This is a genomic window from Mycobacterium xenopi, from assembly GCF_009936235.1.
Taxonomy (GTDB): Bacteria; Actinomycetota; Actinomycetes; order Mycobacteriales; family Mycobacteriaceae; genus Mycobacterium; species Mycobacterium xenopi.
On sequence record NZ_AP022314.1, the window covers coordinates 403275 to 460452 of the forward strand.

The 57178-nt window shown below is 67.3% G+C and carries 46 protein-coding genes, 1 tRNA gene and 10 pseudogenes (1 of these 57 running past the window's edge); 32 read left to right on the plus strand and 25 right to left on the minus strand.

All coding sequences use genetic code 11. From position 1 onward, the window contains the following. On the plus strand, window positions 1-822 hold the 3' portion of the coding sequence (locus tag MYXE_RS01580) for an aminotransferase class I/II-fold pyridoxal phosphate-dependent enzyme (RefSeq protein WP_085196046.1). Its footprint begins 477 nt before the window's first position; the window shows 822 of its 1299 coding nt (coding positions 478-1299); its start codon lies beyond the left edge, outside the window; the stop codon is at window positions 820-822. A gap of 10 nt (window positions 823-832) precedes the next feature. Beyond that, on the plus strand, window positions 833-2524 hold the full coding sequence (locus MYXE_RS01585; RefSeq protein ID WP_085196060.1) for a DNA polymerase III subunits gamma/tau: 1692 nt from the start codon (window positions 833-835) through the stop codon (window positions 2522-2524). A gap of 4 nt (window positions 2525-2528) precedes the next feature. Here MYXE_RS01585 and MYXE_RS01590 read toward each other — a convergent pair whose 3' ends face one another. Then, window positions 2529-3839, minus strand: coding sequence for a class I SAM-dependent methyltransferase (locus MYXE_RS01590; RefSeq protein ID WP_085196044.1), 1311 nt, complete (start codon window positions 3837-3839; stop codon window positions 2529-2531). Beyond that, entirely contained in the window at window positions 3836-5215 is a 1380-nt protein-coding gene (locus tag MYXE_RS01595) for an FAD-binding oxidoreductase (protein ID WP_178031417.1), read from the minus strand. Before MYXE_RS01595 ends, MYXE_RS01590 begins: the two co-directional genes overlap by 4 nt. 80 nt (window positions 5216-5295) lie before the next feature. Between MYXE_RS01595 and MYXE_RS01600 the strand changes: the two genes are divergently transcribed. Continuing rightward, window positions 5296-5733, plus strand: a complete 438-nt coding sequence (locus MYXE_RS01600; protein WP_003921560.1) for an SRPBCC family protein — start codon at window positions 5296-5298, stop codon at window positions 5731-5733. Between the two features lie 22 nt (window positions 5734-5755). On the opposite strand, the gene MYXE_RS01605 is transcribed toward MYXE_RS01600, so the two are convergent. Continuing rightward, window positions 5756-5986 carry an MbtH family protein gene (locus MYXE_RS01605; protein WP_003921561.1) on the minus strand — a complete coding sequence of 77 codons (231 nt, stop codon included), beginning with the start codon at window positions 5984-5986 and terminating at the stop codon, window positions 5756-5758. 154 nt (window positions 5987-6140) lie between these two features. Then, window positions 6141-6902, minus strand: a complete 762-nt coding sequence (locus MYXE_RS01610) for an Rv3717 family N-acetylmuramoyl-L-alanine amidase (protein WP_085196040.1) — start codon at window positions 6900-6902, stop codon at window positions 6141-6143. A 98-nt stretch (window positions 6903-7000) separates the two neighbouring features. On the opposite strand from MYXE_RS01610, the gene MYXE_RS01615 reads away from it, so the two are divergent. The 3 genes and pseudogenes from MYXE_RS01615 to MYXE_RS01625 all read left to right on the plus strand — a co-directional run bounded on the left by MYXE_RS01615 (window position 7001) and on the right by MYXE_RS01625 (window position 8900). Beyond that, window positions 7001-7336: a YbaB/EbfC family nucleoid-associated protein gene (locus tag MYXE_RS01615; protein WP_085196038.1), complete on the plus strand. Its 336-nt coding sequence runs from the start codon at window positions 7001-7003 to the stop codon at window positions 7334-7336. A gap of 1 nt (window position 7337) precedes the next feature. After that, on the plus strand, window positions 7338-7949 hold the full coding sequence (gene recR / locus MYXE_RS01620) for a recombination mediator RecR (protein ID WP_085196036.1): 612 nt from the start codon (window positions 7338-7340) through the stop codon (window positions 7947-7949). A gap of 106 nt (window positions 7950-8055) precedes the next feature. Beyond that, window positions 8056-8900, plus strand: a pseudogene (locus tag MYXE_RS01625) (endonuclease domain-containing protein). Here MYXE_RS01625 and MYXE_RS01630 read toward each other — a convergent pair. Both MYXE_RS01630 and MYXE_RS01635 read right to left on the minus strand, forming a co-directional pair. After that, window positions 8897-9610: a type 1 glutamine amidotransferase gene (locus tag MYXE_RS01630; protein WP_003921566.1), complete on the minus strand. Its 714-nt coding sequence runs from the start codon at window positions 9608-9610 to the stop codon at window positions 8897-8899. The pseudogene MYXE_RS01625 and the gene MYXE_RS01630 sit on opposite strands and share 4 nt — an antisense overlap. Then, window positions 9603-10831 (minus strand): annotated as a pseudogene (locus tag MYXE_RS01635) (MurT ligase domain-containing protein). Before MYXE_RS01635 ends, MYXE_RS01630 begins: the two are co-directional and overlap by 8 nt. A 102-nt stretch (window positions 10832-10933) precedes the next feature. Between MYXE_RS01635 and MYXE_RS01640 the strand changes: the two are divergent. Then, the gene (locus MYXE_RS01640; RefSeq protein ID WP_085196030.1) at window positions 10934-11923 is read left to right on the plus strand and encodes a DEDDh family exonuclease; all 990 of its coding nucleotides are present in this window, start codon (window positions 10934-10936) and stop codon (window positions 11921-11923) included. Between the two features lie 6 nt (window positions 11924-11929). On the opposite strand, the gene leuA is transcribed toward MYXE_RS01640, so the two are convergent. Next, window positions 11930-13750 (minus strand): 2-isopropylmalate synthase, encoded by a 1821-nt coding sequence (gene leuA, locus MYXE_RS01645; RefSeq protein WP_003921569.1) that lies wholly within the window; start codon window positions 13748-13750, stop codon window positions 11930-11932. A 249-nt stretch (window positions 13751-13999) separates the two neighbouring features. Here leuA and MYXE_RS01650 point away from each other — a divergent pair, with 249 nt between their 5' ends. The 14 genes and pseudogenes from MYXE_RS01650 to MYXE_RS23740 all read left to right on the plus strand — a co-directional run. Beyond that, window positions 14000-15265, plus strand: coding sequence for an aspartate kinase (locus MYXE_RS01650; RefSeq protein ID WP_085196028.1), 1266 nt, complete (start codon window positions 14000-14002; stop codon window positions 15263-15265). Further along, window positions 15265-16308 carry an aspartate-semialdehyde dehydrogenase gene (locus MYXE_RS01655; RefSeq protein ID WP_085196026.1) on the plus strand — a complete coding sequence of 348 codons (1044 nt, stop codon included), beginning with the start codon at window positions 15265-15267 and terminating at the stop codon, window positions 16306-16308. The genes MYXE_RS01650 and MYXE_RS01655 overlap by 1 nt, the downstream gene beginning before the upstream one ends. A gap of 7 nt (window positions 16309-16315) precedes the next feature. Further along, window positions 16316-17476, plus strand: a complete 1161-nt coding sequence (locus tag MYXE_RS01660) for a DUF4185 domain-containing protein (protein WP_085196024.1) — start codon at window positions 16316-16318, stop codon at window positions 17474-17476. 73 nt (window positions 17477-17549) lie between these two features. Then, window positions 17550-17918 carry a hypothetical protein gene (locus MYXE_RS01665; protein ID WP_161552026.1) on the plus strand — a complete coding sequence of 123 codons (369 nt, stop codon included), beginning with the start codon at window positions 17550-17552 and terminating at the stop codon, window positions 17916-17918. Window positions 17919-18094: 176 nt separating this feature from the next. Then, window positions 18095-18229, plus strand: a pseudogene (locus MYXE_RS01670) (hypothetical protein); the annotation flags it as partial. A gap of 128 nt (window positions 18230-18357) precedes the next feature. Continuing rightward, window positions 18358-18807 carry a hypothetical protein gene (locus MYXE_RS01675; protein ID WP_003921574.1) on the plus strand — a complete coding sequence of 150 codons (450 nt, stop codon included), beginning with the start codon at window positions 18358-18360 and terminating at the stop codon, window positions 18805-18807. 182 nt (window positions 18808-18989) lie between these two features. Beyond that, a complete protein-coding gene (locus MYXE_RS01680) occupies window positions 18990-19418 on the plus strand; it encodes an organic hydroperoxide resistance protein (protein ID WP_003921575.1) in 429 nt (142 codons plus the stop codon). A gap of 4 nt (window positions 19419-19422) precedes the next feature. Next, complete coding sequence (locus tag MYXE_RS01685; protein WP_085196020.1) at window positions 19423-20079, plus strand: sensor domain-containing protein; 657 nt, start codon at window positions 19423-19425, stop codon at window positions 20077-20079. A gap of 146 nt (window positions 20080-20225) precedes the next feature. Next, window positions 20226-21496 (plus strand): annotated as a pseudogene (gene egtA, locus MYXE_RS01690) (ergothioneine biosynthesis glutamate--cysteine ligase EgtA). After that, window positions 21493-22776 (plus strand): ergothioneine biosynthesis protein EgtB, encoded by a 1284-nt coding sequence (egtB, locus tag MYXE_RS01695; protein ID WP_085196016.1) that lies wholly within the window; start codon window positions 21493-21495, stop codon window positions 22774-22776. Before egtA ends, egtB begins: the two are co-directional and overlap by 4 nt. Further along, complete coding sequence (gene egtC / locus MYXE_RS01700) at window positions 22776-23474, plus strand: ergothioneine biosynthesis protein EgtC (RefSeq protein ID WP_085196058.1); 699 nt, start codon at window positions 22776-22778, stop codon at window positions 23472-23474. Before egtB ends, egtC begins: the two co-directional genes overlap by 1 nt. Beyond that, on the plus strand, window positions 23474-24439 hold the full coding sequence (gene egtD / locus MYXE_RS01705) for an L-histidine N(alpha)-methyltransferase (RefSeq protein ID WP_003921580.1): 966 nt from the start codon (window positions 23474-23476) through the stop codon (window positions 24437-24439). Before egtC ends, egtD begins: the two co-directional genes overlap by 1 nt. Window positions 24440-24689: 250 nt before the next feature. Next, complete coding sequence (locus MYXE_RS01710) at window positions 24690-26093, plus strand: cytochrome P450 (protein WP_085196014.1); 1404 nt, start codon at window positions 24690-24692, stop codon at window positions 26091-26093. Window positions 26094-26168: 75 nt separating this feature from the next. Further along, window positions 26169-26678: pseudogene (locus MYXE_RS23740) on the plus strand (DMT family transporter); the annotation flags it as partial. A gap of 20 nt (window positions 26679-26698) precedes the next feature. On the opposite strand, the gene MYXE_RS01715 reads toward MYXE_RS23740, so the two are convergent. Beyond that, complete coding sequence (locus MYXE_RS01715) at window positions 26699-28198, minus strand: hypothetical protein (RefSeq protein WP_003921583.1); 1500 nt, start codon at window positions 28196-28198, stop codon at window positions 26699-26701. 193 nt (window positions 28199-28391) lie between these two features. Between MYXE_RS01715 and glpK the strand changes: the two genes are divergently transcribed. Continuing rightward, window positions 28392-29858: a glycerol kinase GlpK gene (gene glpK / locus MYXE_RS01720; RefSeq protein ID WP_232061797.1), complete on the plus strand. Its 1467-nt coding sequence runs from the start codon at window positions 28392-28394 to the stop codon at window positions 29856-29858. A gap of 26 nt (window positions 29859-29884) precedes the next feature. Here the strand turns inward: glpK and MYXE_RS01725 are convergent, their stop codons facing one another. Then, on the minus strand, window positions 29885-30532 hold the full coding sequence (locus MYXE_RS01725; protein ID WP_085196009.1) for a PadR family transcriptional regulator: 648 nt from the start codon (window positions 30530-30532) through the stop codon (window positions 29885-29887). A 131-nt stretch (window positions 30533-30663) separates the two neighbouring features. On the opposite strand from MYXE_RS01725, the gene MYXE_RS01730 reads away from it, so the two are divergent. Continuing rightward, window positions 30664-31056 (plus strand): hypothetical protein, encoded by a 393-nt coding sequence (locus MYXE_RS01730; protein ID WP_085196007.1) that lies wholly within the window; start codon window positions 30664-30666, stop codon window positions 31054-31056. Window positions 31057-31101: 45 nt separating this feature from the next. Here MYXE_RS01730 and MYXE_RS01735 read toward each other — a convergent pair. Beyond that, a pseudogene (locus MYXE_RS01735) lies at window positions 31102-31890 on the minus strand (RDD family protein); the annotation flags it as partial. Window positions 31891-31925: 35 nt separating this feature from the next. Here MYXE_RS01735 and MYXE_RS01740 point away from each other — a divergent pair. Then, entirely contained in the window at window positions 31926-32918 is a 993-nt protein-coding gene (locus MYXE_RS01740) for a stage II sporulation protein M (RefSeq protein WP_085196003.1), read from the plus strand. Between the two features lie 26 nt (window positions 32919-32944). On the opposite strand, the pseudogene MYXE_RS01745 reads toward MYXE_RS01740, so the two are convergent. From MYXE_RS01745 to MYXE_RS01765, 5 genes and pseudogenes are all read right to left on the minus strand, one after another. After that, a pseudogene (locus MYXE_RS01745) lies at window positions 32945-34266 on the minus strand (DUF58 domain-containing protein). Continuing rightward, the gene (locus MYXE_RS01750; RefSeq protein ID WP_003921590.1) at window positions 34266-35249 is read right to left on the minus strand and encodes an AAA family ATPase; all 984 of its coding nucleotides are present in this window, start codon (window positions 35247-35249) and stop codon (window positions 34266-34268) included. Before MYXE_RS01750 ends, MYXE_RS01745 begins: the two are co-directional and overlap by 1 nt. Then, window positions 35246-36382, minus strand: coding sequence for a DUF4350 domain-containing protein (locus tag MYXE_RS01755; RefSeq protein ID WP_085195999.1), 1137 nt, complete (start codon window positions 36380-36382; stop codon window positions 35246-35248). Before MYXE_RS01755 ends, MYXE_RS01750 begins: the two co-directional genes overlap by 4 nt. Continuing rightward, window positions 36382-36987, minus strand: a complete 606-nt coding sequence (locus MYXE_RS01760) for a DUF4129 domain-containing protein (protein ID WP_003921592.1) — start codon at window positions 36985-36987, stop codon at window positions 36382-36384. The genes MYXE_RS01755 and MYXE_RS01760 overlap by 1 nt, the downstream gene beginning before the upstream one ends. Window positions 36988-37000: 13 nt before the next feature. Next, a complete protein-coding gene (locus tag MYXE_RS01765) occupies window positions 37001-38362 on the minus strand; it encodes a hypothetical protein (RefSeq protein ID WP_415624454.1) in 1362 nt (453 codons plus the stop codon). Between MYXE_RS01765 and MYXE_RS01770 the strand changes: the two genes are divergently transcribed. The 5 genes from MYXE_RS01770 to MYXE_RS01790 all read left to right on the plus strand — a co-directional run bounded on the left by MYXE_RS01770 (window position 38361) and on the right by MYXE_RS01790 (window position 41460). Continuing rightward, window positions 38361-38825 carry a GatB/YqeY domain-containing protein gene (locus MYXE_RS01770; RefSeq protein WP_085196056.1) on the plus strand — a complete coding sequence of 155 codons (465 nt, stop codon included), beginning with the start codon at window positions 38361-38363 and terminating at the stop codon, window positions 38823-38825. The genes MYXE_RS01765 and MYXE_RS01770 overlap by 2 nt on opposite strands. A gap of 48 nt (window positions 38826-38873) precedes the next feature. Then, window positions 38874-39887 carry an LLM class F420-dependent oxidoreductase gene (locus tag MYXE_RS01775; RefSeq protein WP_085195997.1) on the plus strand — a complete coding sequence of 338 codons (1014 nt, stop codon included), beginning with the start codon at window positions 38874-38876 and terminating at the stop codon, window positions 39885-39887. A gap of 19 nt (window positions 39888-39906) precedes the next feature. Continuing rightward, on the plus strand, window positions 39907-40467 hold the full coding sequence (locus MYXE_RS01780; protein ID WP_085195995.1) for a type 1 glutamine amidotransferase domain-containing protein: 561 nt from the start codon (window positions 39907-39909) through the stop codon (window positions 40465-40467). Between the two features lie 88 nt (window positions 40468-40555). Next, window positions 40556-41248, plus strand: a complete 693-nt coding sequence (locus MYXE_RS01785) for a HemK2/MTQ2 family protein methyltransferase (RefSeq protein WP_085195993.1) — start codon at window positions 40556-40558, stop codon at window positions 41246-41248. Then, window positions 41245-41460, plus strand: a complete 216-nt coding sequence (locus MYXE_RS01790; protein WP_085195991.1) for a CDGSH iron-sulfur domain-containing protein — start codon at window positions 41245-41247, stop codon at window positions 41458-41460. The genes MYXE_RS01785 and MYXE_RS01790 overlap by 4 nt, the downstream gene beginning before the upstream one ends. Here the strand turns inward: MYXE_RS01790 and MYXE_RS01795 are convergent. Continuing rightward, window positions 41440-42399, minus strand: a complete 960-nt coding sequence (locus MYXE_RS01795) for an iron-containing redox enzyme family protein (RefSeq protein WP_112650067.1) — start codon at window positions 42397-42399, stop codon at window positions 41440-41442. The genes MYXE_RS01790 and MYXE_RS01795 overlap by 21 nt on opposite strands. A gap of 109 nt (window positions 42400-42508) precedes the next feature. Continuing rightward, window positions 42509-43953: pseudogene (locus tag MYXE_RS01800) on the minus strand (DUF4185 domain-containing protein). Window positions 43954-44210: 257 nt separating this feature from the next. Between MYXE_RS01800 and MYXE_RS01805 the strand changes: the two are divergent. Next, window positions 44211-45566 (plus strand): annotated as a pseudogene (locus MYXE_RS01805) (HNH endonuclease signature motif containing protein). A gap of 5 nt (window positions 45567-45571) precedes the next feature. On the opposite strand, the gene MYXE_RS01810 reads toward MYXE_RS01805, so the two are convergent. Continuing rightward, the gene (locus MYXE_RS01810) at window positions 45572-47374 is read right to left on the minus strand and encodes a thiamine pyrophosphate-requiring protein (RefSeq protein ID WP_085195985.1); all 1803 of its coding nucleotides are present in this window, start codon (window positions 47372-47374) and stop codon (window positions 45572-45574) included. A 239-nt stretch (window positions 47375-47613) separates the two neighbouring features. Then, window positions 47614-49017 (minus strand): IS1380 family transposase, encoded by a 1404-nt coding sequence (locus MYXE_RS01815; RefSeq protein ID WP_085193969.1) that lies wholly within the window; start codon window positions 49015-49017, stop codon window positions 47614-47616. Between the two features lie 320 nt (window positions 49018-49337). On the opposite strand from MYXE_RS01815, the gene MYXE_RS01820 reads away from it, so the two are divergent. Further along, the gene (locus MYXE_RS01820; RefSeq protein ID WP_139821147.1) at window positions 49338-49676 is read left to right on the plus strand and encodes a hypothetical protein; all 339 of its coding nucleotides are present in this window, start codon (window positions 49338-49340) and stop codon (window positions 49674-49676) included. A 71-nt stretch (window positions 49677-49747) separates the two neighbouring features. Here the strand turns inward: MYXE_RS01820 and MYXE_RS01825 are convergent. From MYXE_RS01825 to ponA2, 4 genes and pseudogenes are all read right to left on the minus strand, one after another. Beyond that, window positions 49748-49821: transfer RNA gene (locus MYXE_RS01825), tRNA-Pro, on the minus strand. A gap of 327 nt (window positions 49822-50148) precedes the next feature. Continuing rightward, a pseudogene (locus tag MYXE_RS01830) lies at window positions 50149-50905 on the minus strand (pyridoxal-phosphate dependent enzyme). After that, window positions 50902-51852, minus strand: a complete 951-nt coding sequence (locus tag MYXE_RS01835) for a metallophosphoesterase (protein WP_085194920.1) — start codon at window positions 51850-51852, stop codon at window positions 50902-50904. The pseudogene MYXE_RS01830 and the gene MYXE_RS01835 overlap by 4 nt, the downstream one beginning before the upstream one ends. Before the next feature lie 46 nt (window positions 51853-51898). After that, window positions 51899-54322, minus strand: coding sequence for a transglycosylase/D,D-transpeptidase PonA2 (ponA2, locus tag MYXE_RS01840; protein WP_085194922.1), 2424 nt, complete (start codon window positions 54320-54322; stop codon window positions 51899-51901). Window positions 54323-54641: 319 nt separating this feature from the next. Between ponA2 and MYXE_RS01845 the strand changes: the two genes are divergently transcribed. After that, window positions 54642-54995 carry a WhiB family transcriptional regulator gene (locus tag MYXE_RS01845; protein WP_003921608.1) on the plus strand — a complete coding sequence of 118 codons (354 nt, stop codon included), beginning with the start codon at window positions 54642-54644 and terminating at the stop codon, window positions 54993-54995. 7 nt (window positions 54996-55002) lie between these two features. On the opposite strand, the gene MYXE_RS01850 is transcribed toward MYXE_RS01845, so the two are convergent. Beyond that, a complete protein-coding gene (locus tag MYXE_RS01850) occupies window positions 55003-56157 on the minus strand; it encodes an ArsA family ATPase (protein ID WP_003921609.1) in 1155 nt (384 codons plus the stop codon). Beyond that, entirely contained in the window at window positions 56154-57176 is a 1023-nt protein-coding gene (locus tag MYXE_RS01855; RefSeq protein WP_112650002.1) for an ArsA-related P-loop ATPase, read from the minus strand. Before MYXE_RS01855 ends, MYXE_RS01850 begins: the two co-directional genes overlap by 4 nt. Between the last annotated feature and the right edge of the window lie 2 nt (window positions 57177-57178).

The following is a 57178-nucleotide window of genomic DNA, read 5'->3' on the forward strand; positions in this document are numbered from 1 at the left end:
GACGACGGGCCCGACGTCGACCTGATCGAGGAGCTCGTCGCCGTCGACCCCACCATCAAGGGCATGTGGGCGGTGCCGGTGTTCTCCAACCCCACCGGGGTCACCTACTCGTGGGAGACTGCACGCCGCCTAGTCCAGATGCGCACGGCGGCAAACGATTTCCGGTTGTTCTGGGATAACGCTTACGCGCTGCACACGTTGACGCTGGACTTTGTCCGACAGATCGACGTGCTGGGACTGGCCGCGACAGCCGGCAACCCCAACCGGCCCTATGTCTTCGCGTCCACTTCCAAGATCACTTTCGCCGGTGCCGGCGTCAGCTTCTTCGGCGGCTCGCTGGGCAATATCGCCTGGTATTTGCAGTATGCGGGCAAGAAGTCGATCGGCCCGGACAAGGTCAACCAGCTGCGCCATTTGCGCTTTTTCGGCGACGCCGACGGGGTGCGCCTGCAGATGCTGCGGCACCAGCAGATCCTGGCGCCGAAGTTCGCGTTGGCCCTGGAAATTCTCGACAAACGGCTGCGTGATTCCCAGATCGCGTCTTGGACCGAGCCCAAAGGCGGGTATTTCATCAGCCTCGACGTGCTCCCCGGCACGGCGCGTCGCACGGTGGCGCTGGCCAAGGACGCCGGCATCGCCGTCACCGAGGCCGGCGCGTCGTTCCCGTACCGAAAAGACCCCGACGACAAGAACATTCGGATCGCGCCGACGTTCCCGCCGATGGCAGACCTGCGCGATGCGATCGACGGGTTGGCCACGTGCGCGCTGCTGGCTGCCACCGAGTCCCTGCTGGCCCGCGCCGGCGTCGGAGCGCGTCGGTAGCCTGCTGACCGTGGCCCTCTACCGCAAGTACCGACCGGCAACGTTTGCCGAAGTGGTGGGGCAGGAGCATGTCACCGAGCCGCTGTCCGCCGCCCTTGGCGCGGGCCGGATTCACCACGCCTACCTATTCTCGGGGCCGCGCGGCTGCGGCAAGACCTCGTGTGCGCGGATCCTGGCCCGCTCGTTGAACTGCGCTCAGGGACCCACATCGAGCCCCTGCGGGGTGTGCGAGTCCTGCGTCGCGCTGGCACCCAATGGTCCGGGCAGCATCGACGTGGTCGAGCTCGACGCCGCCAGCCACGGCGGCGTCGACGACACCCGCGAGCTGCGAGACCGGGCTTTCTACGCACCGGCCCAGTCACGCTACCGCGTCTTCATCGTCGACGAAGCTCACATGGTGACCACCGCGGGGTTCAACGCGCTGCTCAAGATCGTCGAGGAGCCGCCCGAACACCTCATCTTCGTCTTCGCCACCACCGAGCCGGAAAAGGTGCTGCCGACCATCCGATCGCGTACCCATCACTATCCGTTCCGGCTGCTGCCGCCGCGCACCATGCGGGCTTTGCTCGAGCGCATCTGTCAGCAGGAGAGTGTGACGATCGACGACGCGGTCTACCCGCTGCTGATCCGGGCCGGCGGCGGTTCGCCCCGGGACACCTTGTCGGTGCTCGACCAGTTGCTGGCCGGCGCCGAGGGCGATCGGGTCACCTACCAGCGGGCGTTGGGATTGCTCGGTGCGACCGACATCGCCCTGATCGACGAGGCCGTCGATGCGCTGGCCGCCGACGACGCCGCGGCGCTGTTCGGCGCGGTCGAATCGGTGATCGACGCCGGCCACGATCCGCGCCGGTTCACCACCGACCTGTTGGAGCGGTTCCGGGATCTCATTGTGCTGCAATCGGTTCCCGATGCCGCCGCCCGCGGCGTGGTGGACGCGCCGGAAGACGTGCTGGACCGGATGCGTGATCAAGCGGCCCGGATCGGGACGGCCACACTGACCCGGTACGCCGAGGTGGTGCAGGCCGGGCTGGGGGAGATGCGCGGAGCGACGGCACCGCGGCTGCTGCTGGAAGTGATCTGTGCGCGGATGCTGTTGCCGTCAGCCAGCGATACCGAATCGGCGTTGCTGCAACGCCTCGAGCGCATCGAGAACCGGCTGAAGCTGTCGGTTCCGGCCGACGACGCGGCGAAGCGGTCTGGGCTGGCGAACAAGGCGAGCGAGCCGGCGCGCAAGCCACCAGCGCCGGTGCAGCCAACGGCACCGGCCAGCCCGAGCGAGCCCGGGGCCGCTGCGGTACGGACCATGTGGCCGACGGTGCGCGACAAGGTGCGGCAACGCAGCCGCACCACCGAGGTGATGCTGGCCGGGGCCACCGTGCGGGCGGTCGAGGGCAACACGTTGGTGTTGAGCCACGAATCGGCACCGCTGGCCAAACGACTTTGCGAGCAGCGCAACGCCGACGTCATCGCCGAGGCGCTCAAAGACGCCCTGGGCGTCGAGTGGCGGGTGCGCTGCGAGACCGGCGCGCCGGCACCGGCTGACGCGGCTGTTGCGGGGGTGGATCCGGCTCAGCGGGCCGAAGAGGACAGCATGATGGCCGAGGCCGGCCGCGAGGGTCCGTCGGAACGCCGCGATCCGGAAGAGGCCGCACTCGAACTGCTGCAGAACGAACTGGGCGCCCGGCGCATCGACAACGGGTGAAATTTTAGGGCTGCCACCAGGGCCGCAGCGGCAGGCCGCCGTCGTGGCCATGCTTGTCGGGCTTGACCGCCAGCACGTGGTGTAGCTGAATCTTGTTCTGCTCGAAGCCGACTCGTGAAGCAGCCATGTACAGGCCCCAGATCTTTGCGGTGGGCAGGCCGACTTCGGCGACCGCGTCGTCCCAGTGCTCCACGAGGTTGCGGCACCAGTCGCGCAGCGTCAGCGCGTAGTGATTGCGGAAATTCTCGTTGTGCAGCACCTCGAAGCCGACCTCTTGGATCTCGGTGATGATGCGGCCGGATCCGGTCAGTTCACCGTCGGGGAATACATAGCGGTCGGTGAACCCACCTGCTCGGAACGTGGACCGGTTGGAGGGCCGGGTGATGCAGTGGTTGAGCAGCAAGCCGCCGGTGCGCAGCTTTTGTTTGAGGAAGCGGAAATACGACGGGTAGTTCTTGACGCCGATGTGCTCGGTCAGCCCAATCGAGGAGACCGCGTCGAAGCCGATCTCGGGGACATCACGGTAGTCGGAGTGGCGCACCTCGGCCAGGTCGTCAAGGCCCTCTTCCGCGATCTTTTGCTGCGCCCACTTGGCCTGCTCGGCCGACAGCGTGGCGCCGATGGCGCGCACCCCGCGACGGGCAGCATAGCGGACCATGCCTCCCCAGCCGCAGCCGACGTCGAGCAGGCGGTCACCGGGTTGCAGGCGCAGCTTGTCGAAGATCAGCCGGTACTTGTTTTCCTGCGCTTCCTCCAGGGTCGCGTCCGGGTGCGGGTACACCGCGCAGGTGTACGTCATCGACGGCCCGAGCACCCATTCGTAGAAGGTGTTGGAGACGTCGTAGTGGTGATGGATGGCTTCGGCGTCGCGGGTTTTGCTGTGCCGCAAGCCCTCGGCGATCCGACGCCAGCGGGGCAGCGCCTCCTGGGGCGGTGGTGCGACGGGCACCAGGCGCTCGACTCCGATGGAACGCACGATGTTGGCCAGCAGCAGCGGCGAGGGCCGTTTGAAGTCGAGTCTTTCCGCCAACGCTTTGAGCAACTCGTACGGGTCACCGGGATGCACGCCACGCGGTTCCAGATCACCCGAGACGTAGGCGCGGGCCAGCCCGAGCTCGCCGGGTGCGGTGGCCAGATACGTAGTGCCCCTGGGGGTCAACAAATCCAGGCCCAGTACGGCGTCGTCGGGCCCTGCGGTGCTGCCGTCGTAGGCGCTGAACTTCAGCGGCTGCTGCCCGCCCTCGGTGAGAATCGCCAGGATCTGAGCCAGGCTCATCTTGCCGGCAGTCGGGGCATGTTCTTTGGTTGTCGTCATCGTCGCTGCACCGCCTTCGCATAGAGGTCGAGAAGACGCGAATCCGGGTCGTAGGTCTTCTTTACCGTCTTATAGGTTTCGCCGCCGTAGAGTTCGTCGAATTCCTCACGGGTGTAGTAGGAGTCGGAGTACAGCGACTTGTGTCCGTCGAGCTCGCCGACCTTGGCCTCGATCAACCGGTTCGTGGCACCCTCGGTCGCGCCCGCCGGCACCGACGACCAGAAGCCGACGTTGACATAGGTGCGGCCCGGCCGGATCGGATACAGCGGCCAGCCGTCCTGGTCGCGTAACCGCAACGGGCACAGCCAGATCGGCGTGATCGGAACGTTATCGAGGAACCACGTTAGGAACTCCTCGGTCCGCTCGATCGGGACCTCGACGTCTTGCACCACCCGTTCGCGCGGCGGACGACCCTTGCGCTTTTCCATCCGGTCGGCGATGCCGAACCGCTGGTCGAGGGACACCAGCTTCCAGTACACGCTGCTGCGCCGGTAACGCCGGGGCCAAAAACGCCTGATCCGCGGATTCTGCGCGCCGAATGACCTTGAGCACCAGAACCAATCGGTGTCCCAACGCCAGAAGTAGTCGAGGATCGTCAACCGGTCTTCCTTGATACCGGTGTCGTGCTGGATTGAGCGATAGTAGATCTGCTGTCCGGTGTAGTCGCTGACCGGGCCCGGGGTGGTGGTCCGCACGCCGACGCACAGGTAGCTCTCGTCGGCGCTGAACACCACACCGTCGAGGTAATCGACTGGGACACCGTCGAATCCGCCGGTGTCGACGATGCGGTCCATGGCCGCCACCATGTCGGCCAGCGAATGAAATCGAACGTGACGCAGTGCCACGAACGGCTTGACGGCCTCCAACTCGATGCGCAGCCTGGTCGAATAGCCAAGCGTCCCGTACGAATTGGGAAATGCTCGGTAAAGATCGGCGTGTTGGTGCGGTGACACCGTGAGCAATTCGCCGGCGCCGGTGAGGATGTCCATCTCCAGCACCGACTCGTGCGGCAGGCCGTTGCGGAACGAGGCCGACTCGATACCCAATCCGGTGACCGCCCCGCCCAGCGTGATGGTCTTCAGTTGCGGCACCACCAGCGGCGACAGGCCGTACGGCAGGGTGGCCGCCACCAGGTCTTCGTAGGTGCACATGCCGGCCACGTCGGCGGTACGGGCATCGGGATCGACCCAGATGACGTCGGTCAGCCCGGAAGTGTCGAGGCCGGGAGCGTCGCGTTTGGCACGCGCACGAAACAGATTCGAGGTGGGCTTGGCGAGCCGGACGGACGCCGTCGCGGGTATGGAGCGATAGCTCGCCAACAACCGCTCGACGCCCGCCCTGTGAGCCTCCAGTGCGGCTTCGGGAACAGGCACCACATATACCCTAGTCCCCGACAGCTGCCATCGCAGCGTAGACGCGCGATGCCAGCACATCCACAGTAGAGGAGTCTTGTCTGATGGGACAGATCAGCGCCGCCAGCACCGTTTTGATCAATGCCAAGCCGGAAGCGGTCCTCGCCGCCGTCGCCGACTACCAAAACGTCCGCCCGAAAATCCTGTCCTCGCACTACCGCGACTACCAAGTGCTGCAAGGCGGCCAAGGCCAAGGCACGGTTGCCAAGTGGAAGCTACAGGCCACCAAGTCCCGGGTGCGCGAGGTGCAAGCCAGCGTCGACGTCGCCGGTCACGCCGTTATCGAAAAAGACGCCAACTCGTCGATGGTCACCAACTGGACGGTCGCCCCGGCAGGACCCGGCTCCAGCGTCACCGTCAAGACCACCTGGACCGGGGCGGGCGGGCTCAAGGGCGTCTTCGAGAAGACGTTCGCCCCGTTGGGCCTGAAGAAGATCCAGGCCGAGGTGCTCGCCAACCTGAAGAAGGAACTGGAAAGCTAGACCCTCGGCCCACGACGTTCGTTCAGTTCTCCGAAGCCTGCTGTTGGGCCAGCCTGTCGCGCAAGCTCTTGGGCCGGATGTCGGGCCAGTTCGCTTCGATGTAGTCCAGGCACGAGGCGCGGTCGGCTTCGCCGTAAACCACCCGCCAGCCGGCCGGAACTTCGGCGAAGGTTGGCCACAGGCTGTGTTGCTCCTCGTCGTTGACTAGGACGAAGAAGCGGCCATTTTCGTCGTCGAACGGATTGATGCTCACCGGTCCTCCAGACCATCTAGTCGAGATGACTCGAACAGTCCTACCCCCGTACTGACAACCTGTACTGGAGGCCACTTAAACGCCGGGACAGAATAACCGACCCGTCGACTGGCCGCGAGCAAGATGACCGCCTTAAGTTTCGGGCCGGGGGCGTTCAGCCAGCCTGGGGCTGGCTGGCGAGGAAGCCCGCGATGCCCTTGACGACGGCGTCGGCGTATTTTTGCCTGCCCTCCGGGGATTCCATCAGCGCCGAGTCCGCCGGGTTTTTCATGTTGCCCAACTCGACGAGCACCGCCGGATACTGTGCCAGGTTCAGGCCGGCAAGGTCCGCACGGCCGTAGAGTCCGTTGTGGCCGATGTAGTTGGCCGGCGGAATGCCCGAGTTCTGCAGTTGGTCGCGCATGATCCGGGCGAACTGCACCGACGGGCCCGCCTGGACCTGGTTGAGGGGTGGCGCCGAGTAGTTGACGTGGAACCCGCGCCCGGTGGGCGGACCGCCGTCGGCGTGGATGCTGACGATGGCGTTGGGGTGCAAGGCGTTGGCCATCTCCGCGCGCTGGTCGACGCAGGGCCCCACCTCGGTGTCGTTTCCCCGTGACATCGCGGTTCGCGCCCCCAGCGCATTGAGCGCGGCGCGGATCCGCAGCGTGGTGTCCCAGGTGAACGTGTGCTCCTGGTAGCCGCTGTTGGTCGAGGTTCCGCTGGCCTGGCAATCCTTGGTGCCGCCGCGGCCGTTGGAGACCTGACGATTGATCGACGCGTCGTTGGCGCCGTTGTGGCCCGGGTCGAGGAACACGATCATGCCGGCGATGTTGGCCGGGATCGCGGGCGCGGTCGGGACCGTCGGCGTCGACACGGCGACGAGCACGCCGGCGCCGATCGCGAGCCCGACACGCAGGCAAACTCGTATGCGCACCGCGCCACGGTAGCTCGCGGCCGTCTAGGCTGAAAGTTTCGAACCGCGCGGCAGCGGCAGGCGAAACCAAGTCGAGATCAGAACGCAAGGGGACTGTCATGCAACCTGGAGGCCAGCCCGACATGTCGGCGTTGCTTGCCCAGGCGCAGCAGATGCAGCAACAGTTGATGGAAGCCCAGCAACAGCTCGCCAACTCCGAGGTGCGCGGTCAGGCCGGCGGCGGCCTGGTGCAGGTCACGGTGAAAGGCAGCGGCGAGGTGGTGGCGGTGACCATCGACCCCAAGGTCGTCGACCCCAACGACGTCGAGACCCTGCAAGACCTGATCGTCGGCGCGCTGGCCGATGCTTCCAAGCAGGTCACCACGATGGCGCAGCAAAAGCTGGGGCCGCTGGCCGGGGGCATGGGCAGCGCGCTGGGTTTACCGGAGATCTGACTTGTTCGAGGGGCCAGTCCAGGATCTGATCGACGAGCTCGGCAAGCTGCCGGGCATCGGGCCCAAAAGCGCGCAGCGCATCGCCTTTTACCTGTTGTCGGTCGAGCCGGCCGACATCGACCGGCTGACCGCGGTGCTGACCAAGGTGCGCGACGGCGTACGGTTCTGCGCGGTGTGCGGCAACGTGTCCGACGACGAGCGCTGCCGGATCTGCGCCGACCCGCGCCGCGACGCGTCTTTGGTGTGCGTTGTCGAGGAGCCGAAGGACGTCCAGGCCGTCGAGCGCACCCGCGAATTCCGCGGCCGCTACCACGTGTTGGGCGGGGCGCTCGATCCGCTGTCCGGCATCGGGCCCGAGCAGCTGCGGATCCGCGAGCTGCTGAATCGCGTCGGTGAACGCGTCGACGGCGTCGAGGTCACCGAGGTGATCATCGCCACCGACCCGAACACCGAAGGCGAGGCCACCGCCACCTACCTCATGCGGGTTCTGCGCGACATTCCCGGGCTCACCGTGACACGGATCGCCTCCGGCCTACCGATGGGCGGCGACCTGGAATTCGCCGACGAGCTGACCCTGGGCCGCGCTTTGCTCGGCCGGCGCGCCATGGCGTGATCTTCGCCGTTGCGTCGAGCCTGTAACTAGCGAGCGGTTTACTCGCACTTCTGCTCGCTAGTTACAGGCTCGGTGCGGTGTCGGTGGCCGTTGCCAGCATGTCGTCATGCGCACGGTGTTTCTGGGCAGCGAAGCCCTGGCGCAGGGCAAACTTACGGAGCACGAGCTGCGCCGATGGCACCACGCGATCTTTCGCGACGTGTACGTGCCGTCACGTCATCAGCTGACGCTTCGTGACCGGATCGAGGGCGCATGGCTGTGGTCGCGGCGCAGGGCTGTCATCGCGGGTGTCGCGGCCTCCGCGCTGCACGGCGCAAGGTGGATCGACGACGACATCCCGATCGAGGTGGTCTGGAACTGCACACGCCCGCCGGCCGGGGTGATCGCCCGCGACGAGACGCTCAGCGACGATGAGGTAGCCCGGGTTGCCGGGTTGCCCGTCACCAGCGTCGCGCGCACCGCATACGACCTGGGCCGCCATTTGCCGCGGCAGCGGGCAGTGGCTCGGCTGGACGCGCTCATGCACGCGACGCCGTTCTCGGTCGAGGACGTGCTGCTGCTGGCCACGCGCCACCGGGGGCACGGGGTTTGCGCACGTTGCGTGCGGTGCTGCCGGTTGTCGACGGCGGCGCCGAGTCGCCGAGGGAAACCTGGCTGCGGCTGCTGTTGATCGACGCCGGCTTGCCCACCCCGACCACCCAAATACCCGTGCTCGACGGCTACCGGCCGGTGGCATTCGTCGACATGGGCTGGGCCAACTACAAGGTGGCGGTCGAGTACGACGGCGACCACCATCGACATGACCGCCGCCACTACGTCAAAGACCAGCGACGCCTGCGAAAACTCGCGGCGATGGGGTGGATCGTCGTTCGGGTGATCGCCGAGGATAGCCGCGAAGACGTCATCCGGCGGGTGCGCGGCGCGCTGCTCGCCAGAGGCTGGCGGCCTTAAGCTCGGGCGGCCCGGAGGCGCTCGCGGCGCAGCAACTCCACTTCGGGCAAGTCCAGCGGCGCCAGCTCGCCGACGACCCGGCTGAGCAGCAGGTCGGCGAGCTCGGGGTTGCGGGCCAGGCACGGCCCGTGCATGTAGGTGGCGACGACGCTGCCCTGCACCGCGCCGTCGAACCCGTCGCCCGCGCGGTTGCCCGCACCCTTTTTCACCGCGCCCAGCGGCGCGGCCGCGGCCCCGAGCACTGTGCCGCCGCGGTGGTTTTCAAAGCCGGTCAACGGCGCCGTCAACCCGTCCAACAAGGGCGCGCTGACCAGTTCGCCGATGGTCCGTTTGGCCTGCGGCGAGGTGGTCACGTCGAGCAGGCCCACCCCGTCGACGCGTTCACCCGCCGACGTCTCATACCAGTGCCCGAGCACCTGGATGGCCGCGCAGATCGCCAACACCGGCGCTCCCCGGGCCGCCGCGCGCTGCAGCCCCGGATGTTTGACCAGATGGCGGGTCGCCAGCCGCTGCGCATAGTCTTCCGCCCCGCCGAGCGTGTAGATGTCCAAGCTCTCCGGCACAGCGTCGGCCAGCGTGATCTCGACGATCTCCGCGTCGATGCCGCGCATCCGCAGCCGCTGCCGCAGCACGACCGCGTTGCCGCCGTCGCCATAGGTGCCCATCACGTCGGGCAGCACCAGCCCGATCCGCACACTCGAGTCAGCCATGCCGGGCCAGCTTCCGCTGCAGTTGCAGGAATGCGGTGTAGTTGGCCAGCACCTCGACATGTCCGGGCGGGCAAGACGCGATGGCCGCGGTGGTGTCGTGGACCAGCGTGTGCTCCACCCCCGCATACCCCAGCCGTACCGCCAAGTCGGTGGCCCGCTCACCGGCTGCCACCACAGCGACGCCTTCGAGCTGCTCGAAGCGCACATCCCACAGCCAGGACAGGTCCTCGCCGTCGGGCACCTGCCCGTTGACCGCGATGACCAGGCCAGCCGTCCTATCCACCATCGACAGGGCTTCCTGCCATCCGGCCGGGTTTTTGGCCAGCAGCATCCGCACGGTGTGGTTGCCCACGCGCACGGTGCGATAGCGCCCGGCGACCTCGTCGACCCCGCACACCGCTGCCACCGCGGCCGTCGGATCGGCGCCCAACGCGACGGCGGCTGCGACGGCTTGGGCGGCGTTGCCCCGGTTCACCGCGCCGGGCAGGCTCAGCCGCATCGGTATGGCCAGCCCGTTGGGCCCATACAGGGTGTCGTCGTCGTACCACCAGTGGGGGCTGGGCCGTTTGAAGTCGGTGCCGGTGGAATACCAGTGCGCCTTGTCGCGCACGATCACCTCGCCGCTGCGCGGGCAGCTGACCGAGTCGGCGGCCCAGGCGCCGCCGGCGGCCACCCACACCACGTTGGGGTTCTCGTAGGCCGCTGAGGTCATCAGCACGTCGTCGCAGTTGGCGACCACCACCGTCTTCGGGTGGCGGGCCAAGCCGACGCGCAGCGTGCGTTCGATGACGTTGATCTCGCCGACCCGGTCCAGCTGGTCGCGGGACAGGTTGAGCAGAACGACGACCGCGGCGTCGACGGCATCCACGACGTGCGGGACGTGCATTTCGTCGACTTCCAGGGCCGCCAGCTCGGCGTCGCGGTCAGCGGCCAGCGCGGCGATCAGCCCGGCGTCCATGTTGGCGCCCTCGGTGTTGGTGGCCACCCGGCCGCCAAGCGTGCCCAACGCTGCCGCGGTCATCCGGGTGGTGGTCGACTTGCCGTTGGTGCCGGTGACGATGACCGTGCGTCGGCCCGCGCCCAGCTGGCGCAGGATCGAGCGGTCCAGGGTCATCGCGACCAGCCCGCCGATCATCGCGCCGCCCCGCGGCCGGTCGCGCGCGACGCCCAACGGGCGCCCGCGCCGACGGCGAGCGCGAGACGGCCGCGGGTGGTGATCACATTCGGGAGTCTAGGGCGCAGCGGGTCGCCGTCATCGACTCGAGACGGCGACACGACCCGCAGCGACCCGGCGATGTCGGTTCAGCGTGCCATCCTCCATTTATGGCGACAATCTGGGGCCGACCGGCCACCGAGCCCGGTGCAGGATGGGCCGTCGTCGACGTCGAAACCTCGGGTTTCAGACCCGGGCCCGCGCGGATCATCAGCCTGGCTGTGCTGGCACTCGACGCCGACGGCCGCGTGGAGCAGTCGGTGGTCAGCCTGCTCAACCCGGGAGTAGATCCCGGTCCCACCCATGTGCACGGCCTGACCGCCGCCATGCTTGAAGACCAGCCGCAGTTCGCGGACATCGTCGACGACGTGGTCAAACTGCTCGACGGCCGCACGCTGGTCGCCCACAACGTGGCGTTCGACTACGCCTTCCTTGCCGCCGAAGCCGAATTCGCCGACGCCGAGCTTCCCGTCGACACGGTCATGTGCACGGTCGAGTTGGCTCGCCGGCTCGACCTCGGGGTGGACAATCTGCGGCTGGAGACGCTTGCCGCGCACTGGGGCGTGGCACAGCAGCGGCCGCACGACGCTTTCGACGACGCGCTGGTGCTGAGCCGGGTGCTGCCCGCGGCTTTGGAGCGGGCCCGTCAACGCGATGTGTGGCTGCCCGTGCGTCCGGTCACCCGCCGCCGCTGGCCGAACGGCCGGGTCACCCACGACGAGCTGCGACCACTGAAGATGCTGGCGTCGCGGATGCCCTGCCCCTACCTCAATCCGGGGCCGTATGTTCGGGGCCGGCCGCTGGTCCAGGGCATGCGGGTGGCGTTGGCCGCCGAATGCAGTCGCACCCACGAAGAACTGGTCGAGCGGATCCTGCACGCCGGGCTGGCCTACAGCGATGCGGTGGACCGGGACACTTCGCTGGTGGTCTGCAACGATCCGCGCCCCGAACACGGCAAGGGCTACCTGGCGCGCGAACTTGGCGTGCCGGTGCTCTCCGATGCGGTGTTCCTCGACCGTGTACGCGAAGTCCTCGGCGGCACGGTCATCGAGGAATTCAGCGACCCCGCCCGGGTCGACGAGCAGTTCGTCTTGTTTTGACGGACGTCAGTTCCGCGCTGCGCGGTTCACCGCCGAGACGACCGCGCGAAGCGACGCGGTGGTGATCGACGACGCGATGCCCACGCCCCACACCGTGCGCCCATCCACCGACGCTTCGACATAGGCGGCGGCCTGGGCTTCCTCCCCGGCGGACATCGCGTGTTCGGAGTAGTCCAGCACGTGGACATAAAAGCCGATGTGGCTCAGCGCATCGACGAACGCGGCGACCGGGCCGTTGCCGGCGCCGCTGATGTGTGTTTCGACCCCGTCGACCTTGACGACGGCCTCGATGCGGTCGGTGCCGCCGTCGACTTCAGAGGCGATCACCCGCTGGCGGATCCGCTCCAGCGGGCGCACCGGGGCCAGATACTCCTCGGCGAAGGCTTCCCACATCTCTTTCGGTGAGACCTCACCCCCTTCGCCGTCGGCGATCTTCTGGATCACCTGGCTGAATTCGATTTGCAGCCGACGCGGCAGGACCAGGCCGTGGTCGGTCTTCATGATGTAGGCGACCCCGCCCTTGCCGGACTGTGAGTTGACCCGGATCACGGCCTCGTAGGTGCGGCCCACGTCGCGCGGGTCGATCGGCAAGTACGGCACCTGCCACAGCATGTCCTCGACGTCGGAGCCGGCGGCGTCGGCGTCGATCTTCATCTGATCCAGGCCCTTGTTGATCGCGTCCTGGTGGCTGCCGGAGAACGCGGTGTACACCAAATCGCCGCCGTAGGGATGCCTTTCGTGCACCGGCAGCTGGTTGCAGTACTCGACGGTGCGCCTGATCTCGTCGATGTTGGAGAAATCGATCTGCGGGTCAACGCCACGGGAAAACAGGTTCAGCCCCAGCGTCACCAGGCAGACGTTGCCGGTGCGCTCGCCGTTACCGAACAGGCAGCCCTCGATGCGGTCGGCACCCGCCTGATAGCCCAATTCGGCTGCGGCAACGGCAGTTCCGCGGTCGTTATGCGGGTGCAGGCTCAAGATGACCGAGTCCCGCCGGGCCAAATGACGGCTCATCCACTCGATCGAGTCGGCGTAGACGTTGGGCGTTGCCATTTCGACGGTGGCCGGCAAGTTGAAGATGATCGGGTTGTCCGGCGTGGGCTGGATGACGTCGCCGACGGCGTCGCACACCTGCTTGGCGTATTCCAGTTCGGTGCCGGTGTAGGACTCTGGCGAGTATTCGAATCGCCATTGCGTGCCAGGGTATTTGGCGGCCTCGTCGAGGCATTTGCGCGCGCCTTGGACCGCGATCTCCTGCACGGCGGCCCGGTCGGCTTTGAAAACCACCCGGCGCTGCAGGATTGACGTCGAGTTGTAGAAATGCACGATCGCCCGGGGCGCGCCCGCGCACGCGGTGAAGGTGCGTTCGATTAGCTCCGGGCGGCACTGGGTCAGCACCTGGATGGTGACGTCGTCAGGGATGGCGTCCTGTTCGATGATCTCGCGGATGAAGTCGAAGTCGGTCTGGCTGGCCGACGGGAACCCCACCTCGATCTCCTTGTAACCCATGCGCACCAGCAGGTCGAACATGCGCCGCTTGCGGGCCGGGCTCATGGGGTCGATCAGCGCTTGGTTGCCGTCGCGCAGGTCGACCGCACACCACATCGGCGCTTTGGTGATGACGCGGTCGGGCCAGGTGCGGTCGGGCAGGCTGATCGGCTCCACTTCCTCGGCGAACGGCCGATATCGATTGATCGGCATCGACGACCCGCGCTGGGTGTTCCAGGCGGGCTGACCGGGATTGGGTGGGCCGGCGGGTTTGGTGATGGCGCGTATTGACGAGAACGCGTCGGGTGAGGCGGCCGAGGGCCGGGAAAAGCTTGTCACGGTGGTTGCTCCGGTTTTGAAAGGGGGATCTCAGACCGGCGCATCGCAAACGCCCGCGACGGGAGGCCGGTCTAGATCAGACCCCGTCGCGGCGTCCGAGAAGGAGCACCCGCTGCACGCAATGCACTGTACTCCCGCTCTACCCGCAGGCCAAAATGCGGGCTGCGCGACCCGCATCGGCGCTGGGGCGGCCACGTATTCTGTTCTGGACTCACACCAGGCGAATCTGGCAGGACCGGAAGGGCAACAGTGGCGCTCGTCGTGCAGAAGTACGGCGGATCCTCGGTGGCTGACGCCGAGCGGATCCGCCGTGTCGCCGAGCGCATCGTCGAGACCAAAAAGCAGGGCAACGACGTCGTGGTGGTCGTTTCGGCGATGGGCGACACCACCGACGGACTGCTGGAGCTGGCGCAGCAAGTCTGCCCGGCGCCGCCGCCTCGCGAGCTGGACATGCTGCTGACCGCCGGCGAGCGGATCTCCAATGCGCTGGTGGCGATGGCCATCGAATCGCTGGGCGCGGATGCGCGCTCGTTCACCGGGTCGCAGGCCGGCGTGATCACTACCGGCACGCACGGCAACGCGAAGATCATCGACGTCACCCCGAGCCGCCTGCAGGCGGCGCTCGACGAGGGCAAGATCGTGCTGGTCGCCGGCTTCCAGGGGGTCAGCCAGGACACCAAGGACGTCACCACGCTGGGCCGCGGCGGCTCGGACACCACGGCGGTGGCATTGGCCGCGGCGCTGGGGGCCGATGTCTGCGAGATCTACACCGACGTCGACGGCATCTTCAGCGCCGACCCGCGGATTGTGCCGAACGCGCGGCGGCTCGACACGGTCACGTTCGAGGAGATGCTCGAGATGGCTGCCTGCGGCGCAAGGGTGCTGATGCTGCGCTGCGTCGAATATGCCCGCCGCTACAACATTCCCGTGCACGTCCGGTCGTCGTATTCGGACAAGCCGGGCACCGTCGTCACCGGATCAATCAAGGACAAGCCCATGGAAGACCCCATCCTGACCGGAGTCGCGCACGACCGTAGCGAGGCCAAGGTGACCGTCGTCGGCATCCCCGACATCCCTGGCTACGCGGCCAAGGTGTTCCGGGCTGTCGCCGACGCCGACGTGAACATCGACATGGTGCTGCAGAACGTCTCCAAGGTCGAAAACGGCAAGACCGACATCACGTTCACGTGCTCACGCGACAGCGGACCGACAGCGGTGGCCAAGCTGGATTCGCTCAAGGACGAGATCGGGTTTTCCCAAGTGCTCTACGACGACCACATCGGCAAGGTGTCGCTGATCGGCGCGGGCATGCGCAGCCATCCCGGGGTGACCGCCACGTTCTGCGAAGCGCTGGCCGCGGTCGGCGTCAACATCGACCTGATCTCCACCTCCGAGATCCGCATCTCGGTGCTGATCCGCGACACCGAACTGGACAAGGCCGTGCTCGCATTGCACGAAGCCTTCGGGCTCGGCGGCAGTGAACCGGCGACCGTCTACGCGGGGTCCGGTCGCTGATGGTCGCGATCGGTGTTGTCGGGGCCACCGGGCAGGTGGGCCGGGTGATGCGCACGCTGCTGGAGGAACGCAATTTCCCGGCGACGTCGGTGCGGTTCTTCGCCTCGGCTCGCTCGCAGGGCCGCAAATTGCCGTTCCGCGGCGAGGAGATCGAGGTCGAGGATGCCGAGACCGCCGACCCCGCCGGTCTGGACATCGCGCTGTTTTCCGCGGGTGCGACGATGTCGAGGGTGCACGCGCCGCGGTTCGCCGCCGCCGGGGTGACGGTGATCGACAACTCCTCGGCGTGGCGCAAGGACCCGGACGTGCCGCTGGTGGTGTCCGAAGTGAACTTCGACCGGGATGTTCGCGGCGCCGGTCGCCTGCCCAAGGGCATCATCGCCAACCCGAACTGCACCACGATGGCCGCGATGCCGGTGCTCAAGGTGCTCCACGACGAAGCGTGGCTGGTGCGCCTGGTGGCCTCGACCTACCAAGCGGTCTCCGGCAGCGGCGTCGCCGGGGTCGAGGAGCTGGCCGACCAAGCCCGCGCGGTCGTCGACGACGCGGAACAACTGGTGTACGACGGCGGCGCGGTCGAATTTCCGACGCCGAAAACGTATGTGGCCCCGATCGCGTTCAACGTGGTGCCGCTGGCCGGCGCCTTGGTCGACGACGGCTCCGGTGAAACCAACGAGGACCAGAAGTTGCGCGACGAGAGCCGCAAAATCCTTGGCATCCCAGAGCTTTCGGTCAGCGGGACGTGCGTGCGGGTCCCCGTCTTCACCGGGCATTCGCTGTCGATCAATGCCGAGTTCGCCCAACCCCTTTCGCCAGAGCGGGCTCGCGAGCTGCTCGACGGCGCGCCGGGCGTGAAGCTGGTCGATGTGCCCACCCCACTGGCCGCCGCCGGTGTCGACGAATCCCTGGTCGGCCGGATCCGGCGCGACCCCGGTGTGCCGGACGGGCGTGGCCTTGCGCTGTTCGTCTGCAGCGACAATCTGCGCAAAGGGGCTGCGCTCAACACCATCCAGATCGCCGAGCTGCTCGCCGCCGAGCTGTGATCCGCGGGTGAGCTTGGCCCACGCCCGCCGGGTCACGCGGTGTTCGTTGACGGCCGCGTCTGTGGCCTGTTTTCTTGTGCCACAAGCGTTTTGGTTGGCCAACGCCGATCCGCCCGCGCCGATGCCGGAGCCGGTGCTACAGCCGCTGGCGCCGGGCGAGGTGATACGGCTCGGCCCCACCGCCGGCACCGGCACCCCCACCCGCGACTATGGCATCGGCGCCACTGACCTGTGCGCGTTCATGGAGTTTCCCAGCGGCGTGCTGCAGGTCTGCGGGGACAGCTTTCCGGGGCAGGGGGTGGGCTTCGGCCCGGGGTTCGCGCCGATCGCATTGCACGTCGACACCGCCTCGGTCGACGACCCGGCCGGCGTGCACTACTTCGGCGTGATGGGGGTGTGGGAGCCGCTGCTGGCCGATCCCACGCCGCCGGGGGCGTCGCAGCTGCCGGCCGGGGTGGTGCAGATCAACCGGCAGAACTACCTGCTGGTCACCACGGCCGTCAACCTGGTGCCGCAAACCTCCCGGCTGGTGAAAGCCGATCCGGCGCAAGGTAATTGGCCGACCGTACCGGGATCAGTGCGGGACGCGGCCTACCAGGACGGCCGGCAGTCACAGATCAGCGGCTACTACGACCCGGTGCCAACGGCCGATTCAGCGACCGGCTGGGTCTACATCGTCGCCGACAGCTTCGACCGCACCCAGCCGGTCGTGCTCTACCGTGCCACGCCGGAGACGTTCACCGACCGCTCACGCTGGCAAGGCTGGGCTGCCGGCCCCGACGGCGGCTGGAACAAGCCGCCCACCCCGTTGTGGGGCGACCAGGTGGGCGAGATGAGCTTTCGGCAGATCGACGGCAAGGCGGTGCTGTCGTATTTCAACGCCAGCACCGGCGACATGGAGGTTCGGGTGGCCAACGATCCGACGTCGCTGGGCACCGCGCCGGTGACCACGGTGGTGCGCCACGACGAGTGGCCCGAGCCCGCCGAAAGCCTGCCGCCGCCGTATGACAACAGGCTCGCCCAACCGTACGGCGGCTACATTTCGCCGGGGTCGACGCTGGACGAGCTGCGGGTGTTCGTCAGCCAGTGGAACAACGCCGATCCGCGAGCCCGCGCCCCGTACCGGGTCATCCAGTTCGCGGTCAATCCGTTCAAACCGGACGAGTAACCGCCGGTACTCATAGCTCTTTCATAGCTGGAACCTAGCCCCGGCTATTGCTTGCCCGCGCATCATTCGAGGCATGAGTGAAACACCTGAAACCCCAACCACGCCGACCACGGTTGCCGCCACGCCATCGACCGAGCCTGTTAAACCGTATTGGCTCTACCGACTGGCTGCCTGGGTGGTGATCGTGGCCGGCATCTTGTTCATCGTCACGACCATCTTCTTCGCCGGCTTCCGGATCGCCGCTCACCGCGGACATCACGGCTGCCACCATCACCGGCATCCCCACGCCGCAATGTTCCACCAGGGCGGGCCGCGTCATCAGGGTGGACCCGGGGCTGTCCTGCCGGGCAGGCCGGGCGGTGCGGGCGGCGCCGGTCCCAGTGCCGGACCTGGCCAGCCCCCGCAGTCCATCGCTCCCTCGACCGCTCCAGCGCAGCCATAGCGAGTGATTACATCGGAGCCGCTGGCGGCTCCGGAAACCCTTGTGAGCCATAGGAACTCGAGATCCTGACCAAAGCCCGGCGCCCGGTGTGGGCGCCGGGCTTCGACCACGGCTCGCAGCGATCTCATCTCCGAACGCCGCCGCGACCACCGCCGCGTTGAGGCATGATGCGATGCATGAGTGAAACACCTGGACCTTCAACCCCGCCGGTTCCCGTCGCGGCGTCACCGGCACCGCAACAACGGCCGGAACGGCTCTACCAGGTCGCGGCGTGGGTGGCGATCGTCGCGGGAATCGTGTTTGTCGTCGCGACGGCATTACTTTTCGTGTGCGCCTTTTGGTGCTGCGGGTAGGGCGTGAACCCGCCGCCGGGGCATCGGCGGGTAATTTCTTGACGAGCACGGTGCACGGGTGCTATTGGCTGGGCATGATTTAGGGCATGACCGAGACACCTGAACGACCGACCCAGCCGACGTCTGCCACCCCGCCGCCCACAGCCCCCGGGCCGCCGCGCCCCGCGGCGCAGCCTCCGTTTATGACACAGCCCAGCAGGCTTTACCAGGTCGCGGCGTGGGTCGTGATCGTCGCGGGAATTGTGTTCGTGGTGGCGGTCATCTTCTTTTCCGGTGCCGCGGTCGCGGGGCATCGTCACTACTACTATCGCCACCATCACCATGGCATGTTCGTCCCCGGTGGTCCAGGCGGGCCGCCGCCCGGACCGGGGCAGTGGTATGTCTTCCCCGGCGGCCCTGGTGGGCCGGGTTCCCCGCCCGGTGGACCGGGCATGATGCCAGGCCCGGGCATGATGCCAGGTCCCGGGATGATGCCCGGCATGCGCCCGGGCGCTCCCACGCAGCCGTCGCCGACGACTCCACCACCCCGCCCGTAGCTGACCGAAAATGTTTGTTGCGCATACATTTTCGGCGTCGGCCGATTCAGCCTGCGTATTGACGTCCAGATCACCAGGGCTGCAACGTGATTCGACGCGTTGCGAGGACGTAAAGAATCCAGGCGAAGCTATTAGCGGCCCAGCCTTCTGTTTGGGATCTGTAGTTGGCATGATCGAGCCCTATGAGCATCGAAGCCATCTATACCGCAGAGTCCACCGCCACCGGAGGAGGCCGCGACGGGCACGTGAAATCGTCGGACGGTCGCATCGACCTCGAGACCCGTCCGCCGAAGCCGATGGGCGGCAGCGGCGAAGGCACGAACCCGGAGCAACTATTCTCCGCCGGCTATGCCGCCTGCTTCCTGGGCGCGCTGCGTCTGGTGGCCGGCCGAAGCAATGTCAAACTTCCCGACAACACCGACGTCACCGTCAAGATCGGCATCGGCCGCACACCCGAAGGCGGGTTCGGGTTGAGCGGCAACATCGTCGGCAATTTGCCCGGGCTCGACCAGAAGGCCGCCGATGATCTGATGCAGCAGGCCCACCAGGTTTGCCCGTACTCCAACGCCACCCGTGGCAACGTCGACGTCGACGTCTCGGCCAGGGTGTAGCCGCGTGCGGGTCACCGCCGCGGCGCTAAGCACCGGGCTGGTGGTCGGCGGCCTCGGCGCACCCTTGGGCACCTCGCCCGCCGCGGCCCGCCCGTCGGATCCCGGTGTGGTCAACTACGCGGTGCTGGGCAAGGGCTCGGTGGGCAACATCGTCGGCGGCCCGATGCGCTGGGAATCGGTGTCCACCGAGCCGTACCAGGCCTATTGGGTCGACGAGCCGGTGTGCAACAACTGGGCGGACATCGGCTTGCCGGAGGTGTACAACGACCCGGACCTGGCGTCGTTCAACAGCGCTGTCACCCAGACGACAGCCACCGACCAGACCCACTTCGTCAAGCAGGCGGTGGGCGTGTTCGCCACCGGCGACGCCGCGGACCGGGCGTTTCACCGTGTCGTGGACCGCACCGTCGGCTGCTCGGGGCTGACCACCGCGATGCACCTGGACAACGGCGCCACCCAGGTGTGGTCGTTCGACGGGGGGCCGCCGACCTCCACCGACGCGGCCTGGACCAAACAGGAAGCCGGCACCGATCGGCGCTGCTTCACCCAGACCCGGCTGCGCGAAAACGTGTTGCTGCAGGCCAAGGTGTGCCAGTCCGGCAACGGCGGTCCGGCGGTGAATGCGCTGGCCGGGGCCATGCAGAACACGCTCGGCCAGTAGGTGGCGTGCCCGGCACGCGGACCCAACCCGCGGGAAATATGTCGGTGCCGTCTGCAAGATTGACGATGGATGGCTATCGTGCCCGATAACCGCGCGCTACCACGGTCCGTTGACGCACCGCGTTGGGGCCGGGAGGGATCGATAATATGGCGGTCGCGTCGCAGCTGGCTGGTATCCGCTCGGGAGAGGCCGAACTGGCCGGTTCATCGGCGGCCGCGCAGTATCTCGCCGACACGTGCCTGACCGACGGGCCGCTGGGGCGGGTCGGCCTGGAAATCGAGGCGCACTGCTACGACCCGGCCGCTCCGTACCGCCGGCCGAGCTGGGACGAAATCACCGACGTCGTCGCGGCGCTTCCCACACTGCCCGGCGGCAGTACAGTCAGCGTCGAACCCGGCGGTGCCGTCGAACTTTCCAGCCCGCCGGTGGCCGGGGTGCTGCCGGCGATCGCGGCGATGACCAGCGATCAGCAAGTGCTGCGGTCCGCCTTCGCCGATGCCGGGCTGGGCCTGGTGGCGCTGGGCGCGGACCCGCTGCGCCCGGCCATGCGGGTCAACCCGGGGCGCGTTACCGCGCCATGGAACAATTCTTCGCCGCCAGCCACACCGGAGTTGCGGGCGCGGCCATGATGACGTCGACGGCGTCGATCCAGGTCAACGTCGATGCCGGCCCGCAAACCGGGTGGGCGGCACGGGTGCGGCTGGCGCACGCGCTCGGGCCGACGATGATCGCGATCGCCGCCAACTCCCCGCTGCTGGGCGGGAGGTTCTCCGGCTGGCTGTCGACGCGGCAGCGGGTGTGGGGTCAGCTCGACGCGGCGCGCTGCGGGCCGGTGCTGGCCGCCAGCGGTGACGATCCGGGCACCGACTGGGCGCGCTACGCGCTCAAGGCCCCGGTGATGTTGGTGCACAACCCCGACGCGGTGCCGGTGATGCACTATGTGCCGTTCGCCGAGTGGGCCGACGGCCGCACGATGCTCGGCGGTCGGCGCCCCACCGTCGCTGACCTCGACTACCACCTCACCACCCTGTTTCCCCCGGTGCGCCCCCGCGGCTGGCTGGAGATCCGCTACCTCGACAGCGTCCCGGGCGACATGTGGCCCGCCGTGGTGTTCACGCTGGTGACGCTGCTGGACGACCCGGTGGCCGCCGACGCCGCCGCCGAAGCCGTCGCACCCGTGGCCACCGCGTGGGACACCGCGGCCCGGATCGGGCTGGGCGACCGGCGGCTGTATGCGGCCGCCAACCGGTGTGTGGCCATAGCCGCCGAGCGGGCGCCGGCGCAGCTACACGAGGGAATGCGACGGCTGATCGAGGCGGTCGAGCAAGGGCGGTGTCCGGCCGACGATTTTTCCGACCGGGTGATCGGGCACGGCATCGCGCCCACCGTCGCGCGGTTGGCGCAAGGGGAGTCGTGAGGTTACAAGAAAAGCTGGCCCGCGACCTGACCCGGGCGCGGGAGCGCACGCTGCGGCTGGTCGACTTCGACGACGCCGAACTGCGCCGCCAATACCACCCGCTGATGAGTCCCCTGGTGTGGGATCTCGCGCACATCGGTCAGCAGGAAGAACTCTGGCTGCTGCGCGGCGGTGACCCTCACCGGCCGGGCATGCTGCCCGCGGACGTCGAGGTCCTCTACGACGCCTTCGTGTATTCCCGCGCCAGCCGCGCGGATCTGCCGCTGCTGTCCCCGGCCCAGGCGCGGGCGTTTTGCCGTACCGTCCGCTCGGCTGCGCTGGACGCCTTGGACGCCGCACCCGACGAGCCCGACGCGAACTTCGTCTTCGGCATGGTGGTCAGCCACGAACACCAGCACGACGAAACCATGCTGCAGGCGCTGAACCTGCGCACCGGCCCGCCTCTGCTGGCCGCCTCGGCCACGTTGCCGTCCGGTCGGCCGGGTGTGGCCGGGACGTCGGTGCTGGTGCCCGGCGGCCCGTTCGTGCTCGGTGTCGACGCCGCCGACGAACCGTTCGCGCTGGACAACGAACGCCCTGCCCACATCGTCGACGTCCCGTCGTTCCGGATCGGGCGCGTCCCGGTCACCAACGGCGAGTGGCGCCAGTTCATCGACGACGGCGGCTACCACCAGCCGCGATGGTGGTCGGCGCGCGGGTGGCAGCACCGCCAACAAGCCGGATTGACCGGCCCGCAGTTCTGGGCCGCCGACGGGCAGACCCGCACCCGGTTCGGCCACGTCGAGGCGATTCCCGACGACGAACCGGTCCAGCACGTCACGTACTTCGAGGCCGAGGCCTATGCCGCGTGGGCCGGCGCGCGGCTGCCCACCGAAATCGAATGGGAGAAGGCATGCGCATGGGACCCGGCCGTCAACGCGCGGCGCCGCTACCCGTGGGGCGCCGCGGAACCCTCCGCGGCGCACGCCAACCTCGGCGGCCGCGCGCTGCGACCGGCCCCGGTCGGCGCCTACCCGGCCGGCGCGTCGGCGTACGGGGCCGAACAGATGCTGGGCGACGTCTGGGAGTGGACCAGCTCGCCGCTGCAACCCTGGCCCGGGTTTACGCCGATGATCTATCAGCGCTATTCGCAGCCGTTCTTCGGCGGCGACTATCGAGTGCTGCGCGGCGGCTCGTGGGCAGTGGAGCCGGCGATCCTGCGGCCCAGCTTCCGCAATTGGGATCACCCGTACCGCCGGCAGATCTTCGCCGGCGTCAGGTTGGCGTGGGACGTGCCCTGATGTGCCGTCACCTCGGATGGCTGGGTCGCGCGGTCACCGTCTCCTCGCTGGTGTTGGACCCGCCACACAGCCTGCGGGTGCAGTCGTATGCGCCGCGCCGCCAAAAGCACGGCATGATGAACGCCGACGGCTGGGGCGTCGGGTTTTTCGACGGGGCCACGCCGCGACGCTGGCGCAGCACGGCGCCGCTGTGGGGTGACGTGTCGTTTCATTCCGTGGCGCCGGCGCTGCGCAGCCACTGCGTGGTGGCATCGGTGCGTTCCGCGACCGTCGGCATGCCGATCGAGGTCAGTGCGACAGCACCGTTCACCGACGGGCGGTGGCTGCTGGCGCACAACGGCGTGGTGGACCGCAAGGTGCTGCCTCCTCCAGCTTCGGCCGAACCGGTCTGCGACAGCACGATTCTCGCTGAGTTCATCTTCACGCGAGGTCTCGACGCCCTGGCTGAGGTGATCCGCCAACTCGGGGCCGGCGACCCGAATGCCCGGCTGAACATCTTGGCGGCCAACGGTTCCCGACTATTGGCCACGACCTGGGGAGACACCCTGTCGGTGCTGCGTCGGGACGACGGCGTAGTGGTGGCCAGCGAGCCGTATGACGACGACCCCAACTGGGAAGACGTTCCCGACCGCCACGTCGTCGAAGTCACCGCCGACGGCGTCACGTTGACCGCGCTGGAAGCCACGAAAGGATCTTGATGACGCTGTCACTGTCGAACCACCTGGCCGAAGACTCGGCATATCACGCCTTGCGACGCGATGTGTTCGACGGCTTGCGGCGCTCACCAAAGTCGTTGCCGCCCAAGTGGTTCTACGATTCAGTCGGCAGCGAACTGTTCGACCAGATCACTCGGCTGCCCGAGTACTACCCCACCCGGGCCGAGGCCGAGATCTTGTCTGCCCGCTCAGCGGAGATCGCGTCAGCGACCGGCGCGGACACCCTGGTCGAACTGGGCAGCGGAACATCGGCGAAGACACGCATGCTGCTCGACGCGTTGTGCGAGCAAGGTTCACTACGCAGGTTCGTGCCGTTCGACGTCGACGCCAGCATGCTGCAGTCGGCCGCCACCGCCGTGCAGGCCGAGTACCCGAACCTCGAAATCGCCGCTGTGTGCGGCGATTTCGAGGAGCACCTGGGCGAAATCCCGGGCGGCGGGCGGCGGCTGTTCGCGTTTTTGGGGTCGACGATCGGCAATCTCACGCCCGGGCCGCGCGCGCAATTCCTGGCCGCGCTGGCCGACGCGTTGCAACCCGGCGACAGCCTGCTGCTGGGCACGGACCTGGTCAAGGACACCGACCGGCTGGTCCGCGCCTACGACGACGCCGCCGGGGTGACCGCACGGTTCAACCGCAATGTGCTCGCGGTGATCAACCGTGAACTCGACGCCGATTTCGCCATCGACGCCTATGCCCACGTCGCCCGCTGGAACGCCGGGGCGGAGCGGATCGAGATGTGGTTGCGCGCCGAAACTCCGCAACGCGTGCGAATCGGTGCGTTGAATTTGACCGTCGAGTTCGCGGCCGGCGAGGAGATGCTCACCGAGGTGTCGTGCAAATTCCGCATCGAGGCGGTGGCCGCCGAATTGGCCGCGGCCGGGCTGCAACGCACCCGGTGGTGGACCGATGACTCTGGCGACTTCGCGCTGTCGCTGGCGGTGAAATGAGCGGCGCCGAGGCCGGCAGACTGCGAGCGACGTCGCGTTATGCGCTTCGCGCAAACCGCCGCCCGACGACCACGGTGTTGAATCGGCGGCGGCGGCCAGCGCCAACGACAGTTCAGCGAAGCCGCTGGCGGCGCCATAGAAGACGCGGTCGGCGGCGGTGGGCCGAATAGGGTAGTCGGATACGCTATCCGCGGTAGCGCGTCGACGGAAATATGGCTTTCCTCGACGGCGACTCGAACTCGGTGCGCTTATGGCGAAGATCCCCGCCCAACCGGGCGACCGCCGGGGCGTCGTGACATCGGCGCTGGCGGCAAACGAGCTGCTGCCCCACTTGCAGCGGGTGATGGCGACTCGCCGGTTCGACGCCGACCTCGAGCTGTTGCGCGACGTCCACGGCGTGGTGTCGCGTCGGGTTCTGGCGCCCAAGTGGCTGCGGTCGGATGTGGTGGTCGTCTCCTCGCCGCGGGGCGCCCACGACATACTCGCTCGCGACGACGAGAACGTCGAACGCGCGATGACACGGATGTCGTGGGAGCTGCGTCGGCTCATCGGCGACGGTCTGCTCGTTGTGCCGCACCGCGAATGGCGTCCGCGCCGGCGAGCGCTGCAGTCGGTCTTCGCCGAGCAGCACCTCCCCCGGTTCGCCGGCCACATGGCCGAGGCCGCGGGTCAGTTGGCTCGTCGCTGGGGCGACGGCGCCGAAGTTGACCTGGATGCCGAATGCCGCGCGCTGACCTTGCGGGCACTGTGCCGTTCGATGCTCGGCCTCGAGGATGACCAGCGAATGGTGGAGTTGGGCTCGGCTCTGCGCGCCGCGGTGACATGGGCAGCCGACCGGGCGTTGCATCCGGTCAATTCCCCGCACTGGCTCCCGACCCGTCGGCAGCGACAAGCCCGCGCCGCGAGCAGGGCCCTGCACGAGCTGGCCACCGAAATGCTGCACGCGTGCCGCTCCGACCCGGCGCGGCGGGCACCGCTGGTGCGTGCGTTGATGCAGACGGTCGACCGGCAGACCGATCAGCCCTTGACCGATCGTGCAATCTGCGACGAGCTAGTGTCGTCCATGATCGCCGGGCACCAAACCACGTCGATCGCGCTCACCTACGCTTTGTGGGCGTTGGGGCATAGCCCGGAATGTCAGGACCGTGTCGCCGCCGAGGCCGCCCACCTCGGTGACCGGCAACTCACCCATGCCGACATGCCACGCCTCGGTTACACCGTCCAGGTGCTGCGCGAGGCGCTGCGCTTGTGCCCGCCGGTACGTGCGGTGGAACGGTTTGTCACCAAAGACATCGACGTCGACGGCCACCGGGTGCAGGCCGGCACGCACGTCGTCGTCACCGTCAAAGCGATCCATCGTGACCCGGCCCTGTGGGACGACCCGCTCACATTCGATCCCGACCGGTTCAGTCCGCAACGGTCACCGGGATACGACCGCTGGCAGTACCTGCCGTTCGGGGCCGGGCCGCGGGCCTGCATCGGCGAGCACGTCGCGATGGTGGAGGCTACCCTAGCCGTGGCCGCCATCGCGCGCCAAATCGAAATCCGTTCTGTGGAAAGCTATTTCCCGGTTACTGCCGGTCTTACCGCAGTGGTAACCGCACCGATTCGGGCACGAGTTCGCCAGCGAAACCCGGGTGATCTGCGGAACTGACCGCCACATCGCGACCTGTCCCGGCGGCAGTAGAAGCGGCAGTAGACAAGGATGTTGCGGGGCGCTGCTGTTCGCCTGGTGATTTACGCGCGCCTGATCCATGACCGGGTGACCCGATGGGAGTGGGTGTAGGCAGCGGTGCTTGCGGTCGGGCTGGCGATGGTCGTCACCGTCGGCGACCCGGCCGCGGGGCACTCGCGGGGCTCACTGCAAGCGTGGACGGTGGTGGCCCTGTTGATGGTCCGCTGCTGGTGGCATGCGTCCTGGGGGCACGGATCTGGCGGGGCCGGCCACAGGCAGCGGTGCTGGCGGTGGTGGCGGGTTCGTCGCTGGCGTTGTTCGCGGTCCTGACCAAAGGCTTCGTCGTGCTGCTGGGACGTCAGGGGTTCGATGCGGTGCTGCGCGCGCCCGAGTTCTACGCCTGGACACTGGCCGCGTTGGCCGGGATGATCTTTCAACAGTCGGCGTTTCGATGCCGACGATGTACGTGGCCAAGCCGATGGTGGCGTCGGCGTAGGAATCGTCGTGCTCGGCGAAACCCTCAACGCCGACGGCGTGGAAGCGTTCGCACTGGCGGCAGCGCTCCACCAGGCCGCGGGTAGACATCACGAACCGGCCTGGTCCACCTCCCAGGTATGCACCGGCTCGTTGGCGTGCATGTGCCGGCAATAGCGGCGCAACATCTCGGCCAACGCGTCGGGCCGTGTCATCCCGCGCTGCTGCAGCGCACGCACCGTGGCCACCTGCCAGCTGGCGCCGTTGCGGCCCGTCTTGGCGCGGCCCTCGATGACACCGAGAAACCGGTCGCGGGCCTCGACGGCGACCTCCCAGCGCCGCAAGCCCTCGTCCGCCAGTGGCAGCAGGTGACGCAGCACCAAGTCACTGGGGGTGATTTGGTCCAATCCCGGCCAATACAGCCGCGCGTCCATCCCGTGGCGGGCGGCTTCGCGGAAGTTCGCGTGCGCCGCGGCGAAGCTCATCTTCGTCCAGAGCGGGCGATCTTCTTCGGACAGGGTGCGCAGCATGCCGTAGTAGAACGCCGAATTCGCCATCATGTCCACGATGGTCGGCCCGGCCGGCAGCACCCGGTTCTCCACGCGCAGATGCGGACGGCAGACACCGTCGACGTCGACGACGTCGTACACCGGCCGATTCCATCGATACACCGTGCCGTTGTGCAGACGCAGTTCCGACAGCTGCGGAGTGCGCCCGGCGGCCAGCTCGGCGACCGGGTCTTCGTCCGACACTTCGGGCAGCAACGACGGGAAGTAGCGCACGTTCTCCTCGAACAGGTCGAAGATCGACGTGATCCAGCGTTCGCCGAACCACACTCGGGGGCGCACGCCTTGGGCTTTCAGCTCGTCGGGGCGGGTATCGGTGGCTTGGGCGAACAGCTCGATGCGCGTTTCGGCCCAAAGTTGATGACCGAAGAAGTAGGGGGAGTTGGCGCCCAGCGCCAGTTGTGGTGCGGCCAGCACCTGTGCGGCGTTCCAGTTGTCGGCGAAATGTTCGGGGGACACCTGAAGGTGCAATTGCATGCTGGTGCAGGCAGATTCCGGGGCGATCGACGGGTAGTGCAGGCTCAGCGGTTCCGGGCCGCTGATATCGATCTGGAGGTCCTCGCCGCGGGCGTTGAAGATAGAGTCGTTGAGTGCCGCATACCGTGTCGAATCGCTCATCCAGTTGGCGGCCAGGTGTTCGGGCATCAGCGTCGGCAGGATGCCGACCATGACGATGTGGGCGCCGCCGGAGTTGGCCTTGGCCTCGGCGACATTCAAGCTGGCCCGGACATCGGTCTCCAAATCGAGGGGGGCCCGTCCCGTCAACGGGCGGGGCGGCACGTTGAATTCGATGTTGTAGGCGCCTAATTCGGTCTGGTAGGCGGGGTCGGCGATGGCTGCGAGCACGTCCTGATTCGACATCGCCGGCTGATAGTCGTCGTCGACGAGGTTGCATTCGATCTCGATGCCGGTAAGCGGTCGGTCGAATTCGAAGCTCGACTGCGCGAGCATGGTCTCGAAGACGTCGAGGCACAACTGCACCTTGCGCCGATACTCCTGGCGGTGCGCGCGGGTGTACGTGGTGCGCTTGACCTCTTCGCCCACACTGCTGATGCAACAGGTTTAGCGACGGATGCGCAACCTTCCGGCGCTACCCTCGGTCGGCGCGCATGCTGTCGATGTCGACGACAAGTGAGGCTGGGTATTCGATGATGGCTGGGTACGGTGAGCTTCACGGGGAGAACAGTTGGGCGAATTCATAGCCTCGATCGACCAGGGCACCACCAGCACCCGGTGCATGATCTTCGGCCACGACGGTACGGAGCTGGGCCGCCACCAGCTCGAGCATGAACAGATCCTGCCGCGCGCCGGTTGGGTCGAGCACGACCCGATCGAAATCTGGGAACGCACGTCGTCGGTGCTGATATCGGCGCTGAACAAAACCAATTTGGCACCTAAAGACATTGCAGCACTTGGTATTACGAACCAACGGGAAACCACCCTGGTGTGGGATCGCCACACCGGCCGCCCCTACTACAACGCGATCGTCTGGCAGGACACCCGCAGCGACCGCATCGCGGCGGCGCTGGAACGCGACGGCCGCGGGGAGGTGATCCGGCGCAAGGCGGGCTTGCCGCCGGCGACGTATTTTTCGGCGGGCAAACTGCAGTGGATCCTGGACAACGTCGACGGGGTGCGAGACGCAGCCGAACACGGCGACGCCATCTTCGGCACCTGCGATACGTGGGTGTTGTGGAATTTGACCGGCGGTCCGCGGGGCGGCGTGCACCTCACCGATGTCACCAATGCCAGCCGCACCATGCTGATGGACCTGCAGACACTGGACTGGGACGACGAACTGCTGTCGTTTTTCGGGATACCGCGGGCCATGCTGCCGTCGATTGCCTCCTCGGCGCCCACGCAGCCGTTCGGCGTCACGCACAGCAGCGGCCCGCTCGGCGGCGAGGTGCCGGTCACCGGCATTCTGGGCGATCAGCATGCGGCGATGGTCGGACAGGTCTGCCTGGACGCCGGCGAGGCCAAAAACACCTACGGCACCGGCAATTTCCTCTTGCTCAACACCGGCGAAAAGATCGTCCGGTCGCAGCACGGTCTGCTGACCACCGTGTGCTACCAATTCGGCAATGCCAAACCGGTTTACGCCCTTGAGGGTTCGATCGCTGTCACCGGCTCCGCGGTGCAGTGGCTGCGCGACCAGTTGGGCATCATCAGCGGTGCAGCTCAAAGCGAGACGCTGGCCCGGCAGGTCGACGACAACGGTGGCGTCTACTTCGTGCCGGCGTTTTCCGGTTTGTTCGCTCCCTACTGGCGGTCGGATGCACGCGGGGTGATCGTCGGGTTGTCGCGGTTCAACACCAACGCACACCTGGCCCGCGCAACGCTGGAGGCGATCTGCTACCAAAGCCGTGATGTGGTCGACGCGATGGCAGCCGATTCCGGTGTGCGCCTTGAGCTTTTGAAGGTCGACGGCGGTATCACCGCAAACGAGCTGTGCATGCAGATTCAGGCCGACGTGCTCGGTGTCGATGTGGTGCGCCCGGTGGTGGCCGAGACCACCGCGCTGGGTGCGGCATACGCGGCGGGCCTGGCCGTCGGCTTTTGGGCCGACCCGGACGACTTGCGGGCCAACTGGCGGGAGGACAAGCGGTGGAGCCCGGCCTGGGGCGACGCCGAGCGCGCCGCGGCGTATGCGGGCTGGCGCAAGGCGGTGCAGCGCAGTCTGAACTGGGTCGAGGTGTCGTGACCGCGTCTGCTCGCCGCCGCCGGCGCTCAGGCGTCTTCGCTGAGCACGGTGTAGATCTCCCGGCGCGCATTGTTCACGATGGCGGTGATGCGCTGCTGCTGTTCGGCGCTGGCCGTGTACACGGATTGCGCGACAGCGCCGAACAGTTGACCCAGCGCGGCCCGCAGGTCGAGGTGGCGGGGGTCGACGCCGTCAGCAATCTCCTCCCATGGCGGGGTCGCGATCTTTTCGGCGGCGGCCCTCCCGTCGTCGGTCAACTCGAAAAGCCGTTTGCTGCCTTCAGTTTCAGAGCCGACGATCAGACCTTCGTCGACCAGTAGCTGCAGGGTCGGATAAACCGACCCAGGGCTGGGCCGCCACAGGCCCCCGCTGCGTTCGGCGATTTCCTGGATCATCTCGTAGCCGTGCATCGGCCGCTCGGCTAATAGCACCAGGATCGCGGCGCGAACGTCGCCGCGGCGTCCGCGTGGGCCGGGCCCGCCCCGCCGCCCGCCGCGGGGGCCGAACCCGAATCCGAAGCCGAACCCGCCGGGACCGAAACCGCGCCCGAAGCCCGGGCCGAAAGGACCCCCATGTCCGGCCTGGTGGCCGCGGAATTCACCGCGAGCGCCGAACCGGAACCCGGCCGGCCCGCCGATGAGCGGCCCGGTGAAAGGTGGGAATGGTGTGTTCATGCTCTCTCGCTTCTGCACGGGCAGCGCCCCACGCGCCACCGTGGATTAACGATATATCGCAATCTATCGCGATGCAACGGCTCAGCGTCGGCGAGGTTTACCGGTCGCGGGCGGCCGGGTAGCACCCGTCGATGACCGACGAAAATCGCGTTCCGACGATCGCCAACGCCCCCGTGAGCGCGACCGAGTCCGCTGCCGGGAGTCAGATGCGGCCCGGGCGTGTGCGGCTGTGGGTCAACTGGGTGTTGGCGCTGTTGACCGTGCCGGCGGCCGTGGTGGTGCTGATTTTCGCGTTGGGCGCGGTGATGAGCACGGCGGCGTGTAGCGATGAGCAGTGCCCGACCTTGGGTCCGGGTGGGATCGGCTTCGGGGTGTTGTTCTACGGCGCCCCGGTCGTGGCCCTGGTGGCCATCGTCGTCTCCTTTGTCACCGCGAGGCGCCGATGGGGCATCGTTGTCCCGGTGTCTGCATTGGCCCTGCTGGCGGCCGACGTCGTCGTGCTCGCCGTCACCTTCCGCCGGTAGCCCACTACCGGGGTGGCGTCAATCCGCCGGTGCCGGGCGGCGGCGGGGGCCACCGCGACGGCCCCGGGGCCCGCTCCACTGCGGGGGTGCCGGCGCGGGGCGCAACCGGGCCAGTTCGCGGCGGTGCCGCTCGGCGAGCACCGCGGCCAGCACGAGCTGCGGCGGGGTACCCGGCGGGGGCGGCGGCGCGACGCGGGCCAGCACGTCACCGGCAATCCGGTAGGCCATCTGCTCGCGCAGTCGCGGCTCGAGTTGTGGTGCGCGCGAAAGGAATTGACGCGCAAGCTGCGCCTGGTCCGCTCCTAGCCCGGACAGCTGCAGTGTGGATGCCCACCCAGCGAGAAACGGCGGCATCGGCGGCGGCGGTAGTAGCTTCGGGCCGCGCTCGCTGACTACCACCGTGCCGGCGAAAATGTCGCCGATGCGTTTGCCTTTCGGCGACAACACGCTGCAGATGACCGCGGGGCTACCCAAGAGCATCCAGATCTCCACCACCGACGCCAGAGCCCGAAACAGCGCCTGCCGGAAGCGTTCCGGGCCGCCGTCGTCGGCCACCACCCGCAGGCCCATCACGATCTTGCCGAGCGAGCGCCCCCGGGTTGCGGTTTCGAAGACCAGCGGATAGCCGACCAGGACCAGCACGGTGAAAATGACCAGTATCGCGGCCGTTGCCGCATCGTCGAACTGGGTCAGGGTGGCCGCCCAAAGCATCAGGGCCAGCAGGTAACCGACGAAGACCACCGCGATGTCGATCAGCGCGCCGACCGCCCGCACCGGCAGCTGGGCGATCTGCACATCGAGCACCACGGCGTCGCCGGTCACCACCTCTGCCATAGTTCGAACGCTACTCGACCATTAGCCTTGGCGGGGTGGACGTCGACGCGTTCGTGCTGGCGCACCGCGCCGCCTGGGACCGGCTCGAGCAGCTGGTCAAGAACCGGCGACGGCTGACCGGGGCCGAAGTCGATGAACTTGTCGAGCTCTACCAACGCGTCTCCACCCACCTGTCGATGGTGCGCTCGGCGTCATCGGATTCCGCGCTGGTCGGCCGGCTCTCGTCACTGGTTGGACGTGCGCGATCGGCGGTCACCGGTTCGCATGCCCCGCTGGGCCGCGAATTCGCCCGGTTCTGGACGGTGTCGTTCCCGGTGGTCGCCTACCGAGCCTGGCGATGGTGGTTGGCGACCGGCGCGGCGTTCTTGGCTGTGGCGGTGATCATCGCGTTGTGGGTAGCCGGCAGTGCGGAGGTTCAGTCGACCATCGGAACGCCCAGTGAGATAGACGAATTGGTCAACCATGAGTTCGCGTCGTACTACCGCGAGCACCCGGCCGGCTCGTTTGCGCTTGAGGTGTGGGTGAACAACGCCTGGGTCGCCGCAAAGTGCGTCGCGTTCGCTGTGCTGCTGGGCGTGCCGATCCCGTTCGTGCTGTTCCAAAACGCCGCCAACCTCGGCGTGGCCGCCGGGCTGATGTTTGCCGCGGGCAAGGGTCCCATCATGCTGGGCTTGCTGCTTCCGCACGGGCTGTTGGAGTTGACGGCGGTGTTCCTCGCGGCCGCCGCGGGCCTGCGGCTGGGCTGGTCAGTGATCTCGCCCGGGCAGCGGCCGCGCGGCCAGGTACTCGCCGAACGGGGCCGCGCTGTCGTCGCGGTCGCCGTGGGGCTGGTGGCGGTGTTTTTGGTCTCCGGCCTGATCGAGGCGTTGGTCACCCCGTCGCCGCTGCCGACGGTTGTTCGTGTGGGGATCGGGATCGCCGCGGAGGCGGCGTTTTTGGCCTATGTCGTGTACTTCGGCCGCCGAGCAGCCCGCACCGGCGACACCGGTGACGTCGCCGACGCGCCCGACGTGATCCCGACCGGCTAAGCCCACGGCCATCGGATGGGCGAAAGTCACAGGCGGCCAGTGGCTTTCATCGTCAGGTAGTGGTCGGTCAGCGCGGGGGCCAGTTCTTCGGGTGAAGCGTCCACGACCTCCACACCGCGGCGACGGAGCCGCGCCGCGATCGCGTGTCGATCGTTGCGGGCCCGTTCGGCGGCGGCCGCGTCGTACACCGCTGCGGCGTCGGAGCGTCCGCTGGCCAGCTGGTCGACGCGCGGATCGGCGACCGCGGCCACGATCACTTGATGCCTGGCCGACAACTGCGGAAGGACCGGCAGCAGCCCTTCGTCGAGGGCCGCGGCGTTGAGATCGGTCAGCAGCACCACCAGCGCACGCCGTCGGGCCCGCAGAAGAATAGCGGAAACCATTGCATGCCAGTCTGATTCGAGTAGCGCTGGCTCCAGCGGGGCGACCGCGTCGACCAGCTGGGCAAGCACTTCGGTGCGTGACGCCCCGAACACCGCGGCCCTGGCCAGCCGGTCGTGGGCGAGGAAGTCGACGTGGTCGCCGGCCCGGGAGGCGAGCGCGGCCAGCAGCAGCGCGGCATCGATCGACCAGTCCAGCCGCGGCCAGCCGCTGGGGTCGCGGGCGGTCGGGTCGAACCCGACGCGGCCCGCCGCGGTGCGTCCGGTGTCGAGCACGATGACGACGCGCCGGTCGCGTTCGGGTCGCCAGGTCCGGACCACCACGTCGGCGCGGCGGGCGGTGGCTCGCCAGTCGATCGAGCGGACGTCGTCGCCGACCACGTATTCGCGCAGGGAATCGAATTCGGTGCCATGCCCGCGGGTCAAGGTCGGCAGCTGGCCTTCGATGTCGCGGAGTTTGGCCAGCCGCGACGGCAGGTGCTTGCGGGATATAAACGGCGGCAGGATCCGGATCTGCCCGGATACCGGCTGCGAACGTTGCCGTCCCGCCAGTCCCAGGGGCCCGATCGAGCGCGCGGTGACGCCAGCCGATCGCCGTGTGCCGCGGCGGACCGGTCGCAGGCGGGTGGCGATGCGTCGGGTCTGACCGGGAGCCAGCTCTACGGTGTGCACGCGCGGTTGCGCACGCGCGCTCGGCGCCCAGGCGTCCCGAACGTGTCCGCGGAAACGCCGGCGCCCGTCGTTGCGGAGCACCAGGCGGCGTCGACTGACTCGCCGAGCCGGGCCGATGCGGCCCCGAAACGGTCGAAGCGCACCGCCTTGGGGCTGGCCGCCAACCCGGCGTCGATCACCACCGCCACGGCCAGCGCCGTCAGCAGCACAGCGAAAGACGTTGCAGGCCAGGGCGATACCATGATCGCCAGCACGCCCATCAACGCCGCCAGCCCGGTGCGTCCGGTCAGGATCACTAGCGGGGCACCGGAACCGAGGCCAGGATTCCGTCGAGGACGCCGTCGGGCGTGGCGCCTTCCAACTCGGCCTCCGGGCGCAGCGACACCCGATGCCGCAGCGTCGGGCGGGCCATCGCCTTCACGTCGTCGGGGGTGACGTAGTTGCGGCCCGACAGCCATGACCACGCCCGGGCAGCGCCCAGCAGCGCGGTGGCGCCGCGAGGCGAAACACCTAGGCGCAGGGCCGGGGAGCCGCGGGTGGCCGCAACGATGTCGACGATGTAACCCAGCACCTCCTCGGCCACCAAGACGTGACGCACCGCATCGCGGCCAGCGGCCAATTGGTCCGGCCCGGCCACCGGCCTGATCGCCGACAGGTCGCGCGGGTCGAACCCATGCGCGTGCCGCCCCAGGATGGCGATCTCGGAATCACGCGGCGGGACCGGCACATTGAGCTTGAGCAGGAAGCGGTCGAGCTGGGCCTCGGGCAATTGGTAGGTGCCCTCGTACTCGATCGGGTTCTGCGTCGCGGCGACGATGAACGGGTCCGGCAGTGACTTGGGCTCGCCATCCACGCTGACTTGGCGCTCTTCCATGGCCTCCAGCAGCGCGGCTTGCGTCTTGGGCGGGGTCCGGTTGATCTCGTCGGCCAGCATCAGATTGGTGAACACCGGCCCGGCCCGAAACACGAACGCGGCGGTGCGCGCGTCGTAGATCAGCGAGCCGGTGACGTCGCCGGGCATCAGGTCTGGCGTGAACTGCACCCGCTTGAACTCCAATTGCAAGGCCGCGGCCAGAGCACGCACCAGCAGTGTCTTCGCTACGCCGGGAACACCTTCGAGCAACACGTGGCCACGGCACAGCAACGCGATGACCAGGCCGCTGACCACCGCGTCCTGCCCGACGACTGCCTTGGCGATTTCGGCGCGCAGCGCCAGCAGCGCCTGGCGCGCCGATTCGGCTGCCGGGCTCTGCGCGGAGGCGGGCGAGGGCTCAGTCATCTGTGTGCAACCTGCCTTTCAATGTCGTCGAGCGCTCGGGCGAGGTGTACCAGGTCGGTGTCGGTGGCTGGGGGCGGGCCGAAAAGTATGTGCCGCACCGATTCTGGACTCAATGGGCTGTGCTGGGCGACGGCTGTCACCACGGCGACTGCGGGCGCGTGGGCTGCGAGGCCGACGCGGGGCAGCAGCCGATGCAACGTCGCGGTGCGCAGTGCCTCGGCGGCCCGATCCCGCGCCCGTCTGGACCGGTACAGTCGGCCGCGGCCCTCGACGGTCTCGGACGCTCGCACCACGACCGGCAAGTCCTCGGCGACCAGCGGACCAAGTCGTCGGCCCTTCCACGCCGCCAGCAGTATCACCGTCACGCACAGCTGGATGACGATCCAGTCGACTTTGCTTGGGATCAAATCGAAAAGCGTTGCAGATGCCGATTTTTCACCTTCGATGTGTTGTGGTGCATACCAGATGAGCCGTGGACGGGCGCCGGCGAGGTTCATCGCCAGCGCGGCGTTGCCGGCGCGCAACAGGTTGCCGTTGGTCATGAACGTGGTGTTTCCCACGACCGTGACGGTGCGGGCGCGGTCACGGTAGCGCACCAGCACCCCGTCGTAGCAGCTGGTCAACGGCTGCTCGGCGGTGTAGGTGTTGCTCGGTCCGAACTGTACCGAACCGGCCCGATTAGCTTCCCGCATCGCGCAATTGGGCTTGTGGTCGAGCGTGCTGACTCCGCCGATGCGAAGGCCGGGAGTCAACGCGGCGCGGGCGCGCGACGTCGGCTCAACCAGGAGCAGGTCGACGGGGACGTTGGCGAGTCGGCGAAGCAGCGCGTCGTCGGCCAAATGTTGACTCTGGGCGAACAACAGCAGCGTGTCGGGCCGGGCGGCGCGTTCGACATCGGCCACGCGGCCCGCGACGACGACCTCGACGCCGTGCTCACGCAACAATGCCACCAGCGCGTGGGCGCCGTGGCGGCCGGTGGATGCGGGGTCCATCAGGCCACCGGGCCGCGGCGCGGTCAGGTATGTGCTGAGCGCGGCGACCACCACGAGGGCCGCCAGCGTCAGCGCCACCCCGCGCCACCGTCGGCGGCGCGCTTGCGCCGTGGGCGGCTGGGCCAGCGGGGCGTCGACCATCACCGCGCCTGCGCCCCGTGCGATTGCAGGTGCTCGTCGAGGTCGGCGACCAATCGGTAGGCGGCGGGTGTGCCGGGACGCTCGCCGTACGTGACATCGTTGAAAGCTGTTGCCGCCTGCGACATCTCAGAGGCCAGGTGAGGTAGGCATGCACCTGCGTCGCGGGCTAGCTCGTTCGCCGTGCGGCCCGGCACCGGCTGCAGCACGCCCGCCTCCTCTAGGCTGCGTGCTACTGCACGCAGCCGGTGCCGAATTGCCGCAGCCCAATTCCCTTGAGCGGCAAACTCTTCGGCGGTCATACGATGCTGGGCAGCGCTTTGCTGGCCCCCGTCGAATAGTAGATGATCGCCGCTACGGTTGGTGCGCATGGTGCGTCGTGCAATGCCGATGGCGATGGCCACACCGAAGGCTAACAAGATGAGCAGCACGGAAATGGTGAGCCACCCGCCCGGCAGCGATGCGCCCGCATGCACAATGCGGTACACCAGGTCCTCGACCCAATCGTTGAGTCGTTGCATCGGCGACGATTTGGGGTAGATCGGCTTGGCGAGTTCGTGGTGGGCGGCCTGATGCGCGGTGTCACGGTCGATGTCGATGGCGGGCATCCTCAGCAACCCCTCATAGCGGCCGCATCAGCCAAAGACCGTCAGTGGTTGTCGGCGCGAAAGACCCTGTGGCGGCGCCGCTTTGCAGCACCAGGTCAAACGCTTCGGCCCGCATTCGGCGGTCGGTGTACAACAGGACGACGACTCCGGCGCTAAACGGCGTGGTGATGATCTGCCCGATCGCCGAGCCGATGGTCACCAGCGTGGCACCGATCAGCGCCGGGCCGGTGGATTGCGTGGACGCCATCAGGTGTCCGGCGAAGGTGAACGGCGCGGCGACCGCGTACGCGACGGCGAACACCACGACGCCGGTCAACAGGCGGATACCGAGTACCCGCCAGAAGCTGTTGCGGACCAGTGCGAAGGACCTGCCGATCGCGCGGGTGACCGTCAGCCGCTCCAGCACGATCAGCACCGGTGCGAACGACAACACGGTATAGAGGTAGACCACCGCCGCGATCAACGCCAGCGCCAGCGGAAAGCCGAAGACGACGGCCGCGGCGGCGTTGCCCACCGCAGCGCTAGCGGCAACCACCAATGCCACCACGCCGATCAGCGCCACCACCCCGGCGGCTTCCAGCGCCGCCAGCCCGATCAATGCCAGCAGCCGCGGGCGCACCTTGTCCCATGCCTCGCCGATGGTGATCGTTGACCCGAACACTGCCCTGCCGACGATAACGGTGAGGATGCCGCTGAGCAGGATGCCGGCCAGCCAGGTGACCAGTCCGCTGACCGCGATCGACACGGTCCATGCGGCGTTATCGCCCGAGCCGGCCGTCGTGAGCGGTCCGGCCCTGACGATCAGCGCGACAAGCTGCATGATGAGCACCACCGTCGCGGTAAGTCCCAGCGTGGTTTTCGGGTTGGCCCGGATGTAGCCGACCGCGCCGTTGAAGATCTCGCTGAGGCTCAACGGCCGAAGCGGGATGATCCCGGGCCTTAGCACCGCGGGCATTCCCGGTGGCATGCCGTAGCCCGGCGGGCCAGAGCCAGGGGGTACACCGTATGCCGGGGGCGGGCCGTAGGGCGGGCCATACGGCGGGCCATACGGCGGGCCGTAGCCATACGGCGGGCCGTAGCCGGGTGGGGGGCCGTAACCCGGTGGAGGACCGTAGCCGGGTGGCGGGCCATAACCAGGCGGCGGAGGGTAACCCAACGGGGGGTAACCCGGTGCGGAATACCCAGGACCGCCGTAACCGGGTGGTGGGTAGTCGGGCGGGTAGTCCGGGTAGTCGGGCGGCGGCGTGCTCACCTGGTGGCGCCGCCGTCGTCGTCGCTCATGGCTCCCATCCTCTCGGCCTGCGGGGCAATTCTCCATCTTCTCAATCGCCGCGGCCATGCCCGAACGGACTGCGGCGCGTACCGTCTTGGCCATGCCGGAACTGAAGTCGCGATTGCGGGCGGATCTCACCGACGCGATGAAAACCCAGGACAAATTGCGCACCGCCACCCTGCGGATGCTGCTGGCAGCGATCCAGACCGAGGAGGTCTCCGGCAAACAGTCGCGGGAGCTCTCCGACGACGAGGTGATCAAGGTCCTGGCCCGGGAATCCCGCAAGCGCGGTGAAGCCGCCGAGGTCTACACCCAGAACGGCCGCGGCGAGCTCGCCGCCAACGAGCTCGCTGAGGCGCGGATCATCGACGAGTACCTCCCGACGCCGCTCACCGAGGGCGAGCTGGCCAATGTGGTCGACACCGCGATCGCCCAGGTCGCCGAGCAACTCGGCGAGCAGCCCAGCAAGAAGCAGATGGGTCTGGTGATGAAAGCGGCCACTGCGATCGCGGCGGGCAAAGCCGACGGCGCCCGGCTGGCCGCGGCAGTCAAGGACCGTCTTTAAGACGCGTACCCCCGTTTGCGCCCGTCGCGCCTGGGTACCCGTGTGCGTATGACCCGATTTGGCTATACGTTGATGACGGAGCAAAGCGGTCCCAAAGACCTTGTGCAGTACGCGATTTCAGCCGAAGAGCGAGGTTTCGACTTCGAGGTCTGCAGTGATCACTTCTCGCCGTGGCTGGCGTCGCAGGGACACGCACCCAACGCCTGGACGGTGCTGGGTGCAGTGGCACACGCCACCGAACGCGTCGAGCTCTACACCTACGTGACCTGCCCGACGATGCGTTATCACCCGGCGGTCGTCGCTCAGCAGGCGGCAACCCTGCAGATCCTCGCCGACGGCAGGTTCACCCTGGGGGTGGGCAGCGGCGAGAACCTCAACGAGCATGTCGTCGGCAAGGGCTGGCCGACGGTCGTGCGCCGCCAGGAGATGCTGCGCGAAGCCATTCAGATCATTCGCGCGTTGCTGTCCGGCGTGCTGGTCAACTGGCGCGGCGACTACTACCAGGTGGACTCGGCCCGGCTGTGGGACCTGCCTGAGGTGCCGGTCGACATCGCGGTCGCGATGGGCGGCAAGAAGGCGATCGAGAAGCTCGGCACCGATGCCGACCATCTGATCGCGGTGGAGCCCAACGGCGAACTCGTCGCCGGGTGGCATTCAACGCGGCAGGCCAGCGGCCTGGCCGGCGGTGGTCGCGTGGTCGGCCAGATACCGGTGTGCTGGGACCCGGACCGCGATGTCGCTGTGCACCGCGCCCACGACCAGTTTCGCTGGTTCGGCGGCGGATGGAGCGTCAACGCGGACCTGCCCACCACGGCCGGATTCGCCGGCGCCACGCAGTTCGTGCGCCCGGAGGACGTCGCCGACGCCATCCCGTGCGGGCCGGACCTGGACGCGATCGTCGACGCGGTGCGCCCGTACTGGGAAGCCGGTTTCACCGATGTCGCCGTCGTGCAAATCGGCGGCGAGTCTCAGGACCTCTTCCTCAAGGAGGCCGCCGAACCGCTGCTTACCGCGCTGCGCAACGCATCTGGCAACGGCAGCGCTGAGGACCAACAAGCCTGATCCAACAAAGGAGCACAGCATGTCCCATCATCAATTGCAGGGCAAGCGAATTGCGTTTCTCGCCGCCGACGGCGTGGAGAAAGTGGAGCTGGAGCAACCACGTGCGGTCCTGGAAGACGCGGGCGCGCACACCGAGTTGCTGTCGCTGAAAACCGGTGAGATTCAGGCACGCAACCATGACCTGGAGCCGGCGGGAACGGTTCGGGTCGATCGCGCGGTATCCGATGTGTCCGTTGACGAGTTCGACGCGCTGGTGCTGCCCGGCGGCACGGTGAATCCGGACAAGCTGCGGATGAACAGTTCCGCTGTTGCGTTCGTGCGCGACTTCGTCGGCTCCGGCAAGCCGGTCGCCGCGATCTGCCACGGCCCGTGGACCCTGGTGGAAGCCGGCGTGGCGGCCGGGCGCACGCTGACGTCGTATCAAAGCATCCGCACCGACCTTCGTAACGCCGGTGCCAACGTCGTCGACGAAGAGGTCGTCGTCGACGGGAATGTGATCACCAGCCGCTCACCGCGCGACCTGCCGGCGTTCTGCTCGACGATTGTCGAGAAGTTCGCGCACGCGCCCACTGGGGCGTAAATCCTGCCGGACGGTTTCAACCCCGCGGTTTACGGGCATAGTCACGGCTGAAGCCGTGACCGCCGCGGCGACGACTCGAAAGGCCCACGTGACCACCAGTTACGCCGCCCCCGGCGATTTCAGGACTGCCGACCGGGTATATCCACCGCAACATGATTCGCTTCTGCTCATCGACGCGATGGAACGCAGTGCCCTGGTGCCGGGTCGTCGCGTGCTCGACTTGTGCACCGGCAGTGGGGTGGTCGCCATCGCTGCGGCCGAACTGAATGCTGCCAGCGTCACCGCATTCGATATCTGCCCGCACGCGGTGCGGTGTTCTCGGGGCAATGCGGTGGACGCTGGGGTCGACGTCGACGTTCGCGAAGGGTCGTGGACTGGCGCGCTTGGCTGTGCGCCGTTCGACGTGATCGTGTCCAATCCGCCCTATGTGCCCACCCCGCCGGTCGACGACTCCCGCTACATCGACTCCGCCGCCGGTCCGTCGTGGGCGTGGAACGCCGGTCCCGACGGGCGACTCGTGCTCGATCCACTGTGCGCTTTGACGTCAAACCTGTTGTGCGACGGCGGTTCCATGCTGCTGGTGCAGTCGGTGATCGCCGATGCCGAACGCTCGCTGGACATTCTGCAGTCGCACGGGTTGAGCGCAGATATCGTGGCGTCGCAGTGGATTCCGTTCGGCCCGGTGCTGTCTGCGCGGGCTGGGTGGTTAGAGGACACCGGTCGGGTGCCGCGTGGGTGCCGCGAAGACGAACTGGTCGTGATCCGGGCGGACAAGCCATGACCCGCGCCAAACCGACGCTGGTGCGCATGGTTGCCAACGGCCCGCTGCTGATTTCCGGTCCCGTGCGCATCGAAACGCCGGAGGGCGCCGTCGTGGAATCCGATCGATTCATGGTGGCCGTGTGCATGTGCCGGCGCAGCAAGAACTATCCGCTGTGCGACACCAGCCACCGGCAATGCCGGCGAGCGCTGTCAGCTCAGCGGACGTCGTAGCGACGTTTGGCCGGCCTTCCACGCCGCAACCATGGTGTCGGCCAAGCGGTTTTCCACGACAGCGTGGGCGCGCATCCCGAACACCACATCACGGTCCAGGCGCGGATCTGCGGCCACCAGGTCACCGACCACGTCGAGACGCACCACCTGTTCGTGCACCGCGTCGGCCTCGACGTGCTCGCGGTAAAACGCGACGCACGCTTGCGGCGCACCCAGCCGCTGCAGGGCCTGTACCAGTCGCCGCGATCCGGGAGGTGAGGTGATCTCCGTCGCCGCGAAATGGCCGATACACGCCCCGCGCAGCCAACGGTGCAGCCCGAACATCGACATCAGGTTCACGACCGCCAGCGACTCGGCGGGAACGGTGTCGAGATAACCCAGATACGTCGAATCCAATTCGGCTGCGGCCATCAAATCCGCGAAGAGTTGCTGGTGCAGGTGTGCACCGCGGCCAGCGCCGTACTCGTCGAACTCCACCGCGACGAATGCCGCCTTGGCTTGCCCGGTCAGGCGGGGGATCGCCCACGCGTGCGGGTCCCCCTCTTTGAGGTGATACAGCGAGCGATGCACGAAGTATTCACGCATCTGCTCCCAGGTTCCGGTGTCGCGCAGATAATACGACGGACCTTCACCGACGACGGGTTCGATTGATAGAGCATCCATTTCGGCCATCGCTGTGTGGTCGGGGTCGATCGGCCCGACGTCGCGACGAATCCCGGAAAGAAAGACTCGCTCCAGTTGGGCGCGCAGGTGCAACAGCGCCGGATGCCACTCCCAAGTGGGGTCCACGCCGGCGAAGCCCCGGTAGTGCAGCTCGTAGCACATGTACAACGCCAGCTGCAGATCAAGGCTGTAAGGGTCCGAATCGCGGACCGAGGCGCCAACCCGGGTGAGCTGACCGCGGGGAGCGGGCTCGGTGAGACAGCGGCGAACCGCCATCGACAGCGGGCCGTGCGCCGCGGGAAGCGAAGGTTCGAGTTCGGTCACCGCACCAGTCACCCGGATCAGGTACCCCCATTTCGGCACCGGTCAAACGGGGTGGGGCTGCCTAGGGCAGCTCCGTGTGCATCAACATCACGTCGTATGCCGACCACAGCGACAAATTGAAGTACAGGTCTTTACCCGTCGACCAGGGATGCAGCATGGGCGCATAGATGCCGCCAGGCATCTGGAACGACGATACGAGCACTTGCTCGGGGCTCCATGGCCCTTGCGGGGCAGGCGCGGTCCTTGCCACGACGTCGTTGCTGCCTCCGTTGGTGTAGAGCACCAGGTATTGCTTGAGGTAGTCGTTGTATTGGGCCGACATTTCACCCACAGGGCCGGGGAAAACCGGCGTCGCCGCACCGGGATTGTTGGGGACCCATGCATTGTGGTCGCCGTTCCAGTACTGGTATTTGGTGACGTCCGGCACGAAGTTCGGGGGTACCCGCGCTAGAAAAGCCGGACCGCCGCGGCCGGACGGGGTTCCAAACGAGTAGATGTAGCCGTCCTTGCCGCGCATGAACGCGCCCATCTGAAAGTTCTCGTTTCCCGGAACATAGCGCGCGCCCGGCACGCTGTCCGGAGACGACGCGCGGACGGTCCCCGGATAGATCCCCCAGTTCTGGCCGTTGTCCGGCGACATCGCGATCGCTGAGTAGTTCGTCGACCATTCGCCGTCGCGGCCCCACTGCTTGATGGACATGAAGTTCATGTATTGCGTTCTGCCGATGGCGATGCCGGCGGTCGGAATCATTCCCTCCTGGGACGCCCACTTGATGCCCGGCAGCACCTGCTTGGAGAAGTTCGGTTGCTGCATGGGCGAGCCGGAGTATCTGTCGTTAGGAACGCCGGCCGGCACGGTGATTCCGTCGGACAGATTGCGGTCTTGGCTGCGGAACAGCACGTTGTAGCGCCATTGCTGGCCGCGCAGGCGGCAATAGCCGAAGGTGTCGCCGAAGGCCATGAGCACCTGACGGTTCACGGGATCGCCGTTGTCCCAAAGGATTCCGAGGTCGGTCCCGGAGATGCCGAAACGGTCGAGGGTCTTGTTTGGGCCGTTGGGTCCGGTCACCCACTCGACAAGCGATGTCGGGGCGCCCGCAATGGAGGCGGGCGGCGCGGCTTCGGGCTGGCCCGGAGCCGCGTTCGGGTTCAACTGCGCCGCATTCGGGGGTTGCTGATTACCCGCACCGGGCGGGTTGGGCCCGGGCGGGATCACCGCCGCTTGTTGACGCACCGGCGCTCTTGGGTGCAGCAGAGAAGAAATGAGCGGGCCCAACTTGGGCAGCGGTGCACGCTCGTTCGCGCCGAGGCGAGGCGCCCGGTCGGCGGGCGGACGACCGGCGCGGGCGGTGGCGCCGCTGGGGTGACGGCGGGAGGATCGACGTTGGCTTCAGGGGCGCTGCAGGGCAGTGCGGCCGCCGGCGGCGCAGGGCCGGTGGCGACGATGAGCCCGACAGCGAGCGCCGACACCGCCGATACCGACACAATTCGGGGAACCGGCGACACGTCACACCTTTCAGTGGGGGCAAAACATCCCCCATCGACGTCAGCGGGCAACTGATGTGACGATAGTGATCAAAGAGGTTTTTGTGATCAGTGGGGTGCCAACCGGTACGGATCTGTGACCGCGTCGCAACCGAGGATTTCGCCGCGCCTCAGGCACACTTCTGCGTCGATCTTTCGGCCCTCCACACTCGGGGTTTGCTCCCCAAGTTGCCTGCTCGGAGGCCGGTTCTGTCAGGCGCCGAGGCTAGTATTCGCTCATGCGTTCGAGCAGTCGTGAGGAGATCGTCGAGAAGTTCGACGCGCTGGAGGCAGCGCTGGACGCGGTGCTCGAATTGAGCTGCGATGCGTTGACCACCCCCGAGCGGTTCGCACTGGACCGCTGTGAGCGGGTGCGGTGTCGGCTGCCGGCCGTCGAGCATCCGTTGATCAACGAGATCGGCCGTCAGGCCAGCGCCGAAGAACTCGGCGGCAAGTTTCGCATGCGCTGGCCGAGTGGGTACTGGTCAGCCGAACCGAGGCCGCGCGGCGCATCCGCCAAGCCGCCGACCTGGGGCCACGCACCGCGCTGACCGGTGAACCGCTGCCGCCGCTGCTGGCCGCCACCGCTGCAGCCCAACGCGCAGGCAAGATCGGTGCCGAGCATGTGACGGTGATTCGCCGGTTTTGCCAAGCAGCTGCCCAGCTGGGTCGACCAGCCGACCCGCCAGCGCGCCGAAGCCCAATTGGCCCGCCAGGGATCCCAGTTTCGCCCGGACCAAGTGGTCAAGCTCGCCGACTGCATTAACCCCGACGGGATTTACACCGATGAGGATCGGGCCCGCCGCCGCGGGTTGACGCCGGGTAGCCAAGACGTCGACGGCATGAGCCCGATTCGGGGGTGGCTGACCCCCGAAGCCCGTGCCACCGTGGAAGCGGTGCTGGCCAAGCTCGCCGCCCCCGGCATGGCCACCCCGCCGACGAGGCGGCCTGCGTGGACGGCGCGCCCAGCCAAGCAAGCCATTGACGGCGACACCCGCTCGGGCGCGCAGCGCAACCACGATGCGCTCAACGCCGGGCTGCGGGCGCTGCTGGCCAGCGGAAAACTCGGTCAGCACAACGGGTTGCCCGCATCCATCGTCGTGACCACCACGCTCAGTGAGCTGGAGGCCGGCGCCGGCACAGCACTCACCGCCGGCGGGTCGCTGTTGCCGATGAGCGATGTGGCCCGCCTGGCTAGCCACGCCCATCACTATTTGGCGATCTTCGACAAAGGCCGCGCGCTAGCGCTATATCACACCAAGCGCCTGGCTTCGCCCGCGCAGCGAATTGTGTTGTACGCCAAGGATCGCGGTTGTTCGGCACCCGGCTGCACGGTGCCTGCCTACTTCACCGAGGTGCACCACGTCACCGGTTACGCGAGATCCAAGACCACCGACGTCGACGACTTGACCCTGGCCTGCCGCGTCCAGCACCGCATCGTCCAGCCCGGCGGCTGGCGCACCCGCAAACGCAAAGACGGTCTGACCGAATGGATTCCACCACCGCATCTGGATCGCGGTCAGCCGCGGGTCAACTTCTTCCACCACCCGGAGAAACTGCTCCGGGAGGGAGGAGACGACGAAGACCCTCCGTAGGCTCCTCAGGTGCGGCTCTTGTCGCGGTGCGGCAGAAACTCCTGTGCCTTGACCTTGATGCCCTCGCGCAGGATTCCGAACGCATCCTCGTCGCCTTTGAGCACCGACATCGCAGCGGCCTTCATCTGGTCGAAGGTGGCATGCGGCGGCACCGGCGGAATATTCGGGTCGCAATGCACGTCGAGCACCGTCGGGCGGTCAGCACCCAGTGCCTGATCCCACGCCGAGGCGATCTGACCGGGATCGGTCAACGTCGCCGAACCCAAACCCAGGCTCGCGGCGAAACCGGCATAGTCGACATTCGGAATCGTCTGCGACTCAGCGAATTTCGGTGCACCTGCCATCGCACGCATCTCCCAGGTCACCTGGTTGAGGTCGTTGTTGTGCAACACAGCGACGACCAGCCTCGGGTCGGTCCATTCCTTCCAGTAGTGCGCGATCGTGATCAGCTCGGCCATCCCGTTCATCTGCATCGCGCCGTCGCCGGCGAACACGATCACCGGGCGGTCCGGGTTGGCGAACTTGCCGCCGATGCCGTAGGGCACGCCGGGGCCCATCGTGGCGAGATTTCCCGACAGCGAGCCGCGCATGTTGCCACGGAACTTTAGCTGTCGCGCATACCAGTTGGCCGAGGACCCAGAATCAGCGGTGACGATCGCGTTGTCGGGCAGCTTCGGCGACAGCTCGGCGAACAGCTTCATCGGGTTGATCGGATCAGCGGACACGTCGGCTTCCATCGCCATGGTTTCCCACCACCGCCGCACGTTCTTTTCCACGGCTTGGCGCCAGGAACGGTCAGACTTGCGCTGTATCAACGGGATCAGCGCGCGCAGCGTCGCCGCCGCGTCACCGACGAGGTTCACCTCGTTCGGATACCGCATGCCGATCAACGCCGGGTCGATGTCGATCTGCACGCCCCGGGCCTGGCCGAACGGCGGCAGGAACTGGGTATAAGGGAAACTTGAGCCGACGGTGAGCAGCGTGTCGCAATCACGCATCAGCTCATAGCTGGGACGGGTGCCCAACAGCCCGATCGCGCCGGTTACCCATGGCAATTCATCGGAGAGCACGTCCTTGCCGAGCAGTGGCTTGGCGACGCCGGCGCCAAGGATGTCGGCGATCTCGCTCACCTCCTGGATCGCCCCGCGTGCACCGCAGCCGACGAGCATGGCGACACGTTCTCCGGCGTTGAGCACGTCGGCGGCCCGCTGCAATCCTGTCTTCGACGGCTCGACGTCGGGCCACTCGAACCCCAGACTGGACGGCACCATCTTGAACTCGTGCGTCGGTGGGGAGTACTCCAGTTCCTGGACGTCGGCGGGGATGATCACCGCCGTCGGCGCGCGTCTGGTCAGTGCGGTGCGGATAGCGCGATCCAGCACATTGGGCAGCTGCTCGGGCACCGTCACCATCTGTATGTAGTCGCTGGCCACGTCTTTGTAGAGGCTCATCAAGTCGACTTCTTGCTGATAGGAGCCGCCCATTGCGCTGCGGTTGGTCTGGCCGACGATGGCGAGCACCGGTACCCGGTCGAGCTTGGCGTCGTAAAGACCGTTGAGCAGATGGATTGCGCCGGGGCCAGACGTGGCGGCGCAGACCCCGATCCGGTCGCTGAATTTCGCATAGCCGACCGCTTCGAACGCGCACATCTCCTCGTGGCGGGCCTGCACGAATTTCGGTCGATTTTCCGCGCGGCCCCAAGCCGCCAGCAGGCCGTTGATCCCGTCACCCGCGTACGCGAAAACCTTCTCGATGCCCCAATCGCGCAGGCGTTCCAACACGAAGTCGGCAACCGTAGCGCTTGCCATCGCACACCTCTTCCCTAAGTCGCAGCCGGACGTCAAGAAGAGGTATTACCCACCGGTTGATGGTCTTAGCCTGAATCCGTGGATGGGTGATTTCGTGTTGCCGTCGACGCGGTTGTTTTGGGATGCGGCCGAGTGTGGCGCGGTGGGGCGTGGGTGATCCGCTGGCCTGTACCAGCTTTCCTTTGGGTTCCTTGGGTCGGGCCTGGGATGGCGGGGCGGACAGGGCTTGGAAGGTGGGGTCAGGCGGCGCGGGGTTGCGCGATCGGGTAACCGATGACGTTGTGCCACAGGGCCTTCCATCTGGCTCGCCAATGCCAGTGGGCGGGTAGGTGCAGCATTGGTTTGCGGGCCGGGGCGGCGAAGCGGGCCGGGATGTTGATCAGGTCGCGGCGCAGGGTAGCCCCGCGGGCCACGGCATGGTGGCCACCGGCGAGGGTGCCGACGGCGCGCAGCAGGTTATGGGCGATCACCGCGCAGGCCAGCCAGGCGCAGTTGGCCGCGAACAGCCCCGACGGGATGTGTGCCAGTGGGCCGTCGATTAAATCGGCGAAGGTGGTTTCGATGATGGCGTGGCGTCGGTGGGTGATATCGGCCTGGTCGACCGGCAGCGCGGAGTTGGTGACAAACGGGTGATAGCGCCACACCGGAAACAACGCATCCAGGTGGCGGGCGTCTTTGACCCGGCGCACTACCAGCCGCACGGTCAGTGTTCGGCCGCGGGCCAGGCGCAGGGTGTAGGGGGTTTCGGCGACCTGGGCATCGGAGATCAACGCCCCGGTGTCGGGGTCTTCGACCGCGCCCGGGTAGTGCACCGGGGTCCAGGCGGCCTCGTCGATGGCGGCGATCGCGGCGTTGATGCGCTTGTTGCGGCTGATCGACAGGGAGAATTCGGCGCCTCGCTGAATGCAGGTGGTGATCACTTTCTTGGTGCCAAACATTGAGTCGCCGCGCACCAGGATCGGCGCGTCGGGGTTGATCGCTTTCGCGGTGGTGATCGCCTGCTTGAGCTGGTATGCGGCACCGCGCCCGGAGGCGGCTTTGCCGCTCCGTAGCTGCGCCTCGGCGATCACCGGCGCGGCGGTCGCCGTGGAGATGGTGGTGATCTGTGGGGACAGGCCCAGCCGCAGCAGCGCGCGGCTGGCGATCTTGGCATGACCGAAGGAGGCGCCCTGCTTGGCGTGGCCGTAGACCGGGCGCAGCAGCGAGTCGATGTCCAAAAACATCCGCTCGTCGGCGCCAGCCAGCAGCGGGGTGCGCGCCGCCAGTGCGATCAGATGCTCGCGGGCCACTGCGGCGAGTTGTTTGGTATGCCCGAAGGTGAACTCGCGCAAAAAGATCCCCAACGTCGATGGGGCATATACCTCGTTGAACACCCGGGGTGTGCCGCCGGCGCGCAGCACATTGGCATCATCGATGCTGTCCGCGCCGCACATCATCCCGGCGACGATCGAGGTCAGCTTGCCAGCCGGGTTGACCGCGCCGGACTTCACCCGAGTCGACGGCAGATCCACGCGCTCGTTGATCAATTCCGAAAGACCGGTCTGCTCAGCCAGTTCCAGCACTGGCACCAACCCGGCCGCCGACAGCAGATTCTGCTCGTCAAACACCGCCGATCCGGTGGTGAACGTATACGATGAGTGCATCGAAAGTGCCTTCCCGGACTATGGACAAATGCGGCCTCAGCACTCGTATTGTCCCAGTTCAGAAGGCATTTTCGCTGTTCACACGCCGATCAAATCACCGGAACCATCCACGGATTTAGGCTTAGACGGCGAGTCGCCAACGATGGGGGCCAGAGAAAGAAAGATCGCGTCGCCCATTGCCGCGGCGTGCCGCGGAGTCGTAAGCCGCCCGATCCGCCTTGGAGCTGCATCGGGGAATTTCAGCTCCATCCTGGCGCCTGTCATGGGTGCGGCGGTGTTTCGAGGTGTTTGTGCAAGCACCCCGACTACACTTTGCGGACATGGGCGCGTCATGGGCGTGGCGGCACCCTACTTTCGTTGACCTCGCCCAACGCCAGGAGGCGGTTGCCGACTGGGAGGCAATGAATCGGGGCGGCCGACGGCTGGCCAGCCAGCTCAGTGCGGCGTGTTTCGGGCTGGGCGTCGTCGCCGGCATCATGGCCGCGCTGATTCCTCAGGTGACGTTTGTCGCGGCAATGGCGACCGGCGCGCTGTTGATGACCTCGGTGTTGTGTGCCCGCGTCTGGTGGGGTGACCCGCCGCTGCGCGATCCGCATCCGCAACCGCCGGCCTCGGGGACGTTTACCGCTGAGGAGAACCGCGGCCTGATGGCATCTTAAGCGCCGGAACCATTTAGGCGCCGCCGCAGCAAGCTGTCAAGCCATGTGTGTCTGTCACCAGCGATGGCGAGTCGGGGTGGCGGGATTTGAACCCACGGCCTCTTCGTCCCGAACGAAGCGCGCTACCAAGCTGCGCCACACCCCGCTTCAAGCCACGACAGCCTATCGCACCGGCCCGCGGGCTGGCCAAACCGCGCCATCGCGTCGAGCCGGTCCGAGACGCCTCGGGTACCCGATCCCCAAGCTAGGCCGTGGCGTGTGGCAGATCACAGCGGGGCCGGGGAGCGAAATACCCCACAATCCGCCCCGGAACAGCTGTTTTGTCAGTGGCGTTGAGCAGACTAACCACAGGCAAGGGAAGCGAGAATGTCATGACGGTCTTGGGCGCCGTGGTCTTTGGTGGGCTGCTTGGGCTTGCAGTGCTGTGGCTGTTGCTAACCGCACCGGAGAATGAAGTCGACAATGCCTGGGATCATTCCCAGGCACCGCAGCGTTCGCTCGGATCCAGCCCCTGCGCGGCAACCCATTCGCCGCAGAAGTAAGTGTCGGTATAGCGGGGTGCCGCAGCAATTGACGCCGCATCGGGCACCGAAACCATTCGATCAGGCAGAAACGACGGCTCAACCCGCTGCCGACCGATCCCGTCGATGCTCGACGACGCAGTGAACACACTGTCATAGCGGCACTCGGTGTAGGGGGGAGAACGCCGAATTTTCGGATCCACAGCAGATAGTCGGGTGGCGTGGCGCCGGTAGCGGATGTAGCGGCCGATCGTCGCGCTGGTCCCGCCGGTGCCGACCCCCTTTCCGGGAGGGGTGGTCTTCCTCGCGCAATCGGTGGCCCGCTCGGCGTTGGTGAGCTGATCCAGAAATTGACCGCCGGTTTTCTTGGCGACGCGTTCTGCCGCAGCGCAAATCCGGCTGGCGTGCTCGACGAAATGGCAACGGCCGCCCTGTGATTCGACCAAGGCCACCTTAGACGCGCTGGCCGACGTCGGCATCACGGCGATGAACGGCCCAACAGCGACCGCGCCAGCCGCCGTTTGTGTCCGCCGCTGATGTGCGTGGTCTCGTCTTTGAGATACAGCGCGACGTCGACGTCCCCGGCCCAGGCGAGCGCAGCAGATGGGTGTCGGCGCTGCGACGGGCGTCGGCCTCGATCAGCCGGATCGCGTTGTCGGTCCAGCCGCGTGGGCGGCTGCGAACCGCGACACGGGTCGGCGGCGTCAATGCACCGACACGGTCGGCTGCGACCGGCCACGCCTGCGGCTCGAGTCACGACCGCCGATCGGTGCCGCGATCAACGTCAACAGCGTGGCTTCTGGTCGGCAGCAGAACCGCAGCGGGGCATACGGCGAGGTCCCGATCCCGGCCGACACGTGCAGGCGCATCGTCGCACCCCAGCGCGACGGCCCCTTCACCCGGGACCGGTCCAAACCGCAGTTGGTGACCACGGCCCCGTGCAATGGCAGGCACACCTGCCCGCCGTGCGTGTGCCCGGCCAACACCAACTGGTAGCCGTCGGCGGCGAAGCGGTCCAACACTCGCGGCTCCGGCGAGTGTGTCAGCCCCAGCCGCAGGTTGGCGACCGAGCTGGCCGGGCCGGCGATCGTCTCGTAGCGGTCCCGCTGGATGTGTGGGTCGTCGACTCCTGCGGCGGCGATGTGCAGGCCGGCCACCTCGAACTCGCGACGGTTGTGGGTGAGGTCCAGCCAGCCGCGCTCGGTGAACGCTGCCCGCAAGTCCTGCCACGGCAGCGGTTGCCCATGGACGCGATGATCCGGGTTCGTCAGGTAGTTCAGCGGGTTCTTCAACCGCGGCCCGAAGTAGTCGTTGCTGCCGAAGACGAAGACCCCGGGCAGGGATAGCAGCTCGCCGAGGGTTTGCACGACCACGGGGACCGCTCTCGGGTGGGCCAGGTTGTCACCGGTGTTGACCACCAGGTCGGGCTCCCAGGCGGCCAGCTCGCGCAGGAACGCCTGCTTGCGACGCTGATTGGGCCGCATGTGGATGTCGCTGATGTGCAGTACCCGCAGCGGCGACGAGCCCGGAGTCAATACCGGCATGGTCAACTCACGCACCACGAACGCGTTGCGCTCGATGATCGACGCGTAACCGATGCCGGCGACGGCCGTGCCGAGCGCGACGGCGCCGGTAGTTTTCAGAGCGGCAGGCATGCAGGCAGCCTACTGCCGTTGGGCAGATGACAGCGCGCGGAACACCCTACGGCGGCGGCGGCTCACCGGGCGGCGGGGGGCCCAGCAGCGGGATGGTGATCGGCGGCAAACCTGGAATCTCCACGGTTGTCGATCCGATCGGCACCGGGCCGTTCTCCGGCGGAGGCGGCGCAGGCGGGATTCCGTTGCTGGTCTGGATGGTGATGACCGAGCCCGGGATGGTCTGCCCGCTCGGCGAGGTGCCGACCACCTCGCCGTACTTCGCGCTGCTGTTGACCGGCGTGGGCTGATCGGCGACCTGGAAACCGGCCTCTTTGAGACGCTGGCGAGCGGCATCCAAGTCCAGACCTACCACGCTGGGTACCCGCGAGCCGGGACCGCCCTCGACGTAGTGCGGGTCGACCGGGGGCAGTTTCACCTCGCCGAATTTGGTGGCGATGGGCTTCATCGCGGTAAACCACGTGCGGGCCGGTTCGTTGCCGCCGAAGAGATCCCCACTGCCGCAGCGCCGCAGCGGGAAGGAACACAGATCCGACGGTGAACTGGAGTCGTCGTAGATGTAGTTGGCGGCCGCGTACTGGTTGGTGAATCCGACGAAGCCCGACGACCGGTGCGCTTCGGTGGTGCCGGTCTTGCCGGACATCGGCAGGTTCCAGCCCGCCGCCGCGGCAGAACCCGCCGCCGTGCCCCCAGCCTGGCTGTCCTTGCTCAGCGCGTTGGCCAGCGTGTTGGCCAGACCCTCGGGCACCACCTGATCGCAGGGCTCGGCGTTGACGGCGACCTCGTTGCCGTCGCGGTCGACGAGCTTGTCGATGGGATTCGGAGGGCACCACACGCCGCCGGATGCCAGGGTCGCCGCGACGTTCGACAGCTCCAACGCGTTGAGCTCGAACGGGCCCAGGGTGAACGACCCGATGTTCTGGCGCTTGATGAAGTCGGCGAGGCTTTCGTTGCTGTCGGGATCGTAGTCGCGGGCGCTGCCAGGGTCGGCGTAGGAGCGCAGCCCGAGCCGCACCGCCATGTCCACCGCGCGCGGCACCCCGACCATCGAAATCAGCTTGGCGAACGCGGTGTTGGGCGAGGTGGCAAGCGCGTCGGTCACGTTCATCGGTGAGCGGTAATTCCCGGCATTGACCACGCACCAGGTTTCCTTCGGGCAGCCCTTGGCGCCGCCGCTGCCCATGCCCTTGGCCTGAAATCTGGGCGGCACCTCCAGCTGGGTGTTGATGCCCATGCCCATCTCCATCGCGGCGGCGGTGGTGAAAATCTTGAAGATCGATCCGGCGCCGTCGCCGACGAGCGAGAACGGCTGTGGCCGCATGGTTTCACCGGCCTCGGTGTTGAGCCCGTATCTGCGGTTGCTGGCCATTGCCAGCACCTTGTGCGACTTCTTGCCCGGTTTGATCACGCTCATCACGCTGGCGATCCCGTTCAGATCCGGGCTGGCAATGCTGTCGATCGCCTGCTTGACCGAACTTTGGACCTCGGGGTCCAGCGTGGTGCGGATCAGATAGCCGCCCCTGGCGATCTGCTCTTTGCTGATCCCGGCCCGGGCCAAATACGCCTGCACGTAGTCGCAGAAGAAGGCGCGATCGCCGGCGGCGATGCAGCCCCGCGGCAGCTCGTTGGGTTGCGGCAAGATCCCCAGCGGCTGCGCTTTGGCGGCGCGCAGCGCGTCGGCCTCTTGCGGCAGATTCTCGATCATGGTGTCCAACACCAGGTTTCGACGTGCCAGCGCACCTTGTGGGTTGGTGTAGGGATTGAGTGCGCTGGTCGACTGCACCAGCCCGGCCAGCAGCGCCGCTTGCTGCCAGTTCAGCTCGGAGGCGTTGACACCGAAATAGGTCTGGGCGGCGTCTTGCACACCGAACGCACCGTTGCCGAACGACACCAGGTTGAGGTAGCGAGTCAGGATCTCCGGCTTGGAAAACGTCTTGTCCAGGGTGAGCGCCATCCGGATTTCGCGCAGCTTACGCGCCGGCGTGGTCTCCACGGCCGCGCGCTTCTCGGCGTCGGTCTGGGCGAGCACCAACAACTGATAGTTCTTCACGTACTGTTGTTCGATCGTCGAACCGCCACGGGTATCGACGTCGCCGGACGCGTAACCGGCCAGCCCGGTCAGTGTGCCCTTCCAGTCGACGCCGTTGTGTTCGGCGAACCGCTTGTCCTCGATCGAAACGATCGCCAGCTTCATCGTGTTGGCGATTTTGTCGCTGGGCACCTCGAACCGGCGCTGCGAGTACAGCCAGGCGATCGTGTTGCCCTTCGCGTCCACCATGGTGGTCACCGCCGGCACGTCGCCCTGGACCAGCTGGGCCGAGCCGTTGGCGACGACCTCCGAAGCCCGGTTGGACATCAGGCCGATGCCACCGGCGATCGGGAACAGCAGCGCCGCCACCACGACCGCGGCCAGCAGGCAGCATCCGGCCAGCTTGAGGACCGTAACGCCGGTCGAAGGACGCTCCGACATGGGTACCACAGTAACGACGCCTGCCAGTGAGCCCCGCCGGTAACGACTGGTGGGGCTTCGCCGATATTGTCCCTGGCGTCACCGGTCAGCTCAAGATCGGCTTGTCGCCATGCTGGTGGGAGGGCTCATCATGATCGGACGGCACGGTTGTGCCAAAAAAGCCGCTATTGAACTGTTGCGCAAATGACACCTGACCACCTAACTTAGACGGACAGTGAGATTCAGGTAACACCGACGTGCATAGTGTGGCCCAGATCGCATTGCGGCCTAACCAGCACGTTGCCGCCGCCACGGTGGCCAGAGCGAAGGGGAAGCGCTGGTGTCAGGTACACGGTCCGCGGCGCGCAAGACGACGACAGCACCCGCACCCAACACTGTCCGCCGCACCGACGCTGAGGCCCGCATCGCGTGGGTATCCAAGGCGTTGTGTCGTGCGGCCGACCCCGACGAGCTTTTCGTCCGCGGAGCCGCGCAGCGTAAGGCCGCGGTGATCTGTCGGCATTGTCCGGTGATGTTGGAGTGCGGAGCCGACGCCCTGGATAACCGCGTTGAGTTCGGAGTCTGGGGTGGGATGACCGAACGCCAGCGCCGGGCCCTGCTCAAGCAACACCCCGAGGTGGTGTCCTGGGCCGAGTTCTTCGCTGCCCAACGCAAGCAGCGCAGCGCGGGCTGACGGCGGGCTAGCCGGCTCCGGCTGCCTGATCGGTCTGCACCGACGTCATCTGGTCGGCGAGTGCCCGCAACGCCTCCAGGTCGGAGACTTCGAATGGCAGCGACGGCACGCCGACGATCGGCACGTGCGGATGAGCGCCGGTGAATCGGGACAATAACCGGATTTCTCGTTTAGCGATTTGGGCCCGCTCCGCGTGGATTCGCAGCACCGCACGGGCCAACGCCGTGGAGTCGTCGGGTTCGGCCGCGTCGAGTGTTTCGGTGCCGTCGATTGCCCGCTCGGCCGGTAGTGCACTCAACATCGGGTGGGTGCGGTTCAAGATCAGCCCGGCCAGCGGCATCTGCTCGCGCGACAGTCGATCGACGAAGAACGCCGCTTCGCGTAGCGCGTCCGGCTCGGCCGCAGAGACCACCACGAACTGAGTGCCACGCCGCTTCAGCAGCGCATAAGTGCGGTCGGCCTTCTCCCGAAAGCCGCCGAATGTCGCGTCCAGAGATTGCACGAAACCAGCTGCGTCGGAGAGCATTTGAGAGCCAAGAACCGTCGATAGGGCTCTCATCGCCAAGCCGACCGCCCCGGTCACCAGGCGCCCGATGCCGCGGCCGGGCCCCAACAGCAGGCGCCACAACCGGCTATCCATGAAGCTGCCCAGCCGCTTCGGCGCGTCCAGGAAATCCAGCGCATTTCGCGACGGGGGAGTGTCGACCACCACCAAGTCCCAACGGTCTTGGCTCAGCAGCTGGCCGAGCTTCTCCATCGCCATGTACTCTTGGGTTCCGGCGAGGGACGTAGCGACGGTCTGATAGAACTGATTGTCCAGAATCGCTTGCGCCCGTTCGGGTCCCGAGTACTGGATTACCATTTCGTCGAACGTGCGGCGCATGTCGAGCATCATGGCGTACAACTCGCCGGGCACCTCGGGAGCCAGCGGAACTCGCTGCGGCGAATTGCCAAGGTCGTTGATTCCCAGGGCTTGTGCGAGTCGCTTGGCGGGGTCGATGGTCAGCACGACCACGGTGCGGCCGTACTCGGCGGCGCGCAACGCCATCGCCGCTGCGGTGGTGGTCTTTCCGACCCCGCCGGCGCCGCAGCAGACCACGACCCGATTGGTGGTGTCGGCCAGCATGGCGCCAATATCCAGTTTTGGCGGCGTAACGCTCATCGAACCCCCTGTCGGGCAAGGCTTTCCGATAGCTCGTAGAGGCTGCCGAGATCGACACCGTCGGCGACGCTGGGCAGCTCAAGCCGCGGGACGTTGAGCTGGTCGAGCTCTTCTGCGGTCTTCGCACGTGCGGTGATGCGGATGGCGTGTTGGATGGTCTCGGTGAGCAGGCCAGCGAAGTCGGCGTCGCTCAAGTGGATTCCGGCCTTGGCCAAACCGGCCCGAACCGCGTCGGCGTCGACGACCCCCTCGGCGGCCTTAGCCAGGTCGTCGGGCTCGAGATAGGCCGGGATATTGCGGTTGACGATCACGCTGCCGATCGGCAAGTTCAGTTGGCTGAGTTCCTCAATGGCCTCCAAGGTTTCCTGCATCGGCAGTGCCTCGAGCAGCGTCACGAGATGCACGGCGGTCTGCTCGGAGTGCAACAACTTGACCACGCCTTCGCTCTGCGAATACACCGGCCCGCCTCTGGCAAGGTCGGCGACGGCCTTGGTGACGTCGAGGAACCGCGCGATGCGGCCGGTCGGAGGCGAATCGACGACGACCGCGTCGTAAACCGGGAGGCGGTTCTTGTCGACGCGGACCACCGCCTCCTTGATCTTGCCGGTCAGCAGCACGTCGCGCAGACCCGGCGCAATGGTGGTGGCGAACTCGATTGCCCCGATGCGGCGCATCGCCCGGCCGGCGATGCCGAGGTTGTAGAACATGTCGAGGTATTCCAGGAACGCGGCTTCGATGTCGATCGCGAGCGCGTTGACCTGGCCGCCGTGTTCGGCGGTCGCGATCTTGACCTCCTGGTAGGGCAGGGGCGGCACATCGAAAAGTTGCGCAATCCCTTGGCGCCCTTCGACTTCCACCAGAAGCACCTTGCGTCCGCCGGAGGCCAGCGTCAGCGCCAGCGCTGCGGCGATCGTCGACTTGCCAGTACCGCCCTTACCGGTCACGAAGTGCAAGCGGGCCTTCTGCAGCCGCGACGGCCAGCCGAGTGGACGCCCGCTACTTGGTGTGCTCCCCACCAGCG

Excerpts from the sequence above, each read along its gene's own strand:
- MYXE_RS01590 (WP_085196044.1), bottom strand. The coding sequence starts at position 3,839 with ATGACGACAACCAAAGAACATGCCCCGACTGCCGGCAAGATGAGCCTG.
- MYXE_RS01600 (WP_003921560.1), top strand. The coding sequence starts at position 5,296 with ATGGGACAGATCAGCGCCGCCAGCACCGTTTTGATCAATGCCAAGCCG.
- MYXE_RS01615 (WP_085196038.1), top strand. The coding sequence starts at position 7,001 with ATGCAACCTGGAGGCCAGCCCGACATGTCGGCGTTGCTTGCCCAGGCG.
- MYXE_RS01630 (WP_003921566.1), bottom strand. The coding sequence starts at position 9,610 with ATGGCTGACTCGAGTGTGCGGATCGGGCTGGTGCTGCCCGACGTGATG.
- MYXE_RS01640 (WP_085196030.1), top strand. The coding sequence starts at position 10,934 with ATGGCGACAATCTGGGGCCGACCGGCCACCGAGCCCGGTGCAGGATGG.
- MYXE_RS01655 (WP_085196026.1), top strand. The coding sequence starts at position 15,265 with ATGGTCGCGATCGGTGTTGTCGGGGCCACCGGGCAGGTGGGCCGGGTG.
- MYXE_RS01665 (WP_161552026.1), top strand. The coding sequence starts at position 17,550 with ATGAGTGAAACACCTGAAACCCCAACCACGCCGACCACGGTTGCCGCC.
- MYXE_RS01675 (WP_003921574.1), top strand. The coding sequence starts at position 18,358 with ATGACCGAGACACCTGAACGACCGACCCAGCCGACGTCTGCCACCCCG.
- MYXE_RS01680 (WP_003921575.1), top strand. The coding sequence starts at position 18,990 with ATGAGCATCGAAGCCATCTATACCGCAGAGTCCACCGCCACCGGAGGA.
- egtC (WP_085196058.1), top strand. The coding sequence starts at position 22,776 with ATGTGCCGTCACCTCGGATGGCTGGGTCGCGCGGTCACCGTCTCCTCG.
- egtD (WP_003921580.1), top strand. The coding sequence starts at position 23,474 with ATGACGCTGTCACTGTCGAACCACCTGGCCGAAGACTCGGCATATCAC.
- MYXE_RS01710 (WP_085196014.1), top strand. The coding sequence starts at position 24,690 with ATGGCGAAGATCCCCGCCCAACCGGGCGACCGCCGGGGCGTCGTGACA.
- glpK (WP_232061797.1), top strand. The coding sequence starts at position 28,392 with ATGATCTTCGGCCACGACGGTACGGAGCTGGGCCGCCACCAGCTCGAG.
- MYXE_RS01725 (WP_085196009.1), bottom strand. The coding sequence starts at position 30,532 with ATGAACACACCATTCCCACCTTTCACCGGGCCGCTCATCGGCGGGCCG.
- MYXE_RS01730 (WP_085196007.1), top strand. The coding sequence starts at position 30,664 with ATGACCGACGAAAATCGCGTTCCGACGATCGCCAACGCCCCCGTGAGC.
- MYXE_RS01750 (WP_003921590.1), bottom strand. The coding sequence starts at position 35,249 with ATGACTGAGCCCTCGCCCGCCTCCGCGCAGAGCCCGGCAGCCGAATCG.
- MYXE_RS01755 (WP_085195999.1), bottom strand. The coding sequence starts at position 36,382 with ATGGTCGACGCCCCGCTGGCCCAGCCGCCCACGGCGCAAGCGCGCCGC.
- MYXE_RS01760 (WP_003921592.1), bottom strand. The coding sequence starts at position 36,987 with ATGCCCGCCATCGACATCGACCGTGACACCGCGCATCAGGCCGCCCAC.
- MYXE_RS01770 (WP_085196056.1), top strand. The coding sequence starts at position 38,361 with ATGCCGGAACTGAAGTCGCGATTGCGGGCGGATCTCACCGACGCGATG.
- MYXE_RS01765 (WP_415624454.1), bottom strand. The coding sequence starts at position 38,362 with ATGGCCAAGACGGTACGCGCCGCAGTCCGTTCGGGCATGGCCGCGGCG.
- MYXE_RS01775 (WP_085195997.1), top strand. The coding sequence starts at position 38,874 with ATGACCCGATTTGGCTATACGTTGATGACGGAGCAAAGCGGTCCCAAA.
- MYXE_RS01780 (WP_085195995.1), top strand. The coding sequence starts at position 39,907 with ATGTCCCATCATCAATTGCAGGGCAAGCGAATTGCGTTTCTCGCCGCC.
- MYXE_RS01790 (WP_085195991.1), top strand. The coding sequence starts at position 41,245 with ATGACCCGCGCCAAACCGACGCTGGTGCGCATGGTTGCCAACGGCCCG.
- MYXE_RS01795 (WP_112650067.1), bottom strand. The coding sequence starts at position 42,399 with ATGGCGGTTCGCCGCTGTCTCACCGAGCCCGCTCCCCGCGGTCAGCTC.
- MYXE_RS01810 (WP_085195985.1), bottom strand. The coding sequence starts at position 47,374 with ATGGCAAGCGCTACGGTTGCCGACTTCGTGTTGGAACGCCTGCGCGAT.
- MYXE_RS01815 (WP_085193969.1), bottom strand. The coding sequence starts at position 49,017 with ATGCACTCATCGTATACGTTCACCACCGGATCGGCGGTGTTTGACGAG.
- MYXE_RS01820 (WP_139821147.1), top strand. The coding sequence starts at position 49,338 with ATGGGCGCGTCATGGGCGTGGCGGCACCCTACTTTCGTTGACCTCGCC.
- MYXE_RS01835 (WP_085194920.1), bottom strand. The coding sequence starts at position 51,852 with ATGCCTGCCGCTCTGAAAACTACCGGCGCCGTCGCGCTCGGCACGGCC.
- ponA2 (WP_085194922.1), bottom strand. The coding sequence starts at position 54,322 with ATGTCGGAGCGTCCTTCGACCGGCGTTACGGTCCTCAAGCTGGCCGGA.
- MYXE_RS01850 (WP_003921609.1), bottom strand. The coding sequence starts at position 56,157 with ATGAGCGTTACGCCGCCAAAACTGGATATTGGCGCCATGCTGGCCGAC.